This is a genomic window from Candidatus Allofournierella excrementavium, from assembly GCF_048526665.1.
Taxonomy (GTDB): Bacteria; Bacillota; Clostridia; order Oscillospirales; family Ruminococcaceae; genus Allofournierella_A; species Allofournierella_A excrementavium.
The window spans coordinates 111566-169236 of sequence record NZ_DBGFPE010000016.1 but is presented as its reverse complement, the minus strand read 5'-3'; the positions used below and the strand labels follow the sequence as shown (position 1 = coordinate 169236).

The following is a 57671-nucleotide window of genomic DNA, read 5'->3' as shown; positions in this document are numbered from 1 at the left end:
ATAGCGCATGTCGCTCATGCGGGCGATGGGATGGGGATACTGGGGCACCAGCGAGTTTTCAAACAGCTTGAAGGGAGCCATCTCCTTCTCGTGCCCGGCACAGTAGCGCACCAGCCTGTCGTAGTCAGGCCGGGGCATCATCACGTCGATGTCGTCGTCCCAGGGGATGATGCCCTTGTCGCGAATGGCGCCGATCAGCGAGCCATACATCAAAAAATAGGTCAGCTGCTGCTCTGTGCACAGTTTGTCGATGAACCGCAGCACCTCAAACGCCCCCAGCTGCGCCTCTCGGAACGTCAGCTTTTTCCCCGGTGTTCTTTCCATCACAGCCACGTGATCCCCCTTCTGTATTCCTGGCTTGCGCAGCGCCGTGAAGCGGAACCGTCCGTGTCAGCCCTTTCCGTCCGGGGCCTGGCGGTTCCGTTTATTTCTCAGCCTGGCGTATACCATCTTTATATTTTCCATAAGAAATGCGTCGCGCATCAACAACAGCGTTCCAAAATATACGGATGCGCCGCCTCCAATGGCCACACACAGCATCAGGAACGTCTGATCTGCCGACCGGCAGAACAGATAGACCGCGACCAGCATCAACAGCCCGCCGATCCAGTTTTTTACCGAAAGGCGCAGCAATTCCCCAATGTTTACAAGCTTTTTCCTGCTGAGGAAGGCAAGCAACATCGATGCTCCTACCGTTTCTGCTGCGACTGATGCGGCCGCCGCGCCCACCGAAAGAAATCTTGGGATCAGCACCGCGTTCATGGCCACGTTCACCACAGCGCTGGTCACAACGGCCATCGTATATACGTTCTGCTGCTTTGTGGGGATGAGGTACTGCACGCCGACCACATTGCTGATGGAAACAGCGACCACCACACAGCTGTAGATGGGCATCAGGATCTCGATCTTCTCATAGCCCGGTCCGTAAAACACCGGCACAAACAGATGTGCAAATCCAATAAGGCCGCACATGATGGGCACGCCCAGAAGCCACACGAACTGAAACGACTTTTTCAGGTAGCTCTTGATCCCCGCTTCATCCTGTTTGTGATACAGCTGGGCGATCCGGGGCGCTACCACCGTTCCCAGTGAGGTGACGACCATCAGTGCAACACGCACTACCTTCTCGGTCTGCTCATAATACCCGTTTTCAGCCGCGCTGGGCGAGAACGCCCCGATCATCATTTTGTCCAGCACGCTGTACAGCTGGATCGCAATGGTCGGAATGAACAAGAGAAATATCTCCCGCACATCCTTGAACGGCCGCCATTCCCGCATCGGAATGGCGCAGACAAGTCGCGGCACGTACGGCCACACCGACAGATTTCCCAGCAGCGTCATGCCGCCGAGTATCCCGGTGTAGACCACCACGTCGTTCGGAGATTTTACCATTAAAAACAGCAGAAAGACGTTCAGCAGTTTGGTCAGTGTGTCCCGCACGACGATTTTTTTGAACTCTTCCATCCCCTGAAACAACCAGGAGACGTCCGCCGCAACAGCCACCAGATACAGCATCTGCACCAGGGCGGGCACCTTGTACTTGCAAAATCCCGAAGCCAGATAAACGCAATAGACCGCACTGCACAGCAGTGTGGTCACAAGGCGAAATGAAAAAACGTCGAAAAACTTTCTGCTTCGTTCGACCACATCGTTCTGGTAGTATGCAATGGTCCGTTGGGCATAGGACGTTGTGCCCATCACCGCAGCCAGCACAAAGCAGGAAACCACAGAATAGGTGTAGCTGCAGATGCCGATTCCTTCCGCACCCAGCGTTCGGGCAATGTACGGTGTTGTAACGATCGGCACAAGGAGCACCAGCACCTGATAGCTCATATTGAGGAAATAGTTCACTTTTATGCTTTTGCCCATTGTTTTCCTCTGCTCCCGCCTTCACCGACTGCTGTTTTCACAGCTTTGGCTGTTTGCCGCCGCTTCATCGCGTTCCAAGGAAGATGGCACAGCGGATGGTGGCGCTCATGTTCTTGTTCATATATCTCGTCTTGCAGGACAGTGCCAGCCCCGCCCTGGAAAAAAGCGACCGCTTATACCCGGCCACCTTCTCCAGCCATGCCCGGTCATCTTCTTTCAATTCACTGCCGTACAGCGTCAAAAGTGACCGTGCCTGTTCCGCGATGCCTGTCGCTCCGGCGTTGCTGACCGAACGGAGCCGCTCGACCAGCGTCCCCCACAAGCCATGCGGCACACCGATCGTGTTGCCGCCGTGCTGGCGATACTTCATGCTGCATCTTGGGTCGAACACGACCCGGCCGCCCATCGCTCCGCACAATTCCACCGCATAGAAATCATGCATGACCACCCTGTCCGGCGCCGCCTTCTCCTGTATCATCCGGGCAAGGGCATTGTTGAACACCATGGTGCACCCAAGGCATCCACCCGCGCAGGTCACAGTTCGAAAGTCTGTTCGCGGCGTGCTTTTATACACACACCGGCCCAGCGGCGACAAGGCTTCATCCACCAGCTCCGCGTTGGAAAAATACAGCACGGCATTCTCCCGGGCGGCATCGATCTTTTCCAGAGTTTCCAGCGCCCACGACAATTTTTCAGGCATCCAGAAATCATCCTGGTCCGCAAACGCGTACCAGTCGTAACCCAAAGTGCGCCGCACAAGATCAAGGAAGCTCTGTGCCGGGCCCATATTTTCGCCCGTATACCACCGGAGGAGCCCTCTCGATTCATAGTCGTTGAGGATATCTTTCGTGCCGTCCGTTGAGCCGTCGTCCCGCACCCACAGATCCAACTCAAATTCACCTGTTTGATCGAGAATGGAGTCAAGCTGCTCCCGGATGAATCTCGCACCATTGTAAGTGGACATCAAGACCGCTGCTTTCATGGGCTTCTCCTTTGCAATGAATGTGCGGACGGGCTCAGACGGGACGGACCATCAGACGTTGTGCGCGCTGTTTCTGTCCTCGGCAAAGACCTTCTCATACTCCTGCCCGATCTTCTGCCAGCTGTAAGCCGTTTTCACCCGCTGTTTGGCCTTTTCGCCCCAGGCCTGCGCCTCGCTGGGCAAGATCTTGTCCGCCTGTTCGATCAGTGCGGCCAGACTGCCCGGCTCCTTCGTCCAGTAGAGCGCCGCGTCCTCGGCCACCTCCCGGTTGAAGCCCACGTCCAGCAGCAGGTTCAGGTCGGTGCTGCCCAGCGCCTCCAGCAGGCTGGGATTGGTGCCGCCCACCTCATGGCCATGGAGATAGCCCCAGGCGTTTTCCCGGATCTTTTTCAGCAGTTCCTGGTCGTAGACCGTGCCCACGAACTTGATGCGCGGGTCGCTTTTGAAGTGCAGCCGGGCCTCCAGCTGCTCCAGGAACTTGTCGTTCACATTGGTGATGATGGCGAAGTCCCGGGGCGACGTGCTCTTCATGAATTCCCGGATCATCGTCTCATAGTTGTTCTCGGGCACAAAGCGGCCCACCACCAGGTAGTAGCCGCCGGGCGCAAGGCCCTTGTCCCGCAGCCATGCCGTGTACTGCGGGGCATCGTCCGGCAGGGCGCTGTCCCGCGTCTCCGCGCCGTAGGCGATGTAGGTGGTGCGGGGATCTGCGCCGCCGGGGCCTTTGCCGTCGTAGCAGGCGTGGATGTAACTTTCGATATTCGTTGAATCGCAGATGACGAGGTCGCTGTGCCGGACCATCATCCCTTCGGACAATTTCCAGTATTTGCGCACGGGCGCGCTCCACTTGGCCCGCATCCACTCGTGGCCGTCCGGATTCAGGAACACCCTGCCCCCCAGCTTGTGGATGCGCTTTTGGAAGTGCGCCGCAAAGGGGCCGATGCGGCAGGCCAAAATATAGACGATGGGATGGGGAATGTGGTGTTCCTCGATATAGCGGCAGCAGGCTTCCAGCGCCGCGATGTCATAATAGATGGCCACCGCGGGCCCGATGTTCGGCACCTTGATCTTGAAGCAGCGGGCGTTGTGCAGCTCAAACACGCCGTCACCCAAAGGCCGGGCCTGCGGCAGCCGGGTCTCGTCCATGCAGCCGTCGCCGTTTGCCTTGCAGGCCACATGATACTTCAGTTCCCCGTTGTGCTGGTGATATTCCGTCAGTTTATACACGAAGGTCTCATATCCGCCGTACGCCCCCAGCGACTTGGCCCCGACGATAAACACATGCTGCATCTTACTTTCCCTCCTGCGGGCCATCCTTTGCACGGGCGGCGCTCAATACGCGCCGTCGCCCCGCAGCACCACACCCACGGTTTTGAAGAGGATCTTCATATCGGTGAGGAATCCCTGTTCCTCCACATATTTCAGGTCCAGGCGCATCCAGTCTTCAAAGCCCACATCGCTGCGCCCGCTCACCTGCCAGTAGCAGGTGAGACCCGGTTTCACCGCCAGACGGCCCCAGTCCCAGTCGGTGTATTGTGCCACTTCCCGGGGGAGCGGAGGCCGCGGCCCCACGATGCTCATTTCCCCTTTCAGCACGTTCCACAATTGCGGCAACTCATCGATGCTGGTCTTACGGATGAAGCTTCCCACCGGCGTAACGCGGGGGTCGTTCTCCATCTTGAAGGCCGGCCCATCCACCTGATTGTATTTCTGCAGTTCCGCCAGTCGCTCTTCCGCATCCACATACATGCTGCGGAACTTGTACATTTTGAAATGAACGCCGTTTTTCCCCACACGCTCTTGGGCAAAAATCGCGGGACCGCCGTCGCACCGTTTCACCGCGATGGCGGTGATAAGCATAATAGGGCTGGCCAGTACCAGCCCCAACGTCGCTCCGATCAAATCCATCGCGCGCTTCACAAACGCCCAAATCGGGCCTTTGTCCGGGGTGCTGCGCACGTTCAGCAGCTTCAGGTTCCCCGCCGCCTCCACCGTGGGCGTGGCAGGAATGAAATCGTTGTACTGGGGGATCACCGACGCCTTTGCGCCGTAGCGGCCGCAGGCGGCGATCATTCCGCCAAGCCGGTCCATATCCGTGCCGGACAAGGCAAAGACCACCTGGTCCACCCGCTGTCCGCTCAGCAGCGCGGAGAAATCGTCGTATCCGCCCAGGCGCGCCTCACCGTATTCCGGATGGGCCTGCGAGGACACATACCCCACCAGCTGGTACCCATACCGAACGTTCTCCTTCACGTACCGGATGTAGCGCTCGGCAAATTTTCCTTCGCCCACCACAAGAAGGTTCCGCCGGGCATATCCCAGGCTCCGGCTGTGCCGCAGGATCGAACGGAACACCAGCCGTTTCGCCAGCACCAACCCCACGCTGAACACATAGAAAAAGCCCAGCACCATACGGGAAAAGTCGGTGAGGCGGGCAATGTAGAGCACTGCGCCCACGCCGAGAATGCCGACGCCGTTGATGACGGCGATGGTGCCGGCTTCCTGAAAGAAATTCCGAAACCGGAATGAACCGTATAAGCGGCAGAACACATAGGCAAGGCCGATGCACACCGCATAGACGCAGGCCACCACCACATACTGCCGGTCGAACAGGCTGAAAAAGGAGGTCGGAGCGCCGCCCATATAGCCGTTTCGCAGCCAGGTGGCCAAGCCGTAGGCGACCAGGATCAGCCCCACGTCAATGGTGAAATTGGCGATATTTACAAGACCCTGATGCCTGCGCATTGTTCCACACACCTTTTTCTTTATGCTGACAAGAAGGATTTTCCGTGATGGGAACCATCACGGAAAAAAAGGGGCATGCCCCTTTTGCGGCAGCGTCACACTTCAGCGAAGGCGCCGTGCCCGTATTTTCGATTCAAGAAGTCGTTTGCGGGGCGCCCGTGTCAGGCGCGAAATCCCCCACCCGCTCTTTCGGCAGCAGGAAGAGCACGCAGGGCATCAGCCACAGGCACACATTGACGCAGGGCCAGATGACGTGGTTCTCCATGAACCCGTGGGCCAGCATCACCACGAGGCAGGCGCTCTCGGTCACGGCGCCCTTTTTCATGAGTCGCCATAGAAGTACTGCCATGGCACCCCAGAGCAGGATGCTCGCCACCGGACCCGCATAGATCCACAGGTTGACATAGCAGTTGTCCACAACATAATCTACATCCCACAAGCCCTGCCCTGCGATTGCAAGGGATGTTTCGGAAAAGGCTTTGTTTGCAAGGTACAGGCGGCCCGTAAAGATATCGTTCAGCTTCACCAGCAGCGCGTTGTCGGGCGTGTACAGCCAGCTGCCCAGCAGGCTGGCCGCCAACGCCAGCACGGGAGCCGCACTCACCAGCACCCGCACCCACACCGGCCGCGCGATCCCCGGCAAGAAACGGAGCAGCAACGTCAGCGCGATGAGCAGTGCAAGGCAGACCACAGCCGCACGGCTGGCAGGGCCCTCGTTGCAAAACACCAGCGCCGCAGCCAGCACGATAAAATCAAACCATTTCAAATTCCGCACCTGCCGCAGGCAGACATACATAAGGCACAGGGCAAGCACGATAACGCCGGTGAGGTTATACCACCCATATCCAAAGCTGTTGCGCATGCGGCCGTCGTCCCACAATTCGGACAGGGTGCCGATCCATCCGGCCGACGAGGCCAGGGCCACCGCCAGAAAGCTGGCACAGCTCGTCACAAGCCCGGCTTTCAGCGTGCGCCGCAGCGGAGCATCCTTTGCCGCAAGCATGTAGAACAGCACCATGGCGAACCAGTACTGATGATTATTGAGATAGACCCAGCGGAACACAAAGAAAAAGCAGTATGCCGCAGCCAACTGCCGGCCGGAATAGCGGGTAAAGAGCACTATTTTCAGAATAAGGAGCATCGAATAGGCGATGTTCAGCCAGGACGCGAGGAAGCCATACCACGGCTGGTCCAGTTCCCGCACGAGACTGTTCATAAAGAACATGTCAAACTGAAGCAGCACCACCGACAAAAGGAACATCCAGCCGCCGATCGCTACCCGCGCGTCGCCGCCCCAACCGCCGAACAAGAACACTTCATCGCTCAGGCCGGCGCGCACTTTTTGCGCAAAGCTGCCTTTTGCCGTCACAAGCGCCCGCACCGCGAGCCAAACAAGGCCCAGGGTCCAGCCGATCAGAACGAAGTCAAGATAACCGTAGATGCCGGTGGTAAATAGTGACAGGGGCACTGGTTTCATCCTTTCTCTGGCCGAAAATACTGTGTCATCCTCTGTTTTAATTATGCTCGATTTTGTCTTATTTGTCCACACTACAGTTTTGCTGGATAAGAGCTGTCGATTTCTTCTCTTCCAGAGGCCTAACGAGTGCCAGTGTGCGTTTTATTCCAATTTGTCCGCCTCTGCGCGGGCATTCAAACACTGCCTCATCCGTGCTTTCTCACGTTTAAGCTGTGAGCTGCGAATCAAATGCTGGCGGGCTTTTTCCTTGTCGTACCGCCTCTTCTGCACGCAATCCTCAGAAAACAAAGCATTTTTTAGCATTCCAACTAACTCATCGGTCTGTCGGCGGATCGCCTTTTTCTCTTCACGACGCCGTTCGTTGAGCGACCGGCTCTCCTGCCGGTCAGCCTGCAACTCATTTTTTATTGCAAGGTACCGATTCTGAGCCTGCTTCCCGCCCTGAAGCTGCAACAACCAGCGTTTCCCAGCCCGCAACCACATGCGAATTCGACGTGGCCACACATAACGCAAGTTTCCTCGCAGTCGGTATACCAACCAGTAACGCAATGGATTCGCCACGTGATTCGCAAGCACATGCTTGATTAGCACACCCGAAATTCTCTCGATGTTTCCTCGATAATAGAGTAAATGGGGTCGTGTTTCCAGAACCGGGCTGTGAAAACCATCGTCCTTAATGGTTTGTTCCAGCATATCACATACTCGAATATACGCCGGAGTTTCCCCCACACTATACCATTCATTGAGCAGATTGATGTCCATACTGTACTGCGCCTGCACTTGCGGGTCGTCCCCGTAATACAGTGTCTGACGGAACTCCTCAAAGGTACGCACAAAGGAGCAGTTGTTAAAAATGGGCATCGCGCTACTACGAGGCATGAATACCGGCCGGATTACAAACGTGGGTTTACCGCTGAAGTAAGCTTCAATGGCGCTTGTACTGTTCCAATTATAAATCACATCGCACGCATTCAGCCAGTGCTTGATGGCCTCGTCAGGAATACAGAAGAACCCTCGAGTCGTCCTTTGCATTGCCTGTAGCTCGGGATTTTTCATCTCTGAAGGATGGGGTCGGTAAATAATCTGCACATTTTCGGCGTCTGGCTCAGCCAACAGCTGCTTCGCCCATGTCAGAAATGCACTTTGGCTGTCAATACTGGCAGTACGGAAAATATCGATTGCCTGATCCGTCATCAGCGGACTAACACTGTTCAACTTAGGCATTTTTGCAAAAACGAAAGACGAGATAAACAAGGCAGTCCGCTTTTTCGGGTCCAGTCCATACCGCGCGAACAGTTTGTCGCGGGAGATAAGCATATTGTTCAAAGGCCACCGATAAAAATCCAATGTAACATACCCTGTAACCGTAACATTTGCAGGCTCTACACCCACCACGTTTAAAAGCCGCTTGCGGTTCTGCTCGCCCCAAGAAACATAGCGCACATTGTGCTGTAATACCCCTGATGAATTCCAGTCTGCATTTGCCCACTGCTCAGGCGTCTCCCCCTCCAATACATTGTTTGGAGGCACTTGTTCCCACTGGAGGTTTACTACCTTGTCGAAAGCACTAACAAATCCGGTGAATGTACGGTACACCGTGTCCTTATAACAGGTTGCCAGCACCGCCACCTTTGTTCGATATTTAGTGTAGAAGCGGTGGGTGTAGCTATGCCAGAAACTCTGGAATCCCACCTTGTACCCCCGACGCTCCAACTCGGCTCCCAGCAGACTGATGTTCTCAAATTCCCGATTCTTTACATCGTACACAAACAGAAAGTCTACATCACGCATTATAGAAACCCCTCACAAACATTCGTTGATCTGGTGTTTGATTCTGTTGATTTCATCCTCACTGGAACGGTTAAGCAGATATTTGGAGGCATCGTAGCTCTTTTTCTGTCGGGTATCGCGATTCTGTACCATCCGTTTGAATTCAGCTCGCATTTGCTGGTAGGTCTGACGAATCTGCTGTCGGTCGCTCCAATACTGCAGTCGTTGTGCTTCCAATGCCTGCTGCACCTCGTGCACCCGCCGAACCGGCAGCAGAGTTTCCCGACTCTGCTTTTGGGCAAAGAGCATGCACAGGCCATACTGTGCCAACCGTGCGCCACAGCCCACCAGCTTGTACAACTTTCGGACGATTCGTGGGCAGGAACGATTGATCTCAGGCCCCAGTAATGTGATCCACCCCCTGACGCAGCAGAGTCGGTAATTGAATCGATGTGCTATGAAGTTCATCCAAACATAAACAACATTGTATTCGAACCACATCTTCCAGCAGGGTACAGAAGCATACCTCGGCAGTTGAGGACTTTGATAGGCCGAATCACTGCGGGTCTCCTCCAGCCAGTCGCAAATATTGAGATAGGCCGCCTGGCCTAAATGCAGGCCATACCACTGATCAAGCACCGCTGGGTCCAAAGAGGGATTGCTCTCCTCCTGGTCTAACACCGATGTTTCAAACGCTTCATAGGTCTGGATGGCTTTGCTGTTCTCAAAAATCGGCATATCACACTGCCGTGGCAGCGAAACGGGGCGCAACAAATAGGTCTTAACTCCACTGACCCAAGCCTCGATAGCACTGGTGCTGTTCCAGATATACACCTTGTCGCAGTCTGCAATCCAGTGGCGGATGGTAAACTGCGGCACGCAGAAAAAGCCGCGATGCTTGCGTTGCATCGTCAGCAGATCTAGATTTTCCGCCTCGCTTGGGTGTGGGCGATAAATGAACTGCACATCCGGATATCGCTCCAGTAATTTTTCTATCCAAGCCAGAACCAGTTTTTGGGACTGCGAGGAGATCTTTTTGGTCAGCGATTTACCATCCTCGTCTGCGGTAGCCTCAAGCGCGGGTGGTAGATTCACATATGCAAAGGAAGAAACAAACAAACACGTCTTTTTCTTCGGATCCGCACCGATTTCGCCCAACAACTGCTCCCGACTTTTCAACAGAGGGCGGAACTGGGGCAGGTACAAGTCCAACGCGATATAACCGGTAATCCTGGCGCAGTTCTCATCTACACCAAACTTTTCCACCAGCCGCTCCCAACTCTTACGTCCCCAGCACACATTGCGTACATGGAGCGCGGTTTCCTGATAGGTCCACGACGTTTTTTCTGTGGATTCGTAGGAGTAGTTCACCGGCACCTGTTCCCACTGCAGGCAAAACACTTTTTTGTATCTGCGTGCAAAGCCGGTAAAGAATCGGTATACCTCGTCGTTGTAGCAGGCCGATATGACAAGTGTATCACAAGAATATCCGCTGTCTTTCTTTTTCTTCAACATCGTCCAGCTGTTGACAATCGCCGTGGTATATCCTCGCCGTTCCAGCTCGCACGCCAACAGGCATATGTTCTCTAGTTCCCGCGCCTTCACCTCGTACACGAACAGGAAATCCACATGCTTGTCCGTCATTATAAACTTCCTCACTTTTCTCCTCTGGCATCCTCATCTTTTTTACAAAACAACTTTCGGCAGACTGAGCGGCACTTTCTCCACACCCGCCGAGCAAATTCATACGCCAATCCTGCCGTTTTTTCCCAACCTTTTCGCATCAAGAGGATCAAACTGCTGTATCCCTTAATCCACCAGAAGCGCATGAGAATCGACCAATATTTATCTTTTCCAGTCGTTCCGATGAGACTTTGAAGATCCTCCAAGATCTCCGCCACAAAACGGTCATAGCCATACCGACCAGAGGCAACCACATGCTCATAACACTGATCCGCGATACGTGCGCAATATTCTGGTTGCTTTTCTACAATATCCATCACTTCGTCCAAATTGGAGAAGTCCTCCTTGATGGGAATGTAGTGGACATTGGGCTCCAACACGCCAAAGTAATCACCCTCTACCATAAGCTGGCAGGTATGGGTCATCGCACACTCAAACACTCGTGGTCCCAGGATGCGTGTTTGGATAAGCCCTTCTTGTCCGTGGTAGCACTCCCGATCGATTTCCTCATCCGTAGCGTTTGGATGTTCCTTGATGTACGTCAAAGTGTGTTGGCGGAGACTCCCATCTGAATCCAGCAAGCTCGATCCACCCAAACAGCCCAGCGCAGCGCGACTACGCAGGAGGAACTCATACCAAGCGTTTCCGGTGATGGTATTTTTATAGCTGTCCATGTAAGTGAGCTTTACGTCTTCCTTTAAGCCGGGGTGGCGTGGCAGCCTTTCATGGAATGCTTGGGCCAGTCGCGTCTTGAGTTGTCCGTGGAAACCAAACACATAGTTGGCGCTTCCCGCCCGGTACACCACGTCCAAGTCCTTCCGGGGCATCTTCTTTTCCCGCTTTTGAACCCAACGGAGCGTCTTGGGGTCTATGTATCCCGTAAAAACCGGATGACAAATATTGCCTCGACCAGTTTCACTCGAGGGATAGATCACTTCCTGGTCTTTATAAAAGCAGCTTGAGAAGATGCGCTGCACATTAAAGTCGCGGATAATTGCCCAGAGCGACTTGGTGTAGATATACTCGTCGTGCGGGATGATTGCCTTGACACCTTGAAGTTTTTGCAGGGTTGGGCGAATCTCCTCATACATCTTCCAGAATGACTTTTGGTCAAACCGAAGAGCCAGGAATGTATAGTGAAACAGTACCGCATCAAAGGGGATTTTGGTTAACTCGGCTGGGATACCTCGTCCAGGGATATAGTTAAAATAATAAAAGTGGTGACCATAGCCGTAGCGCCGGAACGAGTAAAGATGGTTGTCGTGTGTACGGACAATGCTGTGTCGTGGTTTCCAGTACAAGATTAAAATGTTCATTTTATGTGTGCGTCCTTTTCCAGATTTACAGAGCAGACTCGAACGATCCGCGCAGTCGATTAAACAGCTTGGTGCCAATGAGCCAAAACGCACAGATCCATGCAATCAGGATCAAGACTCCCGGCAAGCTGATTGCTGTATGCGAATACAGCGCGCACCGATAGAGGTTGACCAATTGATAGAAAGGATTTATTCCTACGATTGCCCTTAACGGTACTGGTAAACGCTCAGGATAATACAAAATCGGAGTAAAAAACATTGTACACATGAGCAGCACACTCAAAACCTGCACCAAATCGCGCAGGAACACCACTACTGCGCTCACCGATAAGCCAATGCCCATAATCATGAGAAAAGTGCAGGGGATTGCCAACAGCAGCCAGAAAATTGACAAGGAGAAACCGACTCCCGAAAGCACCGCCAACAGCGACGCAAACACCAGTGTTACCCCTACCGATGGCAATCCCATCAATGACGCAGCAATAGGAAAATATTGGGCCTTAACTTTGAAATTTTTGAGAATAGACCGATTGGCCACCAAGCTATTGGCGGAGTTCATAATGCCCTCACTAATTGCCTGCCAGGGTCCGTAGCCACAGATAAGCCACAGCACATGCTCCAACGGATTCTCCGTGGTACCAGCAAACACAAAACCAAACGCAAACACATATACCCCCATCTGGAGGATAGGGCTCAGAACAATCCATATTTTTCCAATCTGAGTGCCGGTGAAACGGGTGCGGTAGTTCATTCGCCAAAGGTTCAGAATCTGTGCAGCCTCAGTTTGTATCTTGTTTCTCAGTACTTTCATTCGTGACCTCTTCCTTGTGCAATTTCAGCAGTTTAATCCGATTTCGGTAGTAGACCTGGGGACTGTCCAAATAGTTGTAGTATTTGTCGTTCACCATACGAAACAGTACCGTCCGTCTCGCTGTTAATGCGTTGCCATCTCTCACCGAAAGCATCACCTGATACCAACCTGTATTGAAGTTACAGTCAGGGATATTCAAAGTGAGTCGGAGGGTCTGTCCCTTTGCAACTGAGAGTGCTTTGCCAACCTTTTCGATATAAGACTGGCGGAACAGCAGATATCCCCGCATACTGTAACACTCAACTGTTAAATTGAGATTCTCCGCCTGTCGCTCGCCGCGTAGTGCGGCCACCACACGCACGTCAGAGTGGATGGTAATTGCCGCACTATTGCCTCCGTCTGCACCCAAAACCTGCATATCGCAGATGCACACAGCACCATCTACCACACTATTGCGGGTTTCCTCCTCCATTTGAGCCAGCATGTGTTGCTCCTGCTCCGCTTTCACCGCGAGCTCAAACGCTGCTGTGACCTCTGCGGAGGGGCCATCCATTACCACACGCCCTTTGTCTATCCAAATACAGCGATCAGTGTATTTGCGGATAGTCGACATGGAGTGAGAAACCATCAAAAGAATTTTCCCTTTCTGGCAAAGCTCCTTCGTCTTTTCTTCTGACTTGGCCTTAAACTCCATGTCCCCCACACCAAGCACCTCATCAATTACCAAAATTTCCGGCTCAGTGAACAGGATACATCCAAATGAGACCTTTGCAATCATACCGGAAGAATAAATCTTCATCGGTTGGTCAATGTACTCGCCCAATGCCACGAAGTCTACCACTTCTTGCACTTTCTCTTCTATCTTATCCGCCTGAATCCCAGACAATCGTGCCGCATCCCGGATGTTTTCGCGACCAGTAGCCTCCGCATTTATACTGCTTCCAATCTCCATGACGGGGGTAACCTTTCCGACGATGTCCAATTCGCCGCTGGTCTGAGCACTATATCCCGAGAGGATGTTCAGCAACGTGGATTTTCCTGCCCCATTGCGGCCGATGATTCCCACCCGCTCGCCATGGTGAATCTGAAAGCTGATGTCCTTTAATGCCCAGAAATCCTCTTCTCCTTTTTTTGCCACTGTTTTAAGATAGGCCATCGGGCTAGACAGGTATCTCTTTGACAACTTATTGCATTTTATATGCATTCCACACACCACTCCACGTGTTTATTTAAAAGCGGCTGCTCCTTTTCTGGCAACACTGTACCTTCAACGGTAAAGGGAATCCATCGCTGTTCGTCGTAAATTTTCACAAGCGGACCTTCTCCGCTGGGCGGCGGATCGCCAAGCGACAGCGTACAATAGTATTCACCCGTTTCCAAATTGACATTTTCCATGCGAAACTCATAATCATATACGCCTTTGTGTCCGGCAGATACGTTGTTATCCATCTTACAAACGTGTATGATTCCGCCAGGACGTTGCCGCCTAATAATGGACACAGCAATAGTCAAAATCCGGCTCTCCGGCACCTTGGAAACCTGCACCGAAAACCGTATGGTCACATCCTGTCCGCTGACATGATGAATCACCGTTTCAGCGAGTCGCTCACGCTCCAAAAGGCAGACCTCATCAGTAGCCCTTCGGGCCAATCCCAGGTAGGTGTTGACTGTCTGATAACTCTTACCTTCGAACGCCACCCTCCCTTTGTTCAAGTAAATCGCCTTGTCGCACAGTTTTACCACAGAATCCATATCGTGGGTAACAATAACACCACTGGCCCCGTTGTTCAGCAGGGCGAACAACCGTCTCCAAGCCTTGGCCTGGAAATATTCATCTCCTACCACGAGGGCTTCGTCGATGAGAAAAACGTCTGCTCGTCTGGCAGTAGCCGCAGCGAACAACAGGCGGGCTTTCATTCCCGATGAGTATTCCCGTACCGGCTTATCAAAAAAAGGGCCGATCTCGATGAACTCGCGGATTTCCTCCACCAAGGTGGGGATTTCCTGTTCCGGGACCCCCAAAAACTCAAAATATTCCTCGCAGTATCTGCGCCCGGTTGCATTAGCGTCCAAAAAAGTTCCCATCTCAAACAGGGCGGACGGCTCACTTGCCACCCACAAGTTTCCTCCTGTCACCGAGTACACACCAGCCAGAAGGCGCAGCAGGGTGGACTTCCCCGCGCCATTGCGGCCGATAACCCCCAGAAGCTCTCCCTTTTCGACGGAAAATGTCAGTTCTTTCAAAACGTTGATCTGCTTGGCCGTATTGCGCACCAGTTGTCCCAGCGTTGCGTGGCCCACATCTGTAAAGTCTTTAGACAAGTCGTTGGCACGAATAACCTGTTCTGCCATATGTTCGTTCTGCACAGCACTTTCTCCTTGTTTTAGGGCGGTGAAACTCATCTCTCTGCCCCGCCGCCGTGGCGCTTTTGTCTTACCGTGTGATACAATCTCGGCGATATTTGGTAGAGCCCCTGTGCCAACGATTGTTTCAAATGCCGCCGACGGAGAACTCTTTCAAATTTCCGGTTTGCCTCGTCCGCCGCTCTGAGCACCTCTCTCCAGCCTGTCTGGTCGGCGTTTTGAAGTGGTGCCGCACTGCGGATCTCCGCCATTATCTCCCCGGCGAACTTACGATAAGTATATCGTCCCGAAGCGACCAGCGTCTCATAGCAGCGTTTCGCGATTGTCTCACAGGCGGAAATGTCTCTGATCATCTCCAGCACATGCCCGATGTTGGAATAATCCGGCTCAAGTTCGATGAAGTCTCGCCCTGGTTCCAGCACTCCCCGATAATCATCTTTCACCAGCACTTGACAGGTGCATGTCATCGCGCACTCAAAGATTTTGGGGCCAAATAAGTGAGAGTGTATCTGTCCGTCCATTCCGGGGTAACAAGCTTGCTCCACTTCTTCATAAGTGGCCTTTGGATGCTGCTTGCTATACTGGGTAGCCGCACGGCGCAAAGAACCATCCGGATCCATCAGACTGGAACCGCCTAAACAACCAATTGTTGTGCGGCAATTCAGCAGATAATCGAACCACTTATCCCCTACGATGGTGTTTACATATCCGTCTTCGGTCATGCGTATATCCGTATGCAGTCCGGTATCTCGCACTGCCTCCTGCATTTCCAAGGCTACCTGGGTCTTGAGGTAACCGTGCTGACCGAACGCATAATCCGATTGCAGTGCCCGATAACCTACGTCGATTTTTCGACTGCGGCTTGTTCTGGAGTTAATCCACATTTGGCGGGTTTCCTCCACGTATCCGGGAAGGACCGTGCTGCACAAATTTGTTTTTCCCGTCTCCGCAGCTGGAAACACCGTCTCATAGTCTTCCGGGTAAATCGTAGCATACACATGGCCTACATCCAAGTCACGAATCATTTTCCAGAGCCAGCGTGTAAAGACGTATTCGTCGTGCACAAAGAAAACTTTATACCCTTTCAATCGCTGTAAAAGAGGGCGCAGCTTCTCATATTGCTGTTCAAAATCCTGATCAAACCGAGCCGCCAGAAAGGTATAGTGAAAAATCACAGCATCATAGGGGTAGGCCAAAATCTCCTCTGTAAGCGCAGCCGGCCCCCATAAATTCAGATAGGCGAACTCATCGTCGCCGCCGTATCGCTGAAATGAATACAGATGGTCATCGATCGTCGGGCGGTCTTGAAGTCGAAATCTTCGATGCAAAACCAGAACCTTCACTTAGCTATCTTCCTTTTCTCAGTAGTTTCTGTGCTCTCTTGGTAGAGTAGCAGCAACTTCTCCGTCATGGTTGCCAAGTCTCCATATTCCCTGCACTCCCGTCCCATCTGGACGCGTTCTTCCGGTGTTCGGACTGGACGGGTCAGCGCCTCCGCCCAATCCCGCACAGGAGCACTCAGCGGCAAACGTATGCACTCCTCTGGGCTGCAGCACTCTGCGGGGACACCCTCAGACACAACACTGGGCAGGCCGCTGCACCGGGCTTCAAGCAGCGCCATCGGCATCCCCTCAAATTGAGAGGGCATTAAAAACACATCCATAGCGCACAGGTATTCCCCTACTCGCTCCGTTCTTCCGGCGAAGAAAACATGTTCCGAGAGGCCTAACCTCTCAGCCTGTTGTTCCAGCGCAGCCCGTAGCGAGCCATCTCCCACCAGCAACAACCGTGCTTGTGAATCCAATTGCAATACAGCGGGCATCAGTTCAAGGGCAAAGGATGTGTTTTTTTCCTCCTCCAGTCGTCCTACACAGCCGATAATTCGCTCGGTTTTCCAGTGAAGCTCATTGCGTTTTCTCATCCTTGCCTGCAAATCAAAGCTAAAGCGGGAGGCATCCAGTGCGTTGGGGATGATTTGCACCGCTCCCTCCTGTATGAGACGGTCAGTAAACAGGAACTCCGCCGCCTTGCGCGAGCATGCTGCGAAGCGGGTAGCTGTTCTACTGGCGTAAGCGCGCACAGCCCGGTACCGCAGTCGGCGCAACAGACCCATGTCTGCTCGCGGCGAAGTGTGAGAGTGCAGTATGCGCACCGGTCGCTTTAACGCTTTCAGGCAATGGAGCACCAGGACCACTGAATGCGAGCAGGTATGCATGTGCACGACCATTCCGGCCCGCTGCGCTAGGAGCCGTTTCATGCGGGGATATTGGCGCAGCAATGCAAAAAACGTGTCTTTTTGACCGTTTTCTGATAGGCAGTCAACCTGACACCCGCGCGTTTGGAATTGCTTAACCATTACTGGGTCAAAGCGTCCCAAAACAATCAAATTCGTCGACCACCCGTGGGCGTTCAATGAAGAGATTGCGTTCTGGCAAAACGCTTCCACGCCGCCACCAGGACAGAGGGTGGATAAAATGTATGTCACTGAGTTCATCTTTTCTGCTTCCTTTTCGTGTCACTGAGCTCAGGCGTAGGCGGAAAGAAACGTACTCCCGCCGAGAATCCCCTCCAGATGGTCCCAATGCGTCGCGCGACATCCTTACCCGTTCGGAGCACCTGGACGGTGTGCCAGAGATCCTTAGTCAGCAGATATAACCAGCCTGCAACTCCTTCGCGCCGAAACAGTACCACATCGTTTCGGTAAAAATACTTATACCGCGGAATTCGTTCAGGCTGGTCGGTAGCAATGTTCACCGGAGCATTGTTCTTCATCGCGTGGACAACAACGCTTTGGGGAATCAGGAAGCAGTCCTGCTTGCGAGAAATGCGCCTGGTGTATTCCCAATCGTCACTCCAGATGTAAAACGCTTCGATGGGCAGCCCAACTCGCCGCACTTCTTCGCTGCGGAGAAATAGAGAGACGAAAGAGGACATTATAACCTTTACCGGTTGCTGCACATCATCCGCCACATCACGGAGCAATGAAACTCTCTGGCGATTCATGGCACATATTGAACCATCCACCCATAGAACACGGCTGGCGAGAAACCCATAGTTCCCGTTCAGGTGGCGGTCAGCACAGAGCAGTTGCTTTAGTGCATCGGGATAAGGCTGCGTGTCGTCATCCATGATCCACAAATACTTATACCCCAGTAAGACAGCCATCTCCATGCCCCGGCAAAATCCGCCGGCTCCGCCCAGATTCGTCGGCTCCCAGTGATACCGAATTGCTTCACCGTCTGCCAATTTGGCCATCATCTCTCGGGTTCCATCGGTGCTGGCATTGTCAAACACAAGGATGTCCGCCGCAGCATCCTGCTGCGCTTGGATCATCTCAATGCATTTTTGCAACAGTTCTTTTCGGTTACAGGTCACGATTACCGCCACAACTTCGTTCATTGCTTCTCCTTTTGCGTCGCATCACACATTGTTGACAGTCCCTGCGAATGCTTCTATAATTCACCTAAGACCAGCCAGCCTGGCTTTTTTGTCCATTCATCGATCTCTTTGGGGGAGCTTATGCGTCTGCTTTTTGTCACTCACCGTTTTTTCCCTGACTGCGATGCTGCGACACGCTGCGTCGCCAACCTGCTTTCTTCCATGAATTCCGAAGGGGTTATCACTGATGTGGTGCATCTTGTAACTGTCCGCCAAGGTCCGCCGTCTCCCGACCAAGTCATCCGACTTGGAGAAGCGTTTCCCTGCTTTTGCCCCGGCTGTGCAGACCATGATGATTTTGCTCTGGTCCTGCAGCAGGGCGCATTTTCCACCGTGCGCTGCCTGTTCCTCAAATTGTTTCAGAAGCTGGAATGGAAACTGTCGCCTATGTCTCGATACTGCGGTCTGAATGGAACCATGTACCGTGCATTCCTCAGAGAAATCCGTGCACAGCTTCGACACAGAAATTATGACGCGGTCATCGCCACTCTATGCCCTGCTGAGGGCGCGTTGGCGGCAGCTAAGGCAGCTGGGACAGTTCCCTTTTTCCTGTACCAATTAGATCCATATACAGATAACTTGGATAAACCAGCCAGCCAGCGCGAGGCACGCCGTCAACTGGAACAGCAGCTGTATCAAAAGTCGAAAGCCGTCTTTGCGACGCCCCTCATCTGCGAAAGCAAGCGAGTCTCTGGATTCCCCGGCTGGGAAAAGTGCCGAGGTCTTGAATTCCCCTTGGTGGTCCCCCGCACCACTGCCGCATTGCGGAAGGCACCCCGGTTTCTTGGCGTCTTCGCGGGCACACTGTATCCTTCTATCCGCCCGGCGGATGATCTTGTACAACTGGCTGCCCTACTCCAGGACAAGCCCGTCGACTTCTGCTGCCTTGGGAGCGGAATGAGCTATCTGCTCAAGTCTCCCTTTTGGGCGCCAAATCAGTCCAACATCCGTTGTTTAGGCAAGCTCCCGCCACAACAGGCGGAGGGATACGTCGGTGAGGCAGATTTTTTGATTAATATCGACAATAAAGCATCAAATCAGGTTCCGAGCAAAATCTTCGAGTATATCAGCACGGGCAAACCCATTGTCAATCTATATTACGACCCGAAAAGTCCATCACTATCATACTTCTTGCGATATCCCCAGGTGCTGAACCTGCTATGCGACCCGGACCGCGTTGAAGAAAACGCTGTGGCTCTCTGGCGCTTTGTCCGTGAGTGCCGGCAGCTTCATGTTGGTGCCGAATTGATTGAGAGGGAGTTTTTTGATGCCACACCCGCCGCCGTGGCTCACCAGATGTTGAACGCAATTCGCGGCTGATCATCCTCGTGGCTTCTGCTCATTGATGAGAAATCTGCTCATATTCAAAAGGCTATCGTTCTGCTGGTTTCGCGGCAACTGCTGTGCGATACGGGCCAGACGCTCCTCGTCCATGTTCAGCTGATCTTCCTTCGCATACATCTCAATCAGCGCGAGGGGGTCCACATCGTATATGCCGGAGTAACGATGGATCACCGGCAGATAGCTGGAGTGGAAACCCGCCACTCCGCAGATGGTATCGATGGGACTGATGGCGTGGCCGTCGGTAAAGTGCGCAACATATTCATATCCCAGCCAGAGCAGCTTCTTGATGTCGATCTCTTGGTAATATCCCAACTTCTGTGCCACAGCCACAAAGCGCTCCAGCACCACATTGCCTGCACTGCGGCCTAATCCCTGCAAAGATGCATCCACCAATTCAAAGCCCAGCTCCGCTGCATAGATGCTGTTGGCCACCGCCATGCCGAGGTTGTCATGCCCGTGATAGCCAAGGGCTATGTCGGACTTCTTGCGAATGGCCTCATAGTACCTCTGCAATGTTTCAGGGAGCATGCTGCCCGCAGAGTCCACTACGTACACATAATCTGCGCCGTAATCCTGGGATTTAAGTACTTGTCCCGCGAACTCTTCTGGCGTACAGGCGTAGGATTTCATATAGTTTGCCATGACCACCAGTCCGTGCCGCTTAGCCAATTCAATGAAAGGCCGGGACTCCTCCACCTGATCAACATTTGTTCCGACGCGAACGAAATCCAGCCCCTGATTGCACATGCGTTCCAACTGGTCCAGAGTAGCAATGCCAGGGATGCAGAACATTCCCACCTTGGCTTGCCGGATGCTCCGTTTGGCCTCCGCGAGATATTCCTCATCCGTGTGAAGTGCCCTGCCCTGCCCTGCCTCGCTCGCTCCGATGCCTTGGCCATGTCCGATCTCAATAAAGGGGATGCCGAGCTTATCGAGTTCTCCACCGATACGACGCACATCTGCATTGGAGAATTGAAAATTGATTTGATAGCTTCCGTCCCTCAAGGTGACATCCATAATTTGAAACCGGCTCATTCTTCACGCTCCTCTGTTTTGGTCAAAAAATAGGGCCTTTTTTTCAGTGTCTCTGTGATCAGTTTCTTGTACCCTTCGGCGGGGAAGTGCAGCAGATTTCCCCTGCCCAGTGCTGCACGGAAGAAGAAAGGTTGCTGCCGCACTAAAGCGTCCAGCCGGGAGAATTCCGGGCCGTCCTGAGGGCGGGTGTTATCGTATACATAGTGCACAGCGTAATCCCTTGCCTCCTTTCCTTCCACCACCATCGTGCCATTGAAAGCCTTGTTGTATCGATATGGTACTTGGTTCACACGTTCGACATAGTGAACAAAGGTTGAGCCGCAGTCAAAATTCATGCAAACGATCTGTCCGTCGTTCGCCAGGAACCGTTCCCAGAAGCTTCCCTCGCCGAAAGCCTCGTGCGTCCACTGTGCCGTGTACTCTTCGGCACGGGCACCCACCGCGACCACCGAGAAATTCGGATCGTAAGAACGGCGTGCATCCATCCTGTTGCGCAGATATTCCGGGAACATTCCACATTTAGTAGGTGTTGTGCAGGCGTCATACACCTCACCATGACAAAACGAATACGTAAAGGCAGGCAAAATGAGCGTGCCAGTCTTACCAATGGTCTGCAAAAAGGCATCGGTGAATGCCTCGCATAATTCTTGTGCATTCTCAGCCCCTTGAAGCTTGCCAAAGTAACCAAGATTTGAGTGCACAAAAACGTCCTGTCCTTCCTTCAATTTGATGGCTTTCAACGCCGTCAAAATGTCTTCGAATGTATAGCTGATCATGGTTATAACGTCAGAAGGGCCTCCCTTCCCAATCATTCGCTTCGCAATCCGTTTGTCTTATCTGTTGGCGGTATTAACAGCAACTCTTGTTCAAAAACGTCTCGCCCTGTGGTCGGGACGTTTTTTGTCTAGTGAGCAAAAAGCTTAACACTCGTCACTGTCCCAGGGCAGTCAGAATAATCTCTGTCATTCCGGAAACAGTGGAAAAGCCTCTGTCCTCAAACTGTTCATTATCGAACATGATGCCATACTTGGTCTCAATCGCATCCAGCAGTTCGATGAAACCAAAGGAATCAATATATCCCAAATCAAAATAATTGTCACCGAGATGTCTGTTTACCTCGTCTGCGGAGATTCCCGCCCGATTGGCAAACCAGTCACTGAGCCATGCTTCGATTTGTTCTTTTTTCATGATTGCATCTCCCTTACGATGACTCGCGCAGGCGATCCATCGCTTCCTTTCAGTTTCAGTGGAAGCGCTACGATTTCATATCGTTTGGTCGGATCCAGCGCTTGTGTCTGTGTCAGATATTCAACAATAACCACCTGATTCTTCAGTAGCAATTTGTGTCCTGGAGAGTCGTCCTTTTCACCAATTGCTGTGCCACTATCCGGGGAGGGTGTGTCCAGCGCCAACATCTCCAACCCGTTCTTCACCAGCCATTCCAGTACCTCCATACTGAAATAGGGAAACCCTTTATAGAAACAGTCACTGCCCCAGTTTTTGTACCAAAGGAATCTAAAGAGCATCTTCGGTGAAGGCACGATCCCCTGTAAGTCTTCCATTTTGACCACACTACCAGCTTTCTTAAAGCCGAGATCCACCACCTGGATCTCACCGCAGAGCTTTTGCAGTGGAATCTCATCCACGCTATAGGTACCATCAAAGAAATGCAACGGGGAGTCAAGATGAGTCGCCGTGTGGCTTCCCAGCTGGATGACCGAAGTGTTCCTGCCCACATCCTTTATAGTTCCCAGCCGTTTTACGTAAGGTCTGACGTGCCACCGAGTGCCGCAGGTCATACACCCCTCATCAATTGTATAGGTCAGATCTATCCACTCCATATGTGTTACCTCTTGATACTAAAAAATTCTACGATGTCGCCACTGCCGCTGCTTGCGAAGGATATCTGCAGCCAATGACCGTTGACCATCAGTTCCTGGGGCACGCTCGTCTGCACTCCCCAGGAGTTAAGCTTTTCGACCCACCGATCGAGCCCGGTGACTACAAAGGCCACCGCCACCAATCCTCGCTGGTCCAGGGCTTGAATCACCGTTTCTGTTGCTATCAGGCGTAATTCCACCGGTTGTCGGTCCATCAGAAAACAGGCACGCAGGCATGCTTCCTGCTGGTTCTGTTCAACAAGAGTAAAACCCAGCCGCTTCCAGAAGGACACACTGTTGGTCAAATCGGAAGTGAACAGGCACAGCGTCTTTTTTTCAGCGCACCATTTTGCCAGAGAATCCCCAGTACACCGATCATAGCCCACGATCTCGATCGGGACTCCTTCCTCACTTTCCAACTTGACCAGATCGTGGTCCGCATGCGGCTTCTGGAAAAAAAGCTCTTTTGCCGGGATGTTAGCAAGTCCCTTTTCACTGAACTGGATGTGATGGTTCACAAAACAGCCACACATTTTCTCCACATCCGTTTTTCCTGTAGCAAAGGTAAGATGCGCCAGTTTAACGATCATAATTCTGTTCCTTCCAGTCTTGCGCTAACTTCAGCCGGTCTACTTTGCCGTTGAGATTCTTGGGGATCTCGTCCACCGGTACCAGTGCATCCAGTTGATAGCGTATTCCCAGTTCCCTGCGGAGGATCTCGTTAATCTGGCCTCTGGTCCACTGCCGATCCGCGTTAGGCACATACCAGCAAATAATGCTGTCCTCCCCGTGATCATCCACGCCTTGCACAACACACTGGTCAAACGCAGCTTGGTCGGCCAAACACAGCTCAATATCGTGGGGGTTGAGGTTAATGCCGCCCTTGATGATAAGCTCTTTTTTCCTGCCTTTGATCTGTAAGCCCTGGCCGCAGTCCTCCACCAAGTCGCCTGTCGCATACCAATGGGCGGGAGCCAGGAGATTTCCGTTTTCTCCCCAGTACCCCAGGAACATCCAAGGCACCGAAAAAATGCCTTCTCCGTCTGTAGCAATCTTCATCTCCACGCCCCGCAGCAACTGGCCAACCGAGTGATTCTCCGGTGCAAGAGTGGCGGTTTGTGTGGTCAGGAAAAGCGTCTCGGACAATCCATAACTCTGGTATAAGCGCACGCCATAGGTGGTTTGAAACTGTTCGCGCAGCTTTCCGTCCAGTGGAGCCGTGCCCACGCTGAATCGGACCTCGCGCCCCTCGAGCACTGTACGGCCTGTCCCCTTTTTATCCACTGCCAAGATCATGCGCAGCATGGCCGGTGCCATCCAGAAGCAGTTAATTTCATATCTCCTCACATATTTCCAGAAGGATACAGCTTCCATGACCGAAAACCGTCTTGCTATCACCAGTTGACAACCGGCAACGAACGGCAACAGAATCGTGTTCAGGATACCCGCCATGTAGGTCATGGGCATGGCATGATACATCACATCGCCACGCTTGTAACCAATCGCATCGCGGAAAGCCATCGCAGACAGAATCAGGTTATGAAGGCTGTGCACCACGCCTTTGGGCTTTCCTGTACTGCCGGAGGTGTAAGTAATCAGAAATGGTTTTTGCAGGTTCGTCTGGGCAAACAGCGCAGCGAGATCTCCTTCCCATGGAGATGTTTTGTCCAACACAGTTACAAGCAGAGCACTTCGGGGGCAGTCATTTTCTATTCCCACCTGTACCGCGTCGGGGTGGCTGGCGCAGATTCGCCTGATTTCTTGTTCGCTCTTCTTCGGATCCACCGGGATCACTGTGATATTCTGCGCTGCACATGCAAAGTACAGCGCGCACAGCAACGTGCTGTTTTCCAGGCACACCACGATTTGCTCTGTTTTCCAATCGCGTATCTTCTGCGCCAGAGCATTCACGAGACCAAAAAATTCTCGATAAGAATATTTTCTGTTCTCTATGGCATCCACTAAGAAAGTATCATCAGCCGGCAGGGCTCGGAAAAACGATGCCACATTGTCTTTGTTTATCATTTGGGACTTGTCCTTCTCTATTCCGTCACATAATCTTCAGCAGTTTTTCATCGACCAGTCGCTGTACGATAGGAATCAGCTCGTCGATAGGCGCATGAATCTGGTTGCTGATATCGATCAGATCCATTGTTCCGTCCGCATAGGCAATCAAATTCATCATCGTACGAACAGCGTTTGCCGAGCCTTTGTAGCTCTCCGTGGGGTATAATCCACGTTTGCCCAGCTGCGGTTCACACAGGCATGTAACCTGATAAAAGCGGTTGTACTCCAGGCCCAGTATACATTTCCGATAGACATCAAACGCTCCCTGCAAGCCTTTCGGTGATATGACTGTGAGGTCGTCCGCCGAAGTGTGGTACTCCGGGTATTCCCCGTATTTGCTCCGGCTAATCGCGCAAACCGGCAGGTCCACGCCTGGGGCGTTGTACTGACGTTCATCAGAGCCGCGCTGTAAAAATGAATAGCGCAGGAAGTTATCTGTATGATATCCAAGCACATTCAGAGCAATCCGATCCGCCAATGTATTTCCCTTTCGGGAAGCAACGTAGCTATAGGCCCGGTCGTCCCCCACGCAGGAAATATTGAATCCTGCTATCACCCGTTCCTTTAGTGTCGACAGATTTCTACTCAGGTAGACAATGGACCCTAAGGTCTCGGGTATAAAAATAATTCGATAAGTGTATCTTCTCTTTTTCAGAGTATATAGCCATTTCGCAAGTTCCACTGCCACGCTGGGCCCTGAGAGTTCGTTGTTTGCCATAGAGGGATGGCAGATATAGGTAGACAGGAAAATCTCTTCTTCTGGAATCTGTCCCTCTGTGGACGGGATAATCAGTTCTCCATAAGTGAGCGAACCTGGCTCCAAGGTGCTATCAATGTACATCCTATATGTCCCGCGAGACAGGCTATCCCGTTCGTTTTTGGACATACAAAAGCCGAAACGTCGTTTGTAATAGGAGGTTACATAAGGCACCACATCCGGTTGGTCTTCCTGCACAAAGATATACTTCTTCAACTCTTCCAGTGGGACCGTCTTGTCCACCGGCTCCGAATATCCCACAATGTGGAGGTTAGACTCCCGAAAGCAAGCGAAGCGTTTTCCATCCTCACTCTCGATGTATCCGTCCTTGATATTCCACTCGTCGGGCACCGTCCAGTCAAATGCCTGCGTGCCGCTGGGAACCTCAAACATATTGAGTTCTGGCAGTTCTTCGCCAATGATGCGTAGCGTTTCTCGCACGCCGTTCCCCGTCAAACTGCGGCAGATAGGAAACAATTTTTCCGCGCGCTGGTACATTCTCTGCCCGTGTGTCATTTTCATACTCCTTTACTCGGCTTTTACGAAAGAGAGCAGCGCTTGTGCCAAGCGCCAAGCACCTTTTCCATCTACGACCTGTTGCATCTGTCGACTGGTCAGTTCTCGCAGGTTCGAGTCAGCAATCAGCCGCTGCAATTGCGATATAATTTTCTCCTCTGTTCCTTGTGCTCGGCAATCCCCGGCCATCATAATCAGGCCTTGCCGGTCGAACGCACGGGCACCGGGTATCTGGTTATCCGCCAGGACATAGGTGACCGTGGGCACGCCACAAGCGCACAACTCATACAACGTGCTTCCTGCAGCAGAGACTGCCACGTCGCACTGGCACATCAGGTCTGCAACGCGCCGTAGCTGGAAATGTACTCTTACATTACCCATCTCACTGGCCATCCGTTCAATCTGCTCCCGATGCGGATTCATTGCCCCCACCACTGCGTGAAATTCTATTTCACTCCATTCCGGCATAAAGCTGATAGCTTTGAGCAGCCTGCACATGATTCCGAACGAATCGCTGCCTCCGGTCGAGAGGAACACCCTTTGCACTTGTTTAGCGATCTGATGCTGGGGCAGATTGTCAAACTCCTTCCGTAGCGGAGCATATTGGGGTCCCAGCAGCAGCCTTGTGCCAAAGGAAGTTTGGCGTTCTGTGTAGTCCTGCTCCCAGTCTGGGCCATAAATATTATAGTTTACCAGCACATCACAGGGATAGGAAAAAGCTTTCATATCATCCAGGTAGATTAGCGGCGCGTAAGTTCGAAGTCTTCGCAAAAAATCCGCGGTAACAGCATAGCTGTCCACGATGACCGATGTAACGTCCCGATTTTTTATCAGCGTCATCACTTGCTGAGAGTTCACGTCGTCCTGCAGGCCAACACTTTCCAGCCTTATGGCATTGAATCCCCTATCAGCAGCGATCCTGCGTGCCGTCTCATCCTTTAACAAGAACTGGCAACACTCCCCTATTGCATACAACTGCTCAGCCAAGGATAAGCAACGCATCAGGTGCCCCAGTCCAATCTGCACCCCGGAGTCCACCCAAAATACAATCACTTTTCCGCCGCCTTTCGGTATATGCAAAACACACCGTTTTCTGCTTCTATTGTAAATCCTTGCCCTTTGATAAGCTCTGCGGATGCAGTATTCTGCCGATGAACCACAGCCACGAACTCTCGAACAGGCCACCGCCCCTGCGAAAACCGGCATACCGCCCGAAGCGCCTTTTGAGCCCATCCCTGTCGCCTACATTCCGGGCGGGTCAAATAGCTGACCTCGACCTTGCGCTCTTCCGGCTTCCAAACCGCTGAGGCGCTCCCCACCGGCTCACCGCTGGGTGTGCATACGATAAAATCGAATCGATTCATGTTGGACATGTACTGCTGCGTAAACCATAAAATATGTTCTTCCCGTGTGATTTTACGCGGATTTTTGAAAAAGCGGTAAGTTCCCGAGGCTGAGCGCCATTCCACAATCATCTCTGTATCTTCAGCCGTTATTTCCCGCAGGATTACATCATTCTCTTCCCATTGAACCGGTTCTCTATTCAAAGAATATCCTCCCTTTGCAACGGCGTACCACAGTCAATATTCCGCGCTGCCTTTGCGCCTATTATCTCGCGATACAGTTTCGGGGGAGCACCATAACTGGGTCGTACGCTCCGCACATTTTCTTCTGTAAACACTTCTCCTTTTTTGATTGGCTTCGTTGCGAACAGACTTCTGCGAAAGGCCATTGAAGACTTTTCCCCCGCCGTAAGGGAATAGTCTGGTCCCTGCGAGATTCGTTTCGCCGCCCGCACATCCTTCACCATCTGGGCAAACTCATCCATCTCCATCGAAAACTCGCTGTCTGGATTTTTGACCTTACGAGACAGGCACACGTGCTTTTCCACTACACACGCCCCAAGGCTGACCCCCACGACCGCGGCTAGGCTCCCCATGCTGTGATCTGAAAGGCCGACGGGCACCCCGAAGCGTTTTTTCATATCGGGTATATTGGCCAGATGCATGTCGTCCCAATTAGCAGGATACTCGCTGCAGCACTTGAGCAATACAATCTGCTCATTGCCCATTCCGCGGCATGCTTTCACCGCATCGTCAATCTCCTCAACACTCCCCATTCCGCAAGAGATAATCAGTGGCTTTCCCTTGGAAGCGACGTACTCGATAAGCGGGATATCGACCAGTTCAAAGCTCGCGATTTTGTAGGCCTCGCACTCCATCTTCTCCAAAAAGTCGACAGCCGTTCGATCGAATGGCGTTGATAGAAAATCGATGCCGACCCTATCGCATTCCTCCTTAATGACCGGCTGCCATTCCCAGGGGGTATAAGCTTCCTTGTAAAGATCGTACAGTTTGTAACCATCCCACAAACCACCGTGGACGCGAAAAAACTCATTGTCGCAATCCAAAGTCAGCGTATCAGCCGTATATGTCTGAATCTTGAGGCAGTCGGCGCCGGCCTGCTTTGCCTTGCGCACAATTTCCAATGCGTTTTCCAGTTTGCCGGCGTGGTTTGCGCTCATCTCCGCGATGACATATACCTGATCGTTCTTTAATGCTTCATACAGTCGCATGATTCGCTATACCCTCTTTCATGCATCTAAATTTCATCTCGGCAATGCGCCAGTCTGACAGGTTATCAATGTCCTGCACCTCTTCCTCCGACACAACAAAGCCTGCCGTGTTCGGCACGATCAGGCTTTTGTATTTTCTCAGCGGCGCGACCCTGCACCAGTAAAACTGCCCGCAGTCATGGTAAACAGCCTGCAGATCCTGGCTCCGGGCATTCTCATATTCGGGATATTGATACCGAATAGCACCATCCTGCAATAGCAATCCTCGCTGGGGCGGGAAGGAAAACCGGACTATAGGAACGACCGCGTCTACGCAGCTCTCTTCCATAACGCGAAAAGCCGCCCGCAGTTTGTCCGGCGTAATAAATGGTGCCGTAGGATACAGGCAGCAGACCGCATCGAATCTGCGTCCACGCTGCTCGTATTCCTCCAGCACTTCCAGCAACACCTGTGCTGTGGTGGCATGGTCATCGCTGTTTTTTTCGCTGCGGAGGAACGGCACCGACGCATGGGCCGCCTCGGCAATACCGGCGATCCTCTTGCTGTCAGTGGAGACCATCACCTCCTCAAACAAACCACTGTTCTGCGCAGCTTCGATGCTGTACGTCAGAATCGGTCTTCCGCAAAACGGTCGGATGTTCTTATCCGGAATTCGTTTCGAACCACCTCTCGCGGTAATAACGGCGAGTGCTTTCATAGAACTGCTCCCCTTTGTTACCAAAGTGATTACTTCATGCGGTAATACGCAACGACCTTCTTCACCGCATGGATCACATCAGCCACATCCTTGTTTGTCATTTTGGGGTAAAGCGGGACGCTCATAATGCCTTTGTAAACCTCTTCGGCTTTGGGGCACAGTCCCTTCTGATAACCCAACTTTCGGTAGTATGGGAACCAGTAGACAGGTACATAGTGAATCTGGCAATGGATATTTTCTGCTGCCATGGCATCGAAGAATTCCCGCCGTGTACAGGTGAGTTTATCCAGTGCCAGCCGAACAATGTACAAATGCCGGCAGGTATCGGACTCGGGAATCTCTTTCTGCACGATGATTTCGGGAATTTTGGCAAACGCCTCATCATAGGCCGACACTATCTCCTTACGGCGGGCAGCGAAAGCGTTAAGCTTTTTCATCTGGCTGGTAATCAGTGCGGCCTGGAAGTCTGTGATTCTGTAGTTGTATCCCAAGCAGACCTGCTCATAACACCAGGGACCTTCGTGAGGCGCATCTTCCATATAGGCCTCGTCGTGGGTGATACCATGGGTACGAACCAAAGTCAACTTATGATAATATTCTTCTTTATTCGTAAGCACAGCACCACCTTCGCCGCCTGTCACCGTTTTGACAGGGTGGAAGCTAAAGCAGGTGATATCCGCCAGACTCCCCACCGGTTTGCCGTCATACTTCGTGGCAATCGCATGAGCAGCGTCCTCAATGAACACGAGGTCAAATTCGTCGCAAATCGCCCGAATCTCTTTGTGTTTTACCGCCTGTCCGGTAAAGTCCACAGCAACGATAGCCTTCGTCTTTTCAGTAATGCGGGTGCGGATGCTCTCCGGGTCGATATTATAGGTCTCCGGGTCGATATCCGCGAACACGGGCGTTGCGCCGCAGTACAGGGCGCAATTCGCGCTTGCGGCAAACGTAATCGGCGTTGTAATCACCTCATCGCCTGGTCCCACCCCGGCCGCCATGCAGGCGCAGTGCAACGCCGCAGTGCCGTTACACACCGCCACCGCGTATCGGGCTCCGGTGTATTCCTCTATCGTACGCTCCAACTCATCCACCTTGGGTCCACAAGTGATAAAGTCACTGCGCAGCACATCCACGACAGCCCGAATGTCTTCTTCACCAATCCACTGACGGCCATAATACAATGCACTGCTTCTCACAGGATATCCTCCGTGGATTGCAAGTCTCTCCATGATCGTTCCTCCTCGAGTTCAGCGGGCGCTCCAAGTTTGATAGCGTCCGACATTTTTACAAAAAACGATATAGTTTCATGCGCTGTCGCGCCCCATTTGTAGGAATGCAGACATTTCTTCATTTTATGGGGATACATCCCGCTGTTTTACCGCCCCGAAATTTCCGGAGCAAGAACATGCTCACCTTTTTGAGCCAGTTCTGCCGCTCAGTGAAAACCACTGGAATCTCCCGAAAAGGTGCAGGATTCTTTTCCAGCCAGACATCCAGAAGTCGTTCACCCACGAAGCCGAAGACGCGCCTATCATATGGAGTATAATCGCTCAAATCCAGCTGCGCTTCCAGTTCTCCCAAAATGCCGAAAAGCCAGCGGCAGTAACTGTCCAAAAGGCTGCGCTCCATAATAAACATATTGAATCGGTGTCCCGCAGTGCGCTGCATTACTCGATCAAATGCCTGCAAATAATCCGGTTCACGTTGTGCGATGATGGCTCTGGTCAACAAAAGATCTCTGCTGTGATGAGCATGGACATACTGGGAATAGTTTGTTTCGATCCAGTAATGTCGTTTTTTAGGCAAAATGATTGGTGCCTGCCGTAACATCTTTTCAATCGCCTGCTGACTCGCGATTCGTTCCCATTTGGGCCAGAACAGATTTCGCGTTGCGAAAAAACGCCGGTAATGGACCAATCCCATGTAGGAACTATCCAGATTTTTCCAGCCCCAATACAGCGCTGTCAACTCGCAATATGTAGGGTTTTTTGAGCTGATGTTGTCTTTTGTGTCGTCCTTGTAGGTAGTATGAAACGAAGGATGCAAAGCAGAACCGACCTGAATGGGGCAATACATGTCATCTTCTGGGAACCTCACCGCTTTGTGGGCGGCAACAAGCAGCACCACTTTTTTCCCTTCCATTGGCGTCCTCCTTTTCTCCCGGCTAAACACCCACAGCTTTTCGACCAAAAGCCATTTTGATTTTCAGCATATCTGCTCATTGTTCTTCATGCCGCCAAAAGCAGTTATCAATAAGATTTTAAAATCCAGCCAAAGGCTCCAGTTCTCAATATACCATATATCATACTCCACGCGTTTTTCGATGCTTGTGTCACCGCGCAGACCGTGCACTTGGGCCCACCCAGTAATGCCGGGGCGTACCTGCTGGCGCACAAGGTAGAGCGGAATCTCTTCTTTGAAGTGGTTCACATGAAAGGGCACCTCCGGCCGCGGACCGATCAGGCTCATATCCCCTTTCAAAACATTAAAAAACTGCGGAAGTTCGTCAATGCTGTATTTGCGAATAAGGCTTCCAAACTTTGTTTTTCGGGGATCTGTGTTGGTGCTCCAGCCTGTTTCTTCCGTGCCGGTGATCCGCATACTGCGAAATTTATACATTAAAAAAGGCTTTTTGTCACGGCCCACTCTTTCCTGACGGAAGAGGATCGGCCCCGGGCTGGAAAGGCGCACGCCGATTGCCGCAATCAGCATAACCGGACTGGTAAGAACGATAAGCACCATTGACCCCACAATATCAATTGTCCTTTTGATCATCCGCCAGAGCACGTTGTCCAGCGGAGTAGTGCGCATATTGATGAGTTTGGTGCGTCCCACCACATCGATGGTAGGATAGTTCGGAATATAATCGTTGTAAAAAGGGATAATGCTGATACGTACGCCGGTCTTGTCGGCTGTTTCCAGCACCTGCTTCATAAATCCGATCTCGCTCGGTTCCAGCGCTGCGACAACCTCATCTACCTGCCGGCCCCCCAGAACATCTTCCAATTCATCAAAGGAGCCTAGTCGAGTTCCCAAATCCGGGCAATTCTCTTCGCTTACATAACCATCCACTGTAAAACCCATGTGGGGATTCCGTTTCACATCCTCAACGTATTGACGGGCGAAATGGCCGCTGCCCACCACTACCACGTGCTTCTGATTATAGCCGAGTTTTCGGTAGTGGCGCAGCAGTGCCCGCGCAACGGTGCGTTTTCCCAGAACGAACAGGCTGGAATATGCCCAGAACAAAAGCAGCGCCATGCGGGAGAACTCGCTCATGCGTACCAGGTACATCAGCGCCATGAGCGTCAGCACACCGATGCCGTTGATGGTCAGAACAGTGAAAATCTCGCTTTCTTCCCTTTTGAAGCGATAGGAACCATAAAGGCCTGCGAAATAGTAGACCAATACCAGCAGCGCACTATACACCAGCGCTACGCCCCAAAAGAGCGGTTCTGAGAACCAAATCAGGTCACCACTATGATTTTCTATAAGGAAATACTTTGTGAAAAGCGCAGCAAAATATGATAGAAAAATTAAAGCCAGATCTGAAAGAAGATTTAGTCCGTTGATCAGGCGTTGATTCTTGCGGATCACGAACGTTTCTCCTCCTTTTTTGGGATTTACACATAAAATGACCAATGATCCAGCCTATTATATCATACGCGACATGCAATGCAAACCTTGTGGGACATCTTGCCGGTCTTTCCTGCATTTTTTGCAGTTTCTTAACAGTTTCGTGCATTGTGCGCGGCGATGATCTCGGCGATCTCCCGCTCGGTGGCCTCCATCTCCCGGCGGAACATGCGGGAAGAGACCCGCAGGGTGCCGTGGCCCAGGATGATGAGCTGCTCGGCGCCGTCGCTGGTGACCACGCGCACGCGGCGCTCTTTTTCCAGCCTTTCCAGCTCGTAGGTCACCTTTTCGATATAGGCGTCGGCGGTCTCGGCCTCCTTGGTATAGACCACCCAGGTGCCGCCCTCCCGCTGCACGCCGCCGGCGCCGCCTGTCACCCGGTAGGCGTCGAACACCACGATGAGGGTGCACTTGTGATAGCCCTGGTAGTTGCACAGGATCTGGATGAGCGCCTCCCGGGCCGCGGAGAGATCCTGGGCCGCCAGCGCTTTCAGGTCGGGCCAGTCGAAGATAACGTTGTAGCCGTCCACCAGCAGGTACTCCGGCGTCTTTTTCCAGGGACCGGCAGGGGCGGCACTTTTCTCCTCTTTCGGGCTGCGGAAAAGCAGCTCCCGCCGCTGCACCGGGCCGTAGGTGCGCTCGAAGATGGCCGCCAGCTGAGCGTCCTCCTCCAGGCCGCCCGCGGCCGGGCGCGCAGCGCGGGCCGGGGCGGGCGCAGAGGCCTGTTCCTGTTCCTCTTTCTCCGGCTCCAGGCGCACCCGGTTTTCCAGGTGCATTTTTGCCGCGGCCTCCCGCCAGGGCACCACCACCCCCGCGCCGTGGCTGCAAAACACCGAGTCGGCGGGGTTTTCGGTGTCCCGCTCGGGGTCGTAGCCCGCCGCCGCGATGACCTGTTCCGCGTTATGACAGGGCTCATATCCCCGCACGGTCACCGACAGCCGCCCGTTTCCCTTTGTGTAGGCCGCCACCTGGGCGGCATAGCCGGTCATCTCCGACACCGGCGCTTCGCCGATGAGCAGTGCGGCGTCGCCCAGTGTCTCAGGCGGGTCGAACCGGCCGCCCATCCGCTGCACGTCCGCCATGGCGCGGCCCAGGTTTGCGGCAGGGACTTCCAGCCGGAAGGAATACCAGGGTTCCAGCAGAATGTTCTCCGCCTGCATCAGGCCGTGGCGCAGCGCCCGGAAGGTGGCCTGACGGAAATCGCCGCCTTCGGTGTGCTTCAGGTGGGCCTTGCCCGCCACCAGCGTGATCTTCATGTCGGTGATGGGGCTGCCGGTAAGCACGCCGGGATGCCGCCGCTCGGCCAGATGGCTCAGGACCAGCCGCTGCCAGTTGCCGTCCAGCTCGTCCTCGCTGACGCTGCTTTGCAGCAAGAGGCCGCTGCCCCGCTCTGCCGGCTCCAGCAGCAGATGCACCTCGGCATAATGGCGCAGCGGCTCAAAGTGGCCCATGCCCACCACCGGGGCGGCGATGGTCTCTTTATACACGATGCTGCCCGGGCCGAAGGAAATGTCCATCCCGAACCGGCTTTTCATCAGATGGGCCAGCACCTGCTGCTGCACCTCGCCCATCAGGCGCACCTGCACCCGGCCCGCCGCTTCGTTCCACTCCACCTGCAGAAGAGGGTCCTCCTGCTCCAGAAGGCGCAGTTTGGCCAGCAGGTCCGAGACGTCCGTCCCCTCCGGGGCCAGCACTTCGCAGGCCAGCACCGGCTCCAGGGCGGGCGCGCCCTCGTCCGTCTCGGCGCCCAGGCCCTCGCCGGGCCAGGTGTGCTCCAGGCCGGTGACGGCGCAGACGGTGCCCGCCTCGGCTTCGGCGAGAGGCGCAAATTTCGCCCCGGAATAAAGGCGCAGGGCGTCCGCCTTCTGCTGCCAGGGCTCGCCCGCGGCGGTGCGGCCCTCCAGCAGGGTCTTTGCCTTCAGGCTGCCGCCGGTGACCTTGATGTGAGTGAGGCGCGTTCCCTGCTCGTCCCGGGAGACCTTGAACACCCGTGCGGAAAACGCCGCGGGGTACACCGGCACCGGGGCCCACTGTTCCAGTCCCGCCAGCAGTTCGTCCACTCCCTGCAGCTTGAGGGCAGAGCCGAACCAGCACGGAAAAGCCCGCCGGGCCGCAATGAGCCCGGCGGTGCTCTCGTCGCTCACCGTGCCGGTGTTGATGTATTCCTCCAAAACGGCCTCATCCAGGCCGGCAAGTTCCTCGGCAAGCTCCGCCTTCGGCAGGGAAAAGTCCACGAATCCGCCGCCCAGCGCGCTGTTCAGTGCGCTCAGCAGCGGACCCTTTTCGGACCCCGGCAGGTCCATCTTATTCACGAACACGAAGGTGGGCACCCGATGGCGCGCCAGCAGCTGCCAGAGAGTGCGGGTGTGGCTCTGCACCCCGTCGGTGCCGCTGATGACCAGGATGGCGCAGTCCAGCACCGAGAGGGTGCGCTCCGCCTCGGCGGCGAAGTCCACATGGCCGGGGGTGTCCAGCAGGGTGAGCACCGCGCTTTGCAGCGGCAGCACCGCCTGCTTTGCGAAGATGGTGATGCCCCGGCGGCGCTCCAGGTCGTCGGTGTCCAGAAAGGCGTCGCCGTGGTCCACCCGGCCCGGCTTTTTCAGCCGCCCGCCCCGGTAGAGCAGCGCCTCGCTGAGGGTGGTCTTGCCTGCGTCCACATGGGCCAGGATGCCGACCGTGATGCGTCTCATATTTGTTTCTCCTTTGGTGCGAAGCTGGGTGTGCGCTCTCCAGGCAACAGATACAGCACGCAGGGCAACAGCCACAGCACCACATTGATGCAGGGCCAGGCGAAGTGCGTTTCCATGACGGCATGGGCCAGCAGTACCACCAGACAGGCGCTTTCGGTGAGCGCGCCCTTTTTCAGCAGCCGCCAGAGCAGCACCGCCACTGCACCCCAGAACAGCAGGCTCTCCACCGGCCCCCCGTAGATCCACAGGTTCACATAGAAATTGTCCACCAGGAATCCGGAATCGGTCAGGCGTTGGCCAGCGATAGCGATGGAACTCTGTACAAGCGCTTGAGAAGTATAACTAAGGCGGTTAGACAGAAGAATGTCCAGTTTGACCCAAACAGGACTATCTGCCTTATACAGCCACCCGCCCAGCAAACTAACCGCAAAAGCCATGGCCGGCGCAGCGCTCACCACCACCCGCACCCAGACCGGTCTGGCCACTCCCGGAAGAAAGCGCAGCAGTGCCGCCAGCACGATGAGCAGGGCGATACAGATGGCGGCCGCACGGCTGTCCGGTCCCCGATCACAGAACACCATCGCCGCAGCCAGCAGCGCAAAGTCGAACCATTTCAGCTTGCTCACCTGCCGCCAGCAGACATACATAATGCAGACAGCAAGCAGGATCGCACCCGTGAGGTTGAACCACCCATAGCCAAAGCTGTCACGGGGGCGAATATCGCCAATGTCCTGAATCGTCTTGATCCATCCCATGGAAGCACTAAACACCACCGCGAAGAAACTGGCAGCGCTCACCGCAAGGCACACCTTGAGCGTGCGCCGGGTCCGGATGTCCTTCGCGGCCAGGAAATACAGCATGCCCACGACCGGCCAAAAATGCCCGTTGTTCAAGAACACCCAGCGGAACACGAAAAGGAAGCAGAAGCCCGCCCCCAGCTGCAGGCCGGAGTAACGGGTGAAGAACACCATCTTCACGATGATCAGCCAGAAGTAGACGATCTCCAGCTTCGGCGCCAGAAAGGCATACCAGCCGGCGCCGCTCTCCCGCACATAGCTGTTCATGAAGAACATGTCGAACTGCAGCAGCGCCATGGAGACAAGGAACAGCCAGCCGCCGATCTCTTCCCGCTGCGGGGCAGCCCAATTTCCGAAGAGGTACACTTCCTCTCCGAGCCCGCTGCGCACTTTCTGCGCAAAGGGCACTTTTTTCAAAAGGGCGCGTCCTGCGAGCCAGACAAGGCCCAGAGCCCAGCCGATGAGCACAAGGTCCAGGTATCCGTAGATGCCGGTGGTGAACAGCGAAAGCATTGTGTCAGTTCCTCTCCTCACATATGGGATGTGTCAATTGTAATTATATCGTACCTGCCCCGGCTTGTCCATCGCGGCGCATCCTCCCGTCCGCGTTGTTTTTCGGCGGGGGGTATGCTATAATTTTTTCATCGTAACGGCATCTCGGTGCCAAAGGAGGAGTCTGCCCTGAAAGCGAAATGGAAAGCCGCCCCGCTGCCTGCAAAGCTGGCGGCGGCCATGGCCGCCGTGGTGTTTGCGGCCATGCTGGCGCTCAACTGCCTGACGCCCTATGTGGCGGACGACTACACCTTTTCTTTCAGCTACGCCACCGGCGAGCGGCTGACCGGGCTTTGGAGCGTGCTGGAAAGCCAATGGTATCACTACTTCCATTGGAGCGGCCGCTTCATCATCAAGTGCCTTGCCCAGGGCTTCACCATTCTGCCCAAGGCCGTGTTCAACCTGCTGAACGCGGCGGTGTACGCCGGGCTGGGCCTTGTGCTGCACCGGCTGGCGCTGGGGCAGAGGCGGCGGTTTGATCCGGCGGTGCTGGCCCTCATCTACCTGAGCCTGTGGATGGTCTCGCCGGTGTTCGGCCAGACGAACCTGTGGATGTGCGGCTCGGTGAACTATCTCTGGGCCACCTTTTTCTGCATGGCGGCGCTGATCCCCTATGCGCTGTATCTGAACCGGGCCTTTGCCCCGCGGCGCTGGCTGGCGCCCGCCTGCCTGCTGGGCGGGCTTGTGGCAGGCTGGGCCAGCGAGAACACCAGTGCCGGGCTGCTGGTGGCGCTGGTGCTCTGCGTTGGATTCTTCCTTTGGCGGGACAAAAAAGCGCCCCTCTGGGCCTGGCTGGGCCTTGCAGGCGCGCTGGCGGGTTTTGCCCTGCTGATTCTGGCGCCGGGCAACTACCAGCGGCAGGACGCCGCCGCCGACCCCCGCGGTCCGCTGACCATCCTGGCGGTGCGCTTTCTCACCGCGCTGGACCAGCTGGTGAGCAGCGGCGGGCTGGTGCTGCTGGTGCTTTTTGCCGTTCTCTTCTGCCTGCTGGCGATGCAAAAGCCGGGCGCGGCCGGGCTGTTCCGGCCCCTTGTGTTCTTCGCGGCGGCACTGGGCGCGAATTTCGCCATGATCCTCTCGCCGGTCTACTATCCCCGCTCCACCCACGGGGTGTTCACCTTTCTCACCGCCGCCTGCGCCGCCTGCGCGGTGCAGCTGGACGGCAAACAGATGCGCCGGGCGCTGGCCGCCGGGGCCGCCGGCCTCACCATGGCGGCGGCAGTGCAGTTCGTCTGGGCGGGATACGACATCGCCAGCTTCTTCGTGATGCGCCAGACCCGGGAAGCCGCCCTTCTGGAAAGCGCCGCGGCGGGCGAAACGGAAGTGGTGACCTATGCCATCGAATCCTACACCCGCTGGTGCGCCGGCTGGGGCCTGCCCGATCTGCGCCAGGACCCCTCCGACTGGGTCTGCGCCGACACGGCAAAGTATTACGGGCTGGACAGCCTTTCAGCCAGCGAGGCCCGCACCTATCCCTTCCCCGGCAAGACCAACACCGCCTTTGAGACCGGCGAGATTGCCGACCCCTGAAGCATGGAAAAAGCCCCGCGGACCAATGTCCGCGGGGCTTTTTATCTCTGCTCACAGCCTGCCGCCGTTGATGAGGTACGGTGGCGGCGCGGGTGAGGAACGGGAGCAACTGCCCATTCAGAGCGCGGGGCAGCATGTCATCGATGTGCTGGCTCACCCAAAATTTCACGCCGCCCTCCTGCAGGGCCATGCGGGCCGACGCGACCTGGACCGCGTCGTAACTGGACAAAACCAGTCTCCTTCGGAAATAACCTGTCAGGAATTTCATGGGACATCCTCCTTTTCAAGGGGGGCAAAGCGCGGGTCAGCGGGCGTAGATGCTCAGGATGTTCAGCAGGATCTCCACGCTCTTGTCCATCTTTTCGGCGGTGATGTACTCGCAGGGGCCGTGGAAGTTGAAGCCGCCGGTGCCGAGGTTCGGGCAGGGCAGGCCCATGAAGGAGAGCCGCGCCCCGTCGGTGCCGCCCCGGATGGGCACGATCTTCGGCTCCAGGCCCGCCTGCTTCACCGCCAGCTGGGCGTTCTCGATCAGGTGGTAGTGGGGCAGGATCTCCTGCTCCATGTTGTAGTAGCTGTCCTTGAGCTCCAGCACCGCGGTGCCTTCGCCGTACTTTTCATTGATGGCGGCGGCAGCGGCGGTCATCGCGGCTTTGCGGGCCTTGAATTTCTCCATGTCGTGGTCGCGGATGATGTACTCCAGCTTCGCTTCGCTCACCGTGCCGCTCATCTCGCACAGGTGGTAGAAGCCCTCGGTGCCCTCGGTGTGCTCCGGGCGCTCATCGGCGGGCAGCATGGCGTGCAGCTCCATGGCGATGTTCTGGGCGTTCTTCATCAGGTCCTTTGCGCTGCCGGGATGCACCGAGAAGCCATGGATGGTGACGAAGGCCGAGGCCGCGTTGAAGTTCTGGTATTCCAGCTCGCCCACGTCGCCGCCGTCCACCGTGTAGGCATAGTCGGCGCCAAAACCTTTCACGTCGAACAGATCGGCGCCCTCGCCCACCTCCTCGTCAGGGGTGAAGGCCACGCAGACCTTGCCGTGGGCGATGTCCTCCTTCTGCAGCCGTTCCACGGCGGTGAGGATCTCGGCGATGCCGGCCTTGTCGTCCGCGCCCAGCAGGGTGGTTCCGTCGGCGGTGATGAGGGTCTGACCCTTCCAGTCCGCCAATTCGGGGAACTGGGCCACACGCATGTACTCGCCGGTACCGGTGAACAAAACGTCGCCGCCGTCGTAGTTCTCGATGACCTGGGGCTTCACGTTCTCGCCCGGGGCGGCGGGGGCGGTGTCCATGTGGGCGATGAGGCCGATGGCGGGTTTATCCTCCAGGCCGGGGGTGGCGGGCAGCACGCCGTAGACATAGCAGTTTTCGTCCACCCGCACCTCCTGAAGGCCCAGTTCCTTCATCTGCCCTTCCAGCAGACGGGCCAGGTCGAACTGTCGGGCGGTGCTGGGGTGAGAGGTGCTGTGGTCGTCGGAGGTGGTGTAAATTTTCGCATAATCAAGGAAACGCTCATAAGCGCGCATGGGCTTCGCCCTCCTTACTTTTTATCTTTGCTTGTATTGTAGCACAGGGCGGGCAAAATAGAAAGGGGCGCGCCGGCGCGTCGAAATCGCCCCTTCCCCTTGGAAAATTGTTACTTTTATGATATGATTGTTACTGTATATGGCAAAGTATGCGCCTTTGCGCGCAAAGACACACCTTTCAGGAGGATCAAAGGAATGAACAACAGCTATTTTGCGGGCAAGACCCTGCTCATCACCGGCGGCACCGGCAGCTTCGGCAACACAGTGCTCAAGCATTTTCTGGCCAGTGACATCGGCGAGATCCGCATCTTCAGCCGCGATGAAAAGAAACAGGACGACATGCGCCACGAAGTACAGCAGAAGCACCCGGAACTGGCGGGAAAACTGCGCTTTTACATCGGCGACGTGCGGGAGCCCTCCAGTGTGAAGAGTGCTGTGCGGGGGGTAGACTATATTTTCCACGCGGCAGCTCTGAAACAGGTGCCCTCCTGCGAGTTCTTCCCCATGGAAGCCGTGCGCACCAACGTCATCGGCACCGACAACGTGCTCACCGCCGCCATCGATGCGGGGGTGAAGAAGGTAGTCTGCCTGTCCACCGACAAGGCCGCCTACCCCATCAACGCCATGGGCATCTCCAAGGCCATGATGGAAAAGGTCATCGGCGCCAAGGCCCGCACCGTGAAGGCGGAGGACACCACCATCTGCTGCACCCGCTACGGCAACGTGATGTGCAGCCGGGGCAGCGTTATCCCTCTGTTCATCGATCAGATCAAGGCAGGCAAGCCCATCACCATCACCGACCCGGACATGACCCGTTTCCTGATGAACCTGGATGAAGCGGTGGACCTGGTGCAGTTCGCCTTTGAGCACGCCAACCCCGGCGACCTGTTCGTGCAGAAGAGTGATGCTTCTACCATTGGCGTGCTGGCCAAGGCGGTGCAGCAGCTGTTCGGCGATACCGGCACCCAAATCATCGGCACCCGCCACGGCGAGAAGCTCTACGAGACACTGATGACCAAAGAGGAGCGGGTGCGCAGCGAGGACATGGGCGGCTATTTCCGTGTGTCCGCCGACGGGCGCGACCTGAACTACGACAAGTTCGTGGTAAAAGGTGCCGTGCAGACTCAGGCAAATGAGAGCTACACCAGCCACAACACTCATCGACTGACCGTAGATGAGACGGTAGCCAAGATCTTGACCGCCGAGTATGTGCAGAACGAGCTGGCCAACTGGGGCAAGTAAGGCGCAGGCACTCTTTGGCCTGCACTAAGGAGGCTTGTATTTGTCTGAAACTCATACCGCCGCACAGCCCGGCCGCAACATGGCGCTGGACAATTCCCGCACCATTGGCTGCTTTTTGATCGTCGTTGTGCACGCCTGCATGAGCGGATGGTACGGCATGGACCCTTCCTCAGCACTCTGGAAATTCAACCTGGGCGGCATTGCCGCATCCTATGCGGCAGTCTCGCTTTTCTTCATGATCAGCGGCGCGCTGTTTCTTGATTTCCGCAGGAATGTCACCGTCCGCAGCATCTGGACCCACACCCTGCCCCACTTGGCAGTGATCTATTTTGTATGGTCGGCCTGGTTCGCATGGTCCTCTTCCGGATTGAACGCGGGCATTTCCGCCGGCACCCTTATGGCCTTCGCGAAGAACTGCCTGTACGGTGCGTCTCACCAATGGTTTTTGTGGCCCCTTGCAGGCTTCTACATCGCCACCCCGCTTCTGCGCAAGATCGCGGAGGACAAGCGCCTGCTGGAGTACTTCCTGCTTGTGAGTTTTTTCCTTGGCGTACTGCCTGTGGAGAGCCACTTCACCGTCCACTTTGCCTTGTATGAAACGCTTACCGGGCTGATGCAGCTGGGCATTGCGTCGGGGTATATGTTCTATTTCCTCGCCGGCTACTACCTGACCGCCTATCCGCCTCAGGGAAAGGCTCGTCTGTGCCTCTATTTGGCGGGCGTTGCCGGGCTTCTCATCACCGGGTTCGGCGGCGCGTTCATCCGTTTCCACAACAACGGCCAGCTCGTCATGTGGCTTGACCCATCCCGGGCGCACAGCGGTCTGTATGCGGCGGCGCTTTTTGTTGCGGTGCAGCGGATCACGCCCCGCCTGCCTGCTATTGTGAACCGCGTTTCCCGTGAGATCGCCAGCTGCAGTTTTGGCGTCTATATGGTACATCTTTCCATCCTTTTGAAGGTGATGGGCTGGCTGGGCTATCAGCCGCAGGGGGATTCGCCTCTGTGGAAGGTGCCCCTGTGCGCCTGCATCGCTTTCATTTTGTCGGTCGGCGTATCGATGCTTCTGCGGCGCATCCCAATTTTGAAACGTATTCTTTTCTGACCCGGCTCCAACATGAATTTTCTGTCAAAGGACGGCGACACCATGCAAAAAGACACCCCCATCCTCATCACCGGCGCGGGCGGATTCATCGGCAAAAACCTGGTGGCCAACCTGAGGGCCGCCGGCTTCACCGACCTGATGCTGTTTGAAAAGGACGACACCCCCGAGACCCTGGCGCAGTATGCCGCCAGGGCCGGCTTTGTGTTCCATCTTGCGGGCATCAACCGCCCCAAGGACCCCAGCGAGTTCTATGCCGGCAACTTCGGCCTGACCGACGTGCTGTTGGACCTGCTGGCAAAAGCGGAAACGCCCGCCCCGGTGCTGGTGACCAGCAGCACCCAGGCGGCTCTGGACAACGACTACGGCAAGAGCAAGGCCATGGCGGAGGCGGCGGTGTACGCCTACGGCGAAAAAACCGGCGCGCCGGTGTATGTGTTCCGGCTGCCGGGGGTGTTCGGCAAGTGGTGCCGCCCCAACTACAACAGCGTGGTGGCCACCTTCTGCCACAACGCCGCCCACGGCCTGCCGCTGGAAGTGCGGGACCCGGCCTTTTCCCTGCCCCTTGTTTACATCGACGACGTGGTGCGCGCCTTCATCGCCGCCATGGACGGCAATGTGGTCACCGACGGCGAAAGCCCCGCCCACTGCCGGGTGGAGCCGGAGCATCTGACCACTCTGGGCCATCTGGCCCAGGTCATCGGCGGCTTTGCCGAGAACCGCAAGACGCTGGAAGCGCCGTATCTGGCGGCGGGCAGCCTTGAGAAAAAGCTGTATTCCACTTGGCTTTCCTACCTGCCCACCGACTCCTTCAGCTACCCGCTGAACATGCACTGCGACGCCCGGGGCAGCTTCACCGAGTTTCTGCGCACCCCCGAGCGCGGCCAGGTGAGCGTGAACATCTCGAAGCCCGGCATCGTGAAGGGCAACCACTGGCACAACTCCAAAAACGAGAAATTCCTGGTGGTGAGCGGCCGGGGTGCCATCCGCTTCCGCAAGCCGGACGAGGAGACGGTGTATGAATACTTCGTCTCCGGCGACAAGCTGGAAGTAGTGGACATCCCCACCGGCTACACCCACAACATCGAAAACCTGGGCGAGGGGGACATGGTGACCCTGATGTGGGCCAACGAGGCTTTCGACCCTGAAAACCCCGACACCATCTATCTGGAAGTTTAATCCTGCGGGAAAGGCGGACAAGCGATGAACAAGCTGAAACTGATGACCATCGTGGGCACGCGGCCGGAAATCATCCGGCTGGCGGCGGTGATCAAAAAGTGCGACAAATACTTCGATCAGATTTTGGTCCACACCGGCCAGAACTACGACTACACCCTCAACGGCATCTTTTTTGAGGACCTGGGGCTGCGCGCGCCGGACTTTTATCTGGACGCGGTGGGCGACGATTTGGGCGAGACCATCGGCAACATCATCGCCAAAAGCTACAAGCTGATGGTGGAGCAGAAGCCCGACGCGCTGCTTATCTTAGGCGACACCAACAGCTGCCTTTCCGCTATCAGCGCCAAGCGCCTGCACATTCCCATCTTCCACATGGAGGCGGGCAACCGGTGCTTTGACGAGTGCCTGCCCGAGGAGACCAACCGCCGCATCGTGGACCACATCGCCGATGTGAACATGTGCTACTCCGAGCACGCCCGCCGCTATCTGAACGCCGAGGGCACCGCCAAGGAGCGCACCTACGTCACCGGCAGCCCCATGGCGGAGGTGCTGCACGCGAACCTTGAGGCCATCGAGGCCTCGCCCATCCTGGAAAAGCTGGGCCTTGAGGCGCACAAATACATGCTGCTCAGCGCCCACCGGGAGGAGAACATCGACACCGAGAAGAATTTCCTGGACCTGTTCACCTCCATCAACGCCCTGGCGGAAAAGTACGACATGCCCATCCTCTACTCCTGCCACCCCCGCAGCCGCAAGCGGCTGGAGGCCATGGGCTTCAAGCTGGACGAGCGGGTGCGCCTGCACGAGCCCCTGGGCTTCCATGACTACAACCATCTGCAGATGAACGCCTTCTGCGTCATCTCCGACTCCGGCACCCTGCCGGAGGAATCCAGCTTCTTCACCAGCGTGGGCCATCCCTTCCCCGCTGTGTGCATCCGCACCTCCACCGAGCGCCCCGAGGCGCTGGACAAGGGCTGCTTCATCCTGGCGGGCATCGCCGCCGGCGGCGTGGAGCAGGCGGTCCAGACCGCCGTGGCCATGAACGAGAACGGCGACATCGGCATCCCCGTGCCCTGCTATGTGGAGGATGTGTCCACCAAGGTGGTCAAGATCATCCAGAGCTACGTGGGCGTGGTGAACAAGATGGTCTGGCGCAAGAGCTGACATGGAAGGGAAAAAACTGCTCATCGTCACCCAGCACTTCTGGCCGGAGGCCTTTCGGGTGAACGACCTGGCCGCCGGCTTCATCGAGCGGGGCTGGCAGGTGGACGTGCTCTGCGGCCTGCCCAACTACCCCAAGGGGGAGTGGTTTTCCGGCTACCGCTACACCGGCCCCCGGCGTGAAGAACACGACGGGGTGAACATCATCCGGGCGGGCGAAATTCGCCGCAAGGGCAACACGGGCGCGCGCATCTTCCTCAACTATGTCAGCTGGCCGGTGTGCGCTGTGTTCAATCTCTGGCGGCTGAAAGGGCCTTACACAGCGGTGCTGTGCTACAACACCAGCCCGGTGCTGATGAACCTGCCCGCCATTGTGTATGCCAAACTCCACAAGGTCCCTCTGACCAGCTATGTGCTGGACATCTGGCCGGAAAACCTTTACAGTGTGCTGCCGGTGAAGACCCGCTTCCTGCGGGGCGTCGCCCACTGGGTGAGCGACTGGCATTACCGCCGGTGCGACCAGCTCATCGCCATGAGCGGGAGCCTGCGCCAGCGCCTTTGCCAGCGCACGGGCAAGCCCGAAAGCGCGGTGGCGGTCATCCCCCAGCACTGCGAGGATTTTTACGCAGTGCCCATCCACGACGAGACACTGGCCGCCCGCTTTGCCGGGCGGTTCAACTTGGTATTCACCGGCAACTTCAGTCCCGCCCAGAGCCTTGAGACCGTCATCAAAGCGGCGGTGAAGGCCCGGTCGGCGGGCGCACAGGCACTGCGCCTTGTGCTGGTGGGCGACGGCATGAGCGCCGACGCGCTGAAAGCCCTGGCCAAGGAACTGGACGCCGGCGACACGGTGGAATTCTGGCCCAGCGTGCGCCCGGAGCAGGTCCCCGCCTACACGGCGCTGGCCGACGGGCTGGTGGCCAGCCTTTCCGCCAGCCCGGACCTTGGCATGACGGTGCCCGCCAAGATCGCCAGCTACATGGCGGCTGCAAAGCCCCTGCTTGCCAGCATGGACGGCGAGGGCGCGGCCGCGGTGGCCGAGGCGGGCTGCGGCTTTGTGAGCGCCGCCGAGGACGTGGACGCGCTGGCCGCCAACATGGCGGCTCTCTGCGCCGCTTCGCCCGACGAGCGGGCGGAGATGGGCCGCAGGGCCTTTGCCTATTACGAAACACATTACCGCCGCCGGGCCGTTCTGGACCGGCTGGAGGAATTCATCTCAGCGAGGTAACCAAGAGTGAAGATCCTGGTCATCATCCCCTGCTACAACGAAGCGGAGAACATCGCCGGTGTGGTGCACCGTCTGCGCAAGGCCTGCCCCGAGGCGGACTATGTGGTGGTGAACGACTGCTCCACCGACCAGAGCGTTCAGGTGCTGAAAGCCGAGGGCTGCAACTACCTGGACCTGCCCGTGAACCTGGGCATCGGCGGCGGCGTGCAGTGCGGCTACCGCTACGCGGTGGAGCACGGCTACGACGTGACGGTCCAGATGGACGGCGACGGCCAGCACGACCCTGCCTATCTGCAGGCGGTCGTCGCGCCGGTGCTGGCCGGGCATCTGGACATGTGCATCGGCAGCCGGTTCATCACCAAGGAAGGCTTTCAGACCAGCTTCATGCGGCGGGTGGGCATCCGCTTTTTGAGCAGCCTGCTCCATGTGCTCACCGGCTGCAAGGTGCTGGACGTGACCAGCGGCTACCGGGCCTGCGGCAAGGCCCTCACCGCCCGCTTTGCCCAGCGCTACGCCCAGGACTACCCCGAGCCGGAGGCCATCCTGCGGGCGGTGTGCGAGGGCTACAAGGTGGGCGAGGTGCCGGTGGTCATGGCCGAGCGCCAGGGCGGCAAGTCCAGCATCAACGCCCTCAAGAGCGTTTACTACATGGTGAAGGTGAGCCTTTCGCTGGTCATTTACCGGCTGTGCTTCACCAAAAAGGACAAAAGGAGGAACGAGGCGTGAACGACCTGCTCTATCCCCTGCTTGCGGTGGGGGACCTTGTTTTTCTGTTCCTCATCTTCCTCTTCGTCAAACACGGCCGGCTGAGCGTGCGGTTCAGCCTGGCGTGGTTCGCGCTGGGGGGCGTGCTGCTGGTGTTCGCCGCCTTCCCGCTGGTGGCAAAGATGCTGCGGGGGCTGCTGCGCTTTGAAGTTGTCTCCAACATGGTGTTCACCATGCTGTTCGGCTTTGTGCTGCTGGTGTTGCTCATCCTTTCCGCCACCGCCAGCACCCAGACTGAGGAAATAAAGCGCCTGACCCAGCACAACGCCATTTTGGAGCACCGGGTGCGGCAGCTGGAAGAGGCCCTGAAGGCCCGCGAGGACGAAGGCGGCGCAGACAAGCCCGCCGACGAACGGTGACGGGTCGGATACATTCCGGGTCTATGCTGTCAGACAGCAGGCCGGGGTCCCGGCAGAATCAAACGCGGTGAGGTGTGAGGCGCGATGGATTTTAATACCCCCATCTTTTTGGGCTTCTTTGCGGCAGTGGCCCTTCTGACGTACTGTGTGCCCCGGCAGGCAAAACCCTACCTGCTGCTGGTGGCCAGCTACGTTTTTTACATGTACAAGCCGGAGAACGCCCGGCTGGTAGCCCTGCTGGTGAGCGTCACGGTGGTCACCTGGTGCGCCTGCGTTGCCCTGGGCAGCCGCAAGCTGCGGAATGTGTGGGCCCGCCGAATCTTCCTCTGGCTGGCACTGGCGGTGGCCCTGGGGATTCTCTTCTTTTACAAATACTTTGATTTCTTTGGCCAGCTGGCCGCGGACATCGGCGCCATTTTCGGCGGCAGCGGCAAGTTTGTCAGCCTGGACCTCATCGCACCGCTGGGCCTTTCCTACTTCACCTTCCAGAGCCTGGGCTACGTCATCGACGTTTACCAGCACAAGGCCAACCCCCAGCTGAACCTCTTCAAATACGCGCTGTTCGTCAGCTTTTTCGCCTGCATCTTCACCGGCCCCATCGAGCGGGCCGAGCACCTGATGCCTCAGCTGGAGAACCCCCGCCCCTTCAACTATTCCCGCATGGCGGGCGGCGCCTTCCGCATGCTGTGGGGCTACTTCAAGAAGATGGTGCTGGCGGACGGCATCGGCCAGTTCGTCAGCGCCGTGTACGGCGGGGCAAGCACCGCCGCCGGGCCCTATCTGGTGGCGGCGAGCCTGCTGTTCAGCTATCAAATTTATCTGGACTTTTCCGGCTGCTGCGACATCGCCATCGGCGGCGCGCGCATTTTGGGCATCGACCTTCTGGAAAACTTCAACCGCCCCTTCGCGGCCACCAGCTACACCGAGCTGTGGAACCGCTGGCACATGAGCCTCACCAACTGGTTCCGGGACTACATCTTCACGCCTCTGGCCTTCTATAACCGGGGCCTGCCCGGCGTGTGGGGCAAGCTGCAGGGCTGGTTCAACGTGTTCATCATCTTCCCCATCAGCGGCCTATGGCACGGGGCCAGCATGGGCTACGTCATCTGGGGCGTTTTGAACGGCCTGTTTTTGGTGGTGGGCAAAGCCACCGCGAAAAAGCGGCGCAAGCTTGCCAAAAACAATCCCCTCTATCGCGTCAAACCCATCAAGAACTTCATCCAGCGGGTCATCGTCTACCTGCTGTTCACCTTCTGCATCGTGTTCTTCGCCGCCGACCTCTACGGCGCAACGGCGGGCACGGTGTTCGCCGGCATGTTCCACGGCTGGAACATCGGCCTTTCCGCCTTCTTTGCCGGCGTGCTGGACCGGGGGCTGACCGTGCGCCTCATCGCGGTGCTCATCGGCGGCTGCGCCCTGGTGGAGCTGGTGGAATGGCGCGGCCCGGTGGCCGAGTGGATCCGCCGTCAGTGGGCCTTCATCCGCTGGCCGCTTTACTACCTGCTGGCGCTGGCCATCCTGTTCTTCGCGGCCTTTGGCCAGTCCGCTTTCATCTACCAGCAGTATTGAGGGAGGCGCGGATATGAAAAAAACTGTCTCTTGGCCGCGCTTTCTGGCCATTCGGCTTTTGACCTTTGCCGAGATCGGGCTCAAATTCTGCCTGTTTTTGCCCATTCTGCTGTTCATGGTGTGGTTCAACTACAAGGTGGACGTGAGCGGCCTGTTCCAGGGCGAGCTTGCCCCCCGTCAGGTGGCGAACCTCCTGCTGGAGGGCAGCACCGTCTCCGGCTATGACCAGATGGACGAGCGGCAGGTGCTGGAGGTCTATGTGCAGAACCTCACCGAAGCCCCCGACACGCTGGCCCTGGGCTCCAGCCGGGTGCTGCAGCTCAGCGAGGATCTGGTGGGCGGCGGCAGCTTCTTCAACGCCGGCATCAGCGGTGCGGGCCCCATGGACATCATGAACATCTGGTACCTCTTCGAGCGGGAGGACAAGCTGCCCGAGACCCTCATCCTGGAAGTGGACCCCTGGCTGTTCAACGCCGATCCGGACATCAACCGCAACTCCGATTCGGAGTTGTTTGCCGAATTTTTGGAAAAGGGCCTCGGCATCAACGCCGACTACGAGGAGCCGGACACGGTGGCGCTGTGGAAGGCGCTGGTGGACCCGGCCTACTTCCAGGGCAACGTGACCTACTATCTCAAGCAGCGCCAGACCGGCGCGGTGCTCACCGAGGACGGAGACGACATCTCCTTCAAGGCCGTCACCGGCAGCATCGACGCGCTGGACTACGCGGTGAAGCGTGCGGACGGCAGCATCCAGTACCCCGTGAACTTCCGCAGCTGGAACTACGACCAGGTGATGGCGGAGGTGCTGGCCCAGGCGGGCACGCTGAACGCCCTGCACGGCTTTGACCAGATGGACCCCTACTGGACCGACCTGTTCACCCGCTTCATCGAGCATGTGCAGGCAAAGGGCGTGAACGTGGTGTTCCTGATGACCCCCTATCACCCCTTCATCGTCCTGCACGTCTACAACAATCCCGAAGGCTTCACCGGCTTCTTTGAGGTGGAGCCCTGGGTGCGGGAATATGCCGCCATGAACGGCATCCCGGTCTACGGCAGCTACCATGCCGGGCGGGTGGGCATTCAGGAGAGCATGTTCTTCGACGGGCTGCACTGCAAGCCCGAGGCGCTGCAGCTGATGTTCCCCGGGGTCCAGGCCGCCCTGGCGGGCGAGCAGACCGCCTATGAGACCTTGTATCTTGAGGAATACGGCGATGTGGAGAACAGCGCGAGCGCCCTCATCGGCTACGACGCCGCCTGCGTTGTGGTGGACCAGGACTGGCTGGCCCAGGCCGAAGCGGCCACGCTGGGAATGTGAATCGTTTTTTGCCGGGGCCGCGCGCCCCGGCTTTTTTGAAAATTGACGCTTGACAAACCCGCTTTCGCAAGGTAAAATGTTAGCATTATAAACGATGCGCAGATGGGGAGAAAGCCCGGGCAAAGCGTTTTTCAGAGAGCCGCCGGTTGGTGCGAGGCGGCAGCGCGGTGCGGGTATACTGGCCCCGGAGCACCCGGACTCAACGGCGGTTCCGCCCTGTAGGCCCGGGCGGCACCCGCCGTTACACGGGCGCGGTTCGCAAGTTTTTGCCGACCGTACAAGAGGCCGCCGTTTCGGCGGCAATGAGAGTGGTACCGCGGGTGCTTTTCAAAAACGTGACTGAAAGCCCTCGTCTCTCAAAGCAATGCTTTGAGGGACGGGGGCTTTTTTCGTTCCTCCAAAGCGAAACAGAAGGAGGAACTGTTGCAATGATGGACGTGACCAAGTACAGCGTGGGCTATTACAATCCCCCCAAGTGCGAATACCGCTGGGTGCACAAGGACCACATCGAAAAGGCGCCCGCCTGGTGCAGCGTGGACCTGCGGGACGGCAACCAGAGCCTGATCGTGCCCATGAGCCTGGAAGAGAAGCTGGAGTTCTTCGACCTGCTGGTCAAGATCGGCTTCAAGGAAATTGAGGTGGGCTTCCCAGCCGCCAGCGAGACGGAATACGAGTTTCTGCGCACCCTCATCGAGCAGAACCGCATCCCCGCCGACGTGACGGTGCAGGTGCTGACCCAGTGCCGCGACCACATCATCCGCAAGACCTTCGACGCGGTGAAGGGCGCGCCCAGCGCGGTCATCCACTTCTACAACTCCACCAGCGTGGCCCAGCGGGAGCAGGTGTTCAAGAAGTCGAAGGACGAGATCAAAAAAATCGCCACCGACGGCGCGGCCCTGGTGAAAAAGCTGGCCGAGGAATACGAGGGCAACTTCCGCTTTGAATACAGCCCCGAGAGCTTCACCGGCACCGAGCCGGAGTACGCCCTGGAAGTTTGCAACGCGGTGCTGGACATCATGCAGCCCACGCCGGAAAAGCCCATGATCATCAACCTGCCGGTGACGGTGGCCATGAGCATGAGCCACATCTACGCCAACCAAATCGAGTACATGAGCGACAACCTGAAATACCGCGACAGCGTGGTGCTGAGCCTGCATCCCCACAACGACCGGGGCTGCGGCGTGGCCGACACCGAGCTGGCCCTGCTGGCGGGGGCGGACCGGGTGGAAGGCACCCTGTTCGGCAACGGCGAGCGCACCGGCAACGTGGACATCATCACCCTGGCCATGAACATGTACACCCACGGCGTTGACCCCCATCTGGACTTCTCCGATATGCCCGCCATCGTGGAGCTCTACGAGCGGGTGACCCGGATGCACGTCTACGAGCGCACCCCCTACGCCGGCGCGCTGGTGTTCGCCGCCTTCTCCGGCAGCCATCAGGACGCCATCGCCAAGGGTCTGACCTGGCGCAAAGAAAAGAACCTCCACGAGTGGACGGTGCCCTACATCCCCCTGGACCCCACCGACATCGGCCGCCGCTACGAGGCGGACGTCATCCGCATCAACAGCCAGAGCGGCAAGGGCGGCATCGGTTATCTGCTGGCCCAGGACCACGGCTACGACCTGCCCCCCAAGATGCGGGAGCACTTCGGCTACACCGTCAAGGGCGTTTCCGACCACGCCCACAAAGAGCTTTCCAGCGCCGAGGTGCTGGACATCTTTGAAAAGACCTATCTCAACAAGACCAGCCCCCTGAACGTGGCCGAGGCCCACTTCATCCAGAAGAGCGGCATCTTCGCCGTGGTCACCCTGGAAGAAGGCGGCAAGGTGCGGGAAGCCTCCGCCCAGGGCAACGGCCGTCTGGACGCGGTGTGCAACACCATCAAGGCCGCCACTGGGCTGGACTTCACCATCAGCACCTACTCCGAACACAGCCTGGAGCACGGCTCCACCAGCCAGGCCGCCAGCTATGTGGGCCTTGCCTGGGGCGACGGCTCCACCACCTGGGGCGCGGGCACCGACACCGACATCATCCGCGCCGGCATCAAGGCGCTGGTGAGCGCCGTCAACAACAAGTGACGCAAGCGATAAAGAGGAGGGAAAGACCATGGGAATGACCATGACCCAGAAAATCCTGGCCGCCCACGCGGGGCTGGCGGAAGTGAAGCCCGGCCAGCTCATCAACGCGAAGCTGGACCAGGTGCTGGGCAACGACATCACCACCCCGGTGGCCATCAACGAGTTCGAGAAGGCGGGGTTTGACGGCGTGTTCGACAACGCCCGCATCAACATCGTGCTGGACCACTTCGTGCCCAACAAGGACATCAAGAGCGCCCAGCAGTCGAAACAGTGCCGCCAGTTTGCCGCGAAGTACGACATCGTGAACTTCTTCGACGTGGGCAAGATGGGCATTGAGCACGCGCTGCTGCCCGAACAGGGCATCGTAACCGCCGGCGACTGCATCATCGGGGCGGACAGCCACACCTGCACCTACGGCGCGGTGGGAGCCTTCTCCACCGGCGTGGGCAGCACCGACATGGCCGCGGGCATGGCCACCGGCATGGCCTGGTTCAAGGTGCCCGCCGCCATCCGCTTTGACCTCACCGGCAAGCTGGGCCCCCGGGTGAGCGGCAAGGACGTGATTTTGCACATCATCGGCATGATCGGCGTGGACGGCGCGCTCTACAAGAGCATGGAGTTCACCGGCCCGGGCGTGGCCACCCTCTCCATGGACGACCGCCTGTGCATCTGCAACATGGCCATCGAGGCCGGCGCGAAGAACGGCATCTTCCCGGTGGACGAAGTGACCATCGCCTACCTCACCGGCCGCAGCCGCCGGGAGTGGACGGTCTATGAGGCCGACCCGGACGCGGAGTACGAAAAGACCATCCACATCGACCTCTCGGCCATCGAGCCCACCGTCTCCTGGCCCCACCTGCCGGAGAACACCCACACCGCCAAGGAGAGCGAGGGCGTTGCCATCGACCAGGTGGTCATCGGCAGCTGCACCAACGGCCGCCTGGAAGACATGCAGGCCGCCTACGAGATTCTGAAGGGCAAGACCATCGCCCCCGGCGTGCGGGGCATCATCATCCCCGGCACCATGGCGGTGTACAAGGCCTGTTTGCAGAACGGCTGGCTGGAAGCCTTCATCGACGCGGGGTGCGTCGTGTCCACCCCCACCTGCGGGCCGTGCCTGGGCGGCTACATGGGCATTCTGGCGGAGGGAGAACGGTGCATCTCCACCACCAACCGCAACTTCGTGGGCCGCATGGGCCACGTGAAAAGCGAAGTATATCTGGCAAGCCCCGCCACCGCCGCCGCCAGCGCGCTGACCGGGCATATTACCGACCCTCGGGAGGTGGAGTAAATGAACGCACAGGGAACCGTTTTCAAATACCCCGACAATGTGGACACCGACGTTATCATCCCCGCCCGCTACCTGAACAGCCAGGACGCGGCGGAGCTGGCCCGCCACTGCATGGAGGACATCGACCCGGACTTTGTGAACAAGGTGAAGCCCGGCGACATCATGGTGGGCGGCTGGAACTTCGGCTGCGGCTCCAGCCGGGAGCACGCGCCCCTGGTCATCAAGACCAGCGGCACCGCCTGCGTCATCGCCAAAAGCTTCGCCCGCATCTTCTACCGCAACGCCATCAACATCGGCCTGCCCATTCTGGAATGCGAGGCGGCGGCCGAAGCCATCAACGCGGGGGACGAGGTGGCGGTGGATTTTGACACCGGCGTCATCACCGACGTGACCACCGACAAGACCTTCCAGGCCCAGCCCTTCCCCCCCTTCATCCAGGACATCATCCGCGCCGGCGGGCTGATGAACAGCATCCGGCAGAAAGGGGCGCAGTGAAATGAACAAGACCATCGCGGTGATCCGGGGCGACGGCATCGGCCCGGAGATCGTAAACGAAGCCATCAAGGTGCTGGATAAGATCGCGGAAAAATACGGCCACACCTTCACCTGCGACGACGTGGACATGGGCGGCGTTGCCATCGACAAGTGGGGCGACCCGCTGCCCCAGGCCATGCTGGACAAGTGTCTTTCCGCCGACAGCGTGCTGCTGGGCGCGGTGGGCGGCCCCAAATGGGAGGGCCTGCCCGGGCCCCAGCGCCCGGAAAAGGGCCTGCTGCGCCTGCGGGCGGGCATGGGCCTTTACTCGAACCTGCGCCCGGCCAAGCTGTGGCCCCAGCTGGCCCAGGCCAGCCCCCTGAAACCCAGCATTGTTGAAAAGGGCATCGACTTTCTGGTGGTGCGGGAGCTCATCAGCGGCATCTACTTCGGCGAGCACAAGACGGTGGAGCAAAACGGCGAGAAGGTTGCCACCGACGTGATGCTCTACGCCGAGCACGAAATTGAGCGCATCGGCCGCATCGCCTTTGAGACCGCCATGAAGCGCCGCAAAAAGGTGACCTGCGTGGACAAGGCGAACGTCCTGGACACCAGCCGCCTGTGGCGGGCGGTGCTGCACCGCATCAAGGAGGAGTACCCCGAGGTGGAGTACGGCGAGATGTTCGTGGACAACGCCTCCATGCAGCTGGTGAAGGACCCCAGCCAGTTCGACGTCATCGTGACCGGCAACATGTTCGGCGACATCCTCTCGGACGAGGCCAGCATGCTCACCGGCACCATCGGCATGATCCCCTCCTCCAGCCTGGGCGACGGCACCCGTGGCATGTACGAACCCATCCACGGCTCCGCCCCGGACATCGCCGGCCAGAACAAGGCCAACCCCATCGGCACCATCCTCTCCGCCGCCATGATGCTGAAATACAGCTTTGGCATGGACGCGGAGGCCGCCGCCATCGAAGCCGCGGTGGAGCAGGCGCTGAACGACGGCCTGCGCACCGCCGACATGATGGCCGGGGGCTGCACCCCCGCCACCTGCTCGGAGATGGGCGACGCCATCGCTGCCCGGCTGTAAAAACCTTTTAAAACGCGCTTTGCCCCGGCCCGTCCTGCTGGACGGGCCGGGGCCTTTGTGCTATACTGTGGGTAGAATCGACTGGGAGGTATACCAGCCATGAAAAAGCTGTCGGCTTTTGCCGCCTGCGCTCTGGCCGCCCTGCTGCTGGCCGGATGCAGCGAACGCACCTACACCGGCATCCTCACCGCCCCGGGCGATGAGTCCGCCCGCTCCTTCACCATGCAGGGGCGGGACGGCACGGCCTATTCCGTCAAGGTGGCGGAGGACGTGCCGGTAGTGGCATGGCCGGAGGGCACTGAGCCCGGCGACCTCTATTCCGGGAACTGGCCCGCCCTGCGCCTTTCGGTCAAGGGGCGCGCTTCCCTTTTCGGCGAGCCCGTGACTCTGACGGCCGGCAGCGTGCAAATTGACGCGGCGCAGCAGCCGGAAGGGCTGACCCTGGCCGACGGCACTTCCCTGTCGGTCTGGCAGGCCAGCTTTGACCGGGAATACTGCGCCCCGGACGGCACGCTGCTGCTGGAAGAGCGGCTGGGCAGCGAGGCTGCCGACGCGCTGAAAAACGCCGCCGGTCTGAGCCAAGAAGCCAAAGAGAACATCCTCGCTTTTTATGAAGCCCAGGGTATCCTCTACGACCTGCCCGCCCAGCTGGAAAGGGCCTGGGCCGCATACAAGGAAGCGGATGAAGGCTTTGAGCTTTACACCCTGGGGCAGGAGGTGAACCTCTGCGCCGAGAACGGCAGCACCCTCTGGCTGGTCACCACGGTGACGCTGCCCCTGGGCGGGCGGGTGGTCACCGAGGAACCCCTCTGCGCCGCCTTCGACAAGGCCACCGGCGAGGCGCTGGCCGCCGAAGAACTCTTCACCTGCACCGGCGACGAATTGGCCGCCGCCCTGCTGAACGCCGCCGGCATCACCGACGAACCGCGCCGCGGCGAGATGCTGGCGGCCTTTGACGAGAACCGGGTGGTGTTCCGCGGCGAGGCGCTGGAGGTGTTCTACCCTGAGGGCGCGGTGCCCAGCGAAGAGACTGCCCTCATCCTCGGCCTTGACTACACTGACAGCGTGAAGGCACTGTTGCAGCCCCGGGCGCTGCCACAAAAGGCAACGTGACAAAATCACGGTAAAGGCAGCCCGTTTGGGGTATGCTATGAGCGTAAGGTAAACAAAGAGGCGGCAGACCCGCCGAAAGGAGATAGAAACGATGAGCGTTGTGCATGTGGATTCCAAGAATTTTGAGGCCGAGGTGCTGCACAGCACCCAGCCGGTGCTGCTGGACTTCTGGGCCACCTGGTGCGGCCCCTGCCGTATGCTGGCCCCGGTGCTGGACGAAATTGCCGCCGAGAAGGCCGGCGAGGTGAAGGTGTGCAAGCTGGACATTGACCAGAGCCCCGAGCTGGCCACCCGGTACGGCGTGATGAGCATCCCCACCCTGATGATCTTCAAGGACGGCCAGGTGGTGAACAAGAGCGTGGGCCTGGTGCCCAAGGCCGCGGTGGAAAAGCTGCTGGGCTGAGCCACCATATCCCAAAACAGAACGAAACTCCCCCGGTGAACCCGCCGGGGGAGTTTTTTGTTGCGCAGGATTCAGCCCTTCGCCGCCTGACGGAACAGGCCGATGAGGGTCTCCACCTCGCTGACGTCGCCGGTGTAGCTGAAGGAAAAGCCTTCGTCCGTCCAAACAGCATAGCTGCTGCCCTCAAAGGTGCGGCACTCCACCTGCACGCCGTTCACGTCCCGGGTCTCCACCGTCTCGCCGCCGTAGATGCCGCTCACGTCCTCACTGCCGTACTGCACACGGTACAAAGAGCCGTCGGCATATTCCACCTGCCCCAGCACGGGGTAGCCCTGGGCCACCAGCACCGAGAGGGCGGCGGTCTCCTTGTCCAGCACGGGAACGGGGAAATCCAGATATTCCTCCATCTCCTCCACCGTGGCCACGCTGATGACAGGGTTGGTCACCTCCACCGGCGCGGGGTCGGGCGTCAGCCCTTCGCCGCCGCGGAGCAGCAGCGAGCCGCCCAGCACCGCAATGCACAGGCAGGCGGCCACGGCTCCCCACCGCAGCCAGAGGGGCGCTTTGCGGCTTTTGCGATAGCCGGCGGCCTCCTCCACATAGCTGTCGTTCACTTCGCCCACGGCTTCCAGCAGTTTTTTCCGTTCATACAGACACTCTTTCCCCGGCCAGATGCTCTTTCAGCTTCCGGCGCATGCGCGCAAGGCGCACCGTGACGTTCTTTTCCGAAAGGCCCACCCGCCCGGCGATCTGGCGGCAGCTGTCCGCGAACCAGTAGCGGCGCAGAAAGATGACCCGGTCCTCCTGGTTCAGGGTGTCGAGGAAGCGCTCGATGCACCGGGCCAGTTCCTTCGTTTCCAGTGCCTGCACCGCCTCGTCCGCCCCGGCAAGGCAATCCTCCAGCTCCTCAAAGGGCACGCAGCCCGCGGCGCTGCGCCGGGCCGCGCGCTTTTTGTAATAGGCGTTCAGGGCAATGTTGCGCACCACCCGGCACAGATAGGCCCGCAGCGGGGCGGGCCGCGCCGGCGGTATCGCCCGCCAGAGGCCGAGGTAGGCGTCGTTCACGCACTCCTCCGCGTCCTGCCGGTCGTTCAGGATGTTGAGCGCAAGGCTGCGGCACACTGCGGCACAGCCCGCCGTAGGTCTCGTCCACCGCCCGCAGCGCTTCTTCCGACCGCGCCCAGAAAAGCCCGACGATCTGCACGTCTTCCACGATGGTCACCTCCTCCTTTCGGCTTTCAACCGT

51 protein-coding genes (1 of these 51 cut by a window edge) are annotated in these 57671 nt (G+C 57.0%); 17 read left to right on the top strand and 34 right to left on the bottom strand.

Annotated elements, in window-relative coordinates:
- The 15 genes from ACMI1Q_RS05285 to ACMI1Q_RS05215 all read right to left on the bottom strand — a co-directional run.
- A protein-coding gene (locus tag ACMI1Q_RS05285) for a LicD family protein (protein WP_330057528.1) crosses the window boundary here: on the bottom strand, positions 1-324 show its 5' end (the start). It extends 531 nt beyond the left edge of the window; 324 of the gene's 855 nt are visible here — the first part of the coding sequence; its start codon is at positions 322-324; the stop codon falls past the left edge of the window.
- Positions 325-390: 66 nt separating this feature from the next.
- A complete protein-coding gene (locus ACMI1Q_RS05280; RefSeq protein WP_419503034.1) occupies positions 391-1869 on the bottom strand; it encodes an oligosaccharide flippase family protein in 1479 nt (492 codons plus the stop codon).
- Positions 1870-1933: 64 nt separating this feature from the next.
- A complete protein-coding gene (locus ACMI1Q_RS05275) occupies positions 1934-2851 on the bottom strand; it encodes a glycosyltransferase family 2 protein (protein WP_419503033.1) in 918 nt (305 codons plus the stop codon).
- 51 nt (positions 2852-2902) lie between these two features.
- Positions 2903-4141 carry a beta 1-4 rhamnosyltransferase Cps2T gene (gene cps2T, locus ACMI1Q_RS05270; RefSeq protein WP_419503032.1) on the bottom strand — a complete coding sequence of 413 codons (1239 nt, stop codon included), beginning with the start codon at positions 4139-4141 and terminating at the stop codon, positions 2903-2905.
- Between the two features lie 42 nt (positions 4142-4183).
- The gene (locus ACMI1Q_RS05265) at positions 4184-5596 is read right to left on the bottom strand and encodes a sugar transferase (RefSeq protein WP_419503031.1); all 1413 of its coding nucleotides are present in this window, start codon (positions 5594-5596) and stop codon (positions 4184-4186) included.
- A gap of 133 nt (positions 5597-5729) precedes the next feature.
- Positions 5730-7073 (bottom strand): hypothetical protein, encoded by a 1344-nt coding sequence (locus ACMI1Q_RS05260; RefSeq protein ID WP_419503030.1) that lies wholly within the window; start codon positions 7071-7073, stop codon positions 5730-5732.
- 141 nt (positions 7074-7214) lie between these two features.
- Positions 7215-8864 carry a surface carbohydrate biosynthesis protein gene (locus ACMI1Q_RS05255; RefSeq protein WP_419503029.1) on the bottom strand — a complete coding sequence of 550 codons (1650 nt, stop codon included), beginning with the start codon at positions 8862-8864 and terminating at the stop codon, positions 7215-7217.
- A gap of 12 nt (positions 8865-8876) precedes the next feature.
- Positions 8877-10487 (bottom strand): surface carbohydrate biosynthesis protein, encoded by a 1611-nt coding sequence (locus ACMI1Q_RS05250; RefSeq protein ID WP_419503028.1) that lies wholly within the window; start codon positions 10485-10487, stop codon positions 8877-8879.
- Positions 10488-10498: 11 nt separating this feature from the next.
- Entirely contained in the window at positions 10499-11842 is a 1344-nt protein-coding gene (locus ACMI1Q_RS05245) for a hypothetical protein (protein WP_330057437.1), read from the bottom strand.
- Positions 11843-11867: 25 nt separating this feature from the next.
- Complete coding sequence (locus ACMI1Q_RS05240) at positions 11868-12653, bottom strand: ABC transporter permease (RefSeq protein ID WP_330057439.1); 786 nt, start codon at positions 12651-12653, stop codon at positions 11868-11870.
- Positions 12622-13809 carry a polysaccharide ABC transporter ATP-binding protein gene (locus ACMI1Q_RS05235; protein WP_419503027.1) on the bottom strand — a complete coding sequence of 396 codons (1188 nt, stop codon included), beginning with the start codon at positions 13807-13809 and terminating at the stop codon, positions 12622-12624. The genes ACMI1Q_RS05240 and ACMI1Q_RS05235 overlap by 32 nt, the downstream gene beginning before the upstream one ends.
- Before the next feature lie 38 nt (positions 13810-13847).
- A complete protein-coding gene (locus ACMI1Q_RS05230; protein ID WP_330057444.1) occupies positions 13848-15020 on the bottom strand; it encodes a polysaccharide ABC transporter ATP-binding protein in 1173 nt (390 codons plus the stop codon).
- 32 nt (positions 15021-15052) lie between these two features.
- Entirely contained in the window at positions 15053-16360 is a 1308-nt protein-coding gene (locus tag ACMI1Q_RS05225; RefSeq protein WP_419503026.1) for a hypothetical protein, read from the bottom strand.
- Entirely contained in the window at positions 16357-17511 is a 1155-nt protein-coding gene (locus ACMI1Q_RS05220; RefSeq protein ID WP_419503025.1) for a glycosyltransferase, read from the bottom strand. The genes ACMI1Q_RS05225 and ACMI1Q_RS05220 overlap by 4 nt, the downstream gene beginning before the upstream one ends.
- Complete coding sequence (locus ACMI1Q_RS05215; RefSeq protein WP_330057450.1) at positions 17508-18416, bottom strand: glycosyltransferase; 909 nt, start codon at positions 18414-18416, stop codon at positions 17508-17510. The genes ACMI1Q_RS05220 and ACMI1Q_RS05215 overlap by 4 nt, the downstream gene beginning before the upstream one ends.
- Positions 18417-18536: 120 nt before the next feature.
- On the opposite strand from ACMI1Q_RS05215, the gene ACMI1Q_RS05210 reads away from it, so the two are divergent.
- The gene (locus ACMI1Q_RS05210; protein ID WP_419503024.1) at positions 18537-19775 is read left to right on the top strand and encodes a hypothetical protein; all 1239 of its coding nucleotides are present in this window, start codon (positions 18537-18539) and stop codon (positions 19773-19775) included.
- Here ACMI1Q_RS05210 and ACMI1Q_RS05205 read toward each other — a convergent pair whose 3' ends face one another.
- From ACMI1Q_RS05205 to ACMI1Q_RS05130, 16 genes are all read right to left on the bottom strand, one after another.
- The gene (locus ACMI1Q_RS05205) at positions 19776-20834 is read right to left on the bottom strand and encodes a 4-hydroxy-2-oxovalerate aldolase (protein WP_419503023.1); all 1059 of its coding nucleotides are present in this window, start codon (positions 20832-20834) and stop codon (positions 19776-19778) included.
- Positions 20831-21610: an AAC(3) family N-acetyltransferase gene (locus tag ACMI1Q_RS05200; protein WP_419503022.1), complete on the bottom strand. Its 780-nt coding sequence runs from the start codon at positions 21608-21610 to the stop codon at positions 20831-20833. The genes ACMI1Q_RS05205 and ACMI1Q_RS05200 overlap by 4 nt, the downstream gene beginning before the upstream one ends.
- Before the next feature lie 154 nt (positions 21611-21764).
- The gene (locus tag ACMI1Q_RS05195) at positions 21765-22022 is read right to left on the bottom strand and encodes an acyl carrier protein (protein ID WP_330057457.1); all 258 of its coding nucleotides are present in this window, start codon (positions 22020-22022) and stop codon (positions 21765-21767) included.
- The gene (locus tag ACMI1Q_RS05190; RefSeq protein WP_330057459.1) at positions 22019-22675 is read right to left on the bottom strand and encodes a cyclase family protein; all 657 of its coding nucleotides are present in this window, start codon (positions 22673-22675) and stop codon (positions 22019-22021) included. Before ACMI1Q_RS05190 ends, ACMI1Q_RS05195 begins: the two co-directional genes overlap by 4 nt.
- A 5-nt stretch (positions 22676-22680) precedes the next feature.
- Positions 22681-23304 (bottom strand): VOC family protein, encoded by a 624-nt coding sequence (locus tag ACMI1Q_RS05185; RefSeq protein ID WP_330057461.1) that lies wholly within the window; start codon positions 23302-23304, stop codon positions 22681-22683.
- Positions 23294-24739: a class I adenylate-forming enzyme family protein gene (locus ACMI1Q_RS05180; RefSeq protein ID WP_419503021.1), complete on the bottom strand. Its 1446-nt coding sequence runs from the start codon at positions 24737-24739 to the stop codon at positions 23294-23296. The genes ACMI1Q_RS05185 and ACMI1Q_RS05180 overlap by 11 nt, the downstream gene beginning before the upstream one ends.
- Before the next feature lie 25 nt (positions 24740-24764).
- Positions 24765-26060, bottom strand: coding sequence for a DUF4910 domain-containing protein (locus ACMI1Q_RS05175; protein ID WP_419503020.1), 1296 nt, complete (start codon positions 26058-26060; stop codon positions 24765-24767).
- Between the two features lie 6 nt (positions 26061-26066).
- On the bottom strand, positions 26067-27092 hold the full coding sequence (gene pseG, locus ACMI1Q_RS05170) for a UDP-2,4-diacetamido-2,4,6-trideoxy-beta-L-altropyranose hydrolase (RefSeq protein ID WP_419503040.1): 1026 nt from the start codon (positions 27090-27092) through the stop codon (positions 26067-26069).
- Positions 27093-27103: 11 nt separating this feature from the next.
- Entirely contained in the window at positions 27104-27601 is a 498-nt protein-coding gene (locus ACMI1Q_RS05165; RefSeq protein ID WP_330057466.1) for a GNAT family N-acetyltransferase, read from the bottom strand.
- Entirely contained in the window at positions 27598-28629 is a 1032-nt protein-coding gene (gene pseI, locus ACMI1Q_RS05160; protein WP_330057468.1) for a pseudaminic acid synthase, read from the bottom strand. Before pseI ends, ACMI1Q_RS05165 begins: the two co-directional genes overlap by 4 nt.
- Positions 28616-29326, bottom strand: coding sequence for a pseudaminic acid cytidylyltransferase (gene pseF / locus ACMI1Q_RS05155; protein ID WP_330057470.1), 711 nt, complete (start codon positions 29324-29326; stop codon positions 28616-28618). The genes pseI and pseF overlap by 14 nt, the downstream gene beginning before the upstream one ends.
- Positions 29327-29355: 29 nt before the next feature.
- Positions 29356-30555 carry a UDP-4-amino-4,6-dideoxy-N-acetyl-beta-L-altrosamine transaminase gene (gene pseC / locus ACMI1Q_RS05150; RefSeq protein ID WP_419503019.1) on the bottom strand — a complete coding sequence of 400 codons (1200 nt, stop codon included), beginning with the start codon at positions 30553-30555 and terminating at the stop codon, positions 29356-29358.
- A gap of 118 nt (positions 30556-30673) precedes the next feature.
- On the bottom strand, positions 30674-31468 hold the full coding sequence (locus ACMI1Q_RS05145; RefSeq protein WP_330057476.1) for a DUF4422 domain-containing protein: 795 nt from the start codon (positions 31466-31468) through the stop codon (positions 30674-30676).
- 63 nt (positions 31469-31531) lie between these two features.
- On the bottom strand, positions 31532-32923 hold the full coding sequence (locus ACMI1Q_RS05140; protein WP_419503018.1) for an undecaprenyl-phosphate glucose phosphotransferase: 1392 nt from the start codon (positions 32921-32923) through the stop codon (positions 31532-31534).
- Positions 32924-33054: 131 nt separating this feature from the next.
- The gene (locus ACMI1Q_RS05135; protein ID WP_419503017.1) at positions 33055-35652 is read right to left on the bottom strand and encodes an NYN domain-containing protein; all 2598 of its coding nucleotides are present in this window, start codon (positions 35650-35652) and stop codon (positions 33055-33057) included.
- Positions 35649-36962: a hypothetical protein gene (locus ACMI1Q_RS05130; protein ID WP_419503016.1), complete on the bottom strand. Its 1314-nt coding sequence runs from the start codon at positions 36960-36962 to the stop codon at positions 35649-35651. Before ACMI1Q_RS05130 ends, ACMI1Q_RS05135 begins: the two co-directional genes overlap by 4 nt.
- Before the next feature lie 147 nt (positions 36963-37109).
- Here ACMI1Q_RS05130 and ACMI1Q_RS05125 point away from each other — a divergent pair, with 147 nt between their 5' ends.
- The gene (locus ACMI1Q_RS05125) at positions 37110-38531 is read left to right on the top strand and encodes a DUF3329 domain-containing protein (RefSeq protein ID WP_330057484.1); all 1422 of its coding nucleotides are present in this window, start codon (positions 37110-37112) and stop codon (positions 38529-38531) included.
- Between the two features lie 304 nt (positions 38532-38835).
- On the opposite strand, the gene pepT is transcribed toward ACMI1Q_RS05125, so the two are convergent.
- The gene (gene pepT, locus ACMI1Q_RS05120; RefSeq protein ID WP_330057488.1) at positions 38836-40053 is read right to left on the bottom strand and encodes a peptidase T; all 1218 of its coding nucleotides are present in this window, start codon (positions 40051-40053) and stop codon (positions 38836-38838) included.
- Between the two features lie 195 nt (positions 40054-40248).
- Between pepT and ACMI1Q_RS05115 the strand changes: the two genes are divergently transcribed.
- From ACMI1Q_RS05115 to trxA, 15 genes are all read left to right on the top strand, one after another.
- Positions 40249-41295 carry a polysaccharide biosynthesis protein gene (locus tag ACMI1Q_RS05115; RefSeq protein ID WP_330057490.1) on the top strand — a complete coding sequence of 349 codons (1047 nt, stop codon included), beginning with the start codon at positions 40249-40251 and terminating at the stop codon, positions 41293-41295.
- A 40-nt stretch (positions 41296-41335) separates the two neighbouring features.
- Positions 41336-42397, top strand: a complete 1062-nt coding sequence (locus ACMI1Q_RS05110; protein ID WP_419503015.1) for an acyltransferase — start codon at positions 41336-41338, stop codon at positions 42395-42397.
- 12 nt (positions 42398-42409) lie between these two features.
- A complete protein-coding gene (locus ACMI1Q_RS05105; RefSeq protein WP_419503014.1) occupies positions 42410-43573 on the top strand; it encodes an NAD-dependent epimerase/dehydratase family protein in 1164 nt (387 codons plus the stop codon).
- A gap of 24 nt (positions 43574-43597) precedes the next feature.
- A complete protein-coding gene (wecB, locus tag ACMI1Q_RS05100; protein WP_394978760.1) occupies positions 43598-44737 on the top strand; it encodes a non-hydrolyzing UDP-N-acetylglucosamine 2-epimerase in 1140 nt (379 codons plus the stop codon).
- A 1-nt stretch (position 44738) separates the two neighbouring features.
- Entirely contained in the window at positions 44739-45962 is a 1224-nt protein-coding gene (locus ACMI1Q_RS05095) for a glycosyltransferase family 4 protein (protein WP_419503013.1), read from the top strand.
- A gap of 6 nt (positions 45963-45968) precedes the next feature.
- Positions 45969-46688, top strand: coding sequence for a glycosyltransferase family 2 protein (locus ACMI1Q_RS05090; protein WP_330057501.1), 720 nt, complete (start codon positions 45969-45971; stop codon positions 46686-46688).
- Positions 46685-47086: a DUF2304 domain-containing protein gene (locus tag ACMI1Q_RS05085; RefSeq protein ID WP_419503012.1), complete on the top strand. Its 402-nt coding sequence runs from the start codon at positions 46685-46687 to the stop codon at positions 47084-47086. The genes ACMI1Q_RS05090 and ACMI1Q_RS05085 overlap by 4 nt, the downstream gene beginning before the upstream one ends.
- 84 nt (positions 47087-47170) lie before the next feature.
- On the top strand, positions 47171-48655 hold the full coding sequence (locus tag ACMI1Q_RS05080) for an MBOAT family O-acyltransferase (RefSeq protein ID WP_419503011.1): 1485 nt from the start codon (positions 47171-47173) through the stop codon (positions 48653-48655).
- A 13-nt stretch (positions 48656-48668) separates the two neighbouring features.
- The gene (locus ACMI1Q_RS05075) at positions 48669-49970 is read left to right on the top strand and encodes a hypothetical protein (protein ID WP_419503010.1); all 1302 of its coding nucleotides are present in this window, start codon (positions 48669-48671) and stop codon (positions 49968-49970) included.
- A gap of 428 nt (positions 49971-50398) precedes the next feature.
- Positions 50399-52051 carry a 2-isopropylmalate synthase gene (locus tag ACMI1Q_RS05070; protein WP_419503009.1) on the top strand — a complete coding sequence of 551 codons (1653 nt, stop codon included), beginning with the start codon at positions 50399-50401 and terminating at the stop codon, positions 52049-52051.
- A 28-nt stretch (positions 52052-52079) separates the two neighbouring features.
- Entirely contained in the window at positions 52080-53342 is a 1263-nt protein-coding gene (gene leuC / locus ACMI1Q_RS05065) for a 3-isopropylmalate dehydratase large subunit (protein ID WP_330057512.1), read from the top strand.
- Positions 53343-53837 (top strand): 3-isopropylmalate dehydratase small subunit, encoded by a 495-nt coding sequence (leuD, locus tag ACMI1Q_RS05060; protein WP_330057514.1) that lies wholly within the window; start codon positions 53343-53345, stop codon positions 53835-53837.
- 1 nt (position 53838) lies between these two features.
- Positions 53839-54909, top strand: a complete 1071-nt coding sequence (leuB, locus tag ACMI1Q_RS05055; protein ID WP_419503008.1) for a 3-isopropylmalate dehydrogenase — start codon at positions 53839-53841, stop codon at positions 54907-54909.
- A 99-nt stretch (positions 54910-55008) separates the two neighbouring features.
- A complete protein-coding gene (locus ACMI1Q_RS05050) occupies positions 55009-56022 on the top strand; it encodes a hypothetical protein (protein WP_419503007.1) in 1014 nt (337 codons plus the stop codon).
- Between the two features lie 91 nt (positions 56023-56113).
- Positions 56114-56425, top strand: a complete 312-nt coding sequence (gene trxA / locus ACMI1Q_RS05045) for a thioredoxin (protein ID WP_419503006.1) — start codon at positions 56114-56116, stop codon at positions 56423-56425.
- A 71-nt stretch (positions 56426-56496) separates the two neighbouring features.
- Here the strand turns inward: trxA and ACMI1Q_RS05040 are convergent, their stop codons facing one another.
- Positions 56497-57048 carry a hypothetical protein gene (locus ACMI1Q_RS05040; protein WP_419503005.1) on the bottom strand — a complete coding sequence of 184 codons (552 nt, stop codon included), beginning with the start codon at positions 57046-57048 and terminating at the stop codon, positions 56497-56499.
- A gap of 22 nt (positions 57049-57070) precedes the next feature.
- Positions 57071-57547 carry an RNA polymerase sigma factor gene (locus ACMI1Q_RS05035; protein ID WP_419503004.1) on the bottom strand — a complete coding sequence of 159 codons (477 nt, stop codon included), beginning with the start codon at positions 57545-57547 and terminating at the stop codon, positions 57071-57073.
- Positions 57548-57671 lie beyond the last annotated feature (124 nt).

Bases quoted from the DNA above. Each gene is read 5' to 3' on its own strand.
- ACMI1Q_RS05280 (WP_419503034.1), bottom strand. From the start codon at position 1,869: ATGGGCAAAAGCATAAAAGTGAACTATTTCCTCAATATGAGCTATCAG.
- ACMI1Q_RS05275 (WP_419503033.1), bottom strand. From the start codon at position 2,851: ATGAAAGCAGCGGTCTTGATGTCCACTTACAATGGTGCGAGATTCATC.
- cps2T (WP_419503032.1), bottom strand. From the start codon at position 4,141: ATGCAGCATGTGTTTATCGTCGGGGCCAAGTCGCTGGGGGCGTACGGC.
- ACMI1Q_RS05265 (WP_419503031.1), bottom strand. From the start codon at position 5,596: ATGCGCAGGCATCAGGGTCTTGTAAATATCGCCAATTTCACCATTGAC.
- ACMI1Q_RS05260 (WP_419503030.1), bottom strand. From the start codon at position 7,073: ATGAAACCAGTGCCCCTGTCACTATTTACCACCGGCATCTACGGTTAT.
- ACMI1Q_RS05255 (WP_419503029.1), bottom strand. From the start codon at position 8,864: ATGCGTGATGTAGACTTTCTGTTTGTGTACGATGTAAAGAATCGGGAA.
- ACMI1Q_RS05250 (WP_419503028.1), bottom strand. From the start codon at position 10,487: ATGACGGACAAGCATGTGGATTTCCTGTTCGTGTACGAGGTGAAGGCG.
- ACMI1Q_RS05245 (WP_330057437.1), bottom strand. From the start codon at position 11,842: ATGAACATTTTAATCTTGTACTGGAAACCACGACACAGCATTGTCCGT.
- ACMI1Q_RS05240 (WP_330057439.1), bottom strand. From the start codon at position 12,653: ATGAAAGTACTGAGAAACAAGATACAAACTGAGGCTGCACAGATTCTG.
- ACMI1Q_RS05235 (WP_419503027.1), bottom strand. From the start codon at position 13,809: ATGGCCTATCTTAAAACAGTGGCAAAAAAAGGAGAAGAGGATTTCTGG.
- ACMI1Q_RS05220 (WP_419503025.1), bottom strand. From the start codon at position 17,511: ATGAACTCAGTGACATACATTTTATCCACCCTCTGTCCTGGTGGCGGC.
- ACMI1Q_RS05215 (WP_330057450.1), bottom strand. From the start codon at position 18,416: ATGAACGAAGTTGTGGCGGTAATCGTGACCTGTAACCGAAAAGAACTG.
- ACMI1Q_RS05210 (WP_419503024.1), top strand. From the start codon at position 18,537: ATGCGTCTGCTTTTTGTCACTCACCGTTTTTTCCCTGACTGCGATGCT.
- ACMI1Q_RS05205 (WP_419503023.1), bottom strand. From the start codon at position 20,834: ATGAGCCGGTTTCAAATTATGGATGTCACCTTGAGGGACGGAAGCTAT.
- ACMI1Q_RS05200 (WP_419503022.1), bottom strand. From the start codon at position 21,610: ATGATCAGCTATACATTCGAAGACATTTTGACGGCGTTGAAAGCCATC.
- ACMI1Q_RS05195 (WP_330057457.1), bottom strand. From the start codon at position 22,022: ATGAAAAAAGAACAAATCGAAGCATGGCTCAGTGACTGGTTTGCCAAT.
- ACMI1Q_RS05190 (WP_330057459.1), bottom strand. From the start codon at position 22,675: ATGGAGTGGATAGATCTGACCTATACAATTGATGAGGGGTGTATGACC.
- ACMI1Q_RS05185 (WP_330057461.1), bottom strand. From the start codon at position 23,304: ATGATCGTTAAACTGGCGCATCTTACCTTTGCTACAGGAAAAACGGAT.
- ACMI1Q_RS05180 (WP_419503021.1), bottom strand. From the start codon at position 24,739: ATGATAAACAAAGACAATGTGGCATCGTTTTTCCGAGCCCTGCCGGCT.
- ACMI1Q_RS05175 (WP_419503020.1), bottom strand. From the start codon at position 26,060: ATGAAAATGACACACGGGCAGAGAATGTACCAGCGCGCGGAAAAATTG.
- pseI (WP_330057468.1), bottom strand. From the start codon at position 28,629: ATGCGACTGTATGAAGCATTAAAGAACGATCAGGTATATGTCATCGCG.
- pseF (WP_330057470.1), bottom strand. From the start codon at position 29,326: ATGAAAGCACTCGCCGTTATTACCGCGAGAGGTGGTTCGAAACGAATT.
- pseC (WP_419503019.1), bottom strand. From the start codon at position 30,555: ATGGAGAGACTTGCAATCCACGGAGGATATCCTGTGAGAAGCAGTGCA.
- ACMI1Q_RS05145 (WP_330057476.1), bottom strand. From the start codon at position 31,468: ATGGAAGGGAAAAAAGTGGTGCTGCTTGTTGCCGCCCACAAAGCGGTG.
- ACMI1Q_RS05135 (WP_419503017.1), bottom strand. From the start codon at position 35,652: ATGAGACGCATCACGGTCGGCATCCTGGCCCATGTGGACGCAGGCAAG.
- ACMI1Q_RS05130 (WP_419503016.1), bottom strand. From the start codon at position 36,962: ATGCTTTCGCTGTTCACCACCGGCATCTACGGATACCTGGACCTTGTG.
- pepT (WP_330057488.1), bottom strand. From the start codon at position 40,053: ATGCGCGCTTATGAGCGTTTCCTTGATTATGCGAAAATTTACACCACC.
- ACMI1Q_RS05115 (WP_330057490.1), top strand. From the start codon at position 40,249: ATGAACAACAGCTATTTTGCGGGCAAGACCCTGCTCATCACCGGCGGC.
- ACMI1Q_RS05105 (WP_419503014.1), top strand. From the start codon at position 42,410: ATGAATTTTCTGTCAAAGGACGGCGACACCATGCAAAAAGACACCCCC.
- wecB (WP_394978760.1), top strand. From the start codon at position 43,598: ATGAACAAGCTGAAACTGATGACCATCGTGGGCACGCGGCCGGAAATC.
- ACMI1Q_RS05095 (WP_419503013.1), top strand. From the start codon at position 44,739: ATGGAAGGGAAAAAACTGCTCATCGTCACCCAGCACTTCTGGCCGGAG.
- ACMI1Q_RS05080 (WP_419503011.1), top strand. From the start codon at position 47,171: ATGGATTTTAATACCCCCATCTTTTTGGGCTTCTTTGCGGCAGTGGCC.
- ACMI1Q_RS05075 (WP_419503010.1), top strand. From the start codon at position 48,669: ATGAAAAAAACTGTCTCTTGGCCGCGCTTTCTGGCCATTCGGCTTTTG.
- ACMI1Q_RS05070 (WP_419503009.1), top strand. From the start codon at position 50,399: ATGATGGACGTGACCAAGTACAGCGTGGGCTATTACAATCCCCCCAAG.
- leuC (WP_330057512.1), top strand. From the start codon at position 52,080: ATGGGAATGACCATGACCCAGAAAATCCTGGCCGCCCACGCGGGGCTG.
- leuD (WP_330057514.1), top strand. From the start codon at position 53,343: ATGAACGCACAGGGAACCGTTTTCAAATACCCCGACAATGTGGACACC.
- leuB (WP_419503008.1), top strand. From the start codon at position 53,839: ATGAACAAGACCATCGCGGTGATCCGGGGCGACGGCATCGGCCCGGAG.
- ACMI1Q_RS05050 (WP_419503007.1), top strand. From the start codon at position 55,009: ATGAAAAAGCTGTCGGCTTTTGCCGCCTGCGCTCTGGCCGCCCTGCTG.
- trxA (WP_419503006.1), top strand. From the start codon at position 56,114: ATGAGCGTTGTGCATGTGGATTCCAAGAATTTTGAGGCCGAGGTGCTG.